The sequence below is a fragment of the Actinoplanes auranticolor genome (genome assembly GCF_018332655.1).
Classification (GTDB): Bacteria; Actinomycetota; Actinomycetes; order Mycobacteriales; family Micromonosporaceae; genus Actinoplanes; species Actinoplanes auranticolor.
The window spans coordinates 167203-220792 of the sequence record NZ_BOQL01000066.1 but is presented as its reverse complement, the minus strand read 5'-3'; the positions used below and the strand labels follow the sequence as shown (position 1 = coordinate 220792).

General features: G+C 72.9%; 57 protein-coding genes and 2 riboswitches (1 of these 59 cut by a window edge). Of the genes, 32 read left to right on the top strand and 25 right to left on the bottom strand.

Annotated elements, in window-relative coordinates; genetic code table 11:
* Positions 1-42: 42 nt before the first annotated feature.
* The 5 genes from Aau02nite_RS37695 to Aau02nite_RS37675 all read right to left on the bottom strand — a co-directional run bounded on the left by Aau02nite_RS37695 (position 43) and on the right by Aau02nite_RS37675 (position 2733).
* Entirely contained in the window at positions 43-375 is a 333-nt protein-coding gene (locus tag Aau02nite_RS37695) for a hypothetical protein (protein ID WP_246595738.1), read from the bottom strand.
* A 108-nt stretch (positions 376-483) separates the two neighbouring features.
* Positions 484-711, bottom strand: a complete 228-nt coding sequence (locus Aau02nite_RS37690; RefSeq protein ID WP_212993474.1) for a hypothetical protein — start codon at positions 709-711, stop codon at positions 484-486.
* Between the two features lie 65 nt (positions 712-776).
* The gene (locus tag Aau02nite_RS37685; protein WP_212993405.1) at positions 777-1622 is read right to left on the bottom strand and encodes a PfkB family carbohydrate kinase; all 846 of its coding nucleotides are present in this window, start codon (positions 1620-1622) and stop codon (positions 777-779) included.
* Between the two features lie 15 nt (positions 1623-1637).
* Positions 1638-1793 carry a hypothetical protein gene (locus Aau02nite_RS37680; protein WP_212993404.1) on the bottom strand — a complete coding sequence of 52 codons (156 nt, stop codon included), beginning with the start codon at positions 1791-1793 and terminating at the stop codon, positions 1638-1640.
* Between the two features lie 67 nt (positions 1794-1860).
* A complete protein-coding gene (locus Aau02nite_RS37675; protein ID WP_438841212.1) occupies positions 1861-2733 on the bottom strand; it encodes an amidohydrolase family protein in 873 nt (290 codons plus the stop codon).
* Positions 2734-2793: 60 nt separating this feature from the next.
* On the opposite strand from Aau02nite_RS37675, the gene Aau02nite_RS37670 reads away from it, so the two are divergent.
* Together Aau02nite_RS37670 and Aau02nite_RS37665 are read left to right on the top strand one after the other, a co-directional pair.
* Positions 2794-4338 (top strand): DHA2 family efflux MFS transporter permease subunit, encoded by a 1545-nt coding sequence (locus Aau02nite_RS37670; RefSeq protein WP_212993403.1) that lies wholly within the window; start codon positions 2794-2796, stop codon positions 4336-4338.
* Positions 4335-4946 carry an acyl-CoA-like ligand-binding transcription factor gene (locus Aau02nite_RS37665; protein ID WP_212993402.1) on the top strand — a complete coding sequence of 204 codons (612 nt, stop codon included), beginning with the start codon at positions 4335-4337 and terminating at the stop codon, positions 4944-4946. Before Aau02nite_RS37670 ends, Aau02nite_RS37665 begins: the two co-directional genes overlap by 4 nt.
* On the opposite strand, the gene Aau02nite_RS37660 is transcribed toward Aau02nite_RS37665, so the two are convergent.
* Positions 4943-5530, bottom strand: coding sequence for a TetR/AcrR family transcriptional regulator (locus Aau02nite_RS37660; RefSeq protein WP_212993401.1), 588 nt, complete (start codon positions 5528-5530; stop codon positions 4943-4945). The two genes, Aau02nite_RS37665 and Aau02nite_RS37660, sit on opposite strands and share 4 nt — an antisense overlap.
* A 104-nt stretch (positions 5531-5634) precedes the next feature.
* Here Aau02nite_RS37660 and Aau02nite_RS37655 point away from each other — a divergent pair, with 104 nt between their 5' ends.
* A complete protein-coding gene (locus tag Aau02nite_RS37655; protein WP_212993400.1) occupies positions 5635-6318 on the top strand; it encodes an SDR family oxidoreductase in 684 nt (227 codons plus the stop codon).
* Positions 6319-6367: 49 nt separating this feature from the next.
* Here the strand turns inward: Aau02nite_RS37655 and Aau02nite_RS37650 are convergent, their stop codons facing one another.
* Positions 6368-6997, bottom strand: a complete 630-nt coding sequence (locus Aau02nite_RS37650) for an FMN-dependent NADH-azoreductase (RefSeq protein WP_212993399.1) — start codon at positions 6995-6997, stop codon at positions 6368-6370.
* Positions 6998-7087: 90 nt separating this feature from the next.
* Here Aau02nite_RS37650 and Aau02nite_RS37645 point away from each other — a divergent pair, with 90 nt between their 5' ends.
* A complete protein-coding gene (locus Aau02nite_RS37645) occupies positions 7088-7528 on the top strand; it encodes a MarR family winged helix-turn-helix transcriptional regulator (protein WP_212993398.1) in 441 nt (146 codons plus the stop codon).
* A gap of 53 nt (positions 7529-7581) precedes the next feature.
* On the opposite strand, the gene Aau02nite_RS37640 is transcribed toward Aau02nite_RS37645, so the two are convergent.
* On the bottom strand, positions 7582-7776 hold the full coding sequence (locus tag Aau02nite_RS37640; protein WP_212993397.1) for a hypothetical protein: 195 nt from the start codon (positions 7774-7776) through the stop codon (positions 7582-7584).
* 168 nt (positions 7777-7944) lie between these two features.
* Between Aau02nite_RS37640 and Aau02nite_RS37635 the strand changes: the two genes are divergently transcribed.
* A complete protein-coding gene (locus Aau02nite_RS37635) occupies positions 7945-9189 on the top strand; it encodes a sensor histidine kinase (protein WP_212993396.1) in 1245 nt (414 codons plus the stop codon).
* Entirely contained in the window at positions 9177-9836 is a 660-nt protein-coding gene (locus Aau02nite_RS37630; RefSeq protein WP_212993395.1) for a response regulator transcription factor, read from the top strand. Before Aau02nite_RS37635 ends, Aau02nite_RS37630 begins: the two co-directional genes overlap by 13 nt.
* Before the next feature lie 36 nt (positions 9837-9872).
* Here Aau02nite_RS37630 and Aau02nite_RS37625 read toward each other — a convergent pair whose 3' ends face one another.
* Positions 9873-10655 (bottom strand): LLM class F420-dependent oxidoreductase, encoded by a 783-nt coding sequence (locus Aau02nite_RS37625; protein WP_212993394.1) that lies wholly within the window; start codon positions 10653-10655, stop codon positions 9873-9875.
* 87 nt (positions 10656-10742) lie between these two features.
* On the opposite strand from Aau02nite_RS37625, the gene Aau02nite_RS37620 reads away from it, so the two are divergent.
* On the top strand, positions 10743-11774 hold the full coding sequence (locus Aau02nite_RS37620; protein ID WP_212993393.1) for an alpha/beta hydrolase family protein: 1032 nt from the start codon (positions 10743-10745) through the stop codon (positions 11772-11774).
* Between the two features lie 37 nt (positions 11775-11811).
* Entirely contained in the window at positions 11812-13953 is a 2142-nt protein-coding gene (locus tag Aau02nite_RS37615; RefSeq protein WP_438841211.1) for a transglycosylase domain-containing protein, read from the top strand.
* 9 nt (positions 13954-13962) lie between these two features.
* Here the strand turns inward: Aau02nite_RS37615 and Aau02nite_RS37610 are convergent, their stop codons facing one another.
* Together Aau02nite_RS37610 and Aau02nite_RS37605 are read right to left on the bottom strand one after the other, a co-directional pair.
* A complete protein-coding gene (locus Aau02nite_RS37610) occupies positions 13963-14646 on the bottom strand; it encodes a response regulator (protein ID WP_212993391.1) in 684 nt (227 codons plus the stop codon).
* The gene (locus tag Aau02nite_RS37605; protein ID WP_212993390.1) at positions 14643-16217 is read right to left on the bottom strand and encodes a sensor histidine kinase; all 1575 of its coding nucleotides are present in this window, start codon (positions 16215-16217) and stop codon (positions 14643-14645) included. The genes Aau02nite_RS37610 and Aau02nite_RS37605 overlap by 4 nt, the downstream gene beginning before the upstream one ends.
* Positions 16218-16314: 97 nt before the next feature.
* Between Aau02nite_RS37605 and Aau02nite_RS37600 the strand changes: the two genes are divergently transcribed.
* From Aau02nite_RS37600 to Aau02nite_RS37590, 3 genes are all read left to right on the top strand, one after another.
* Positions 16315-17715 carry a cation:dicarboxylate symporter family transporter gene (locus tag Aau02nite_RS37600; protein ID WP_212993389.1) on the top strand — a complete coding sequence of 467 codons (1401 nt, stop codon included), beginning with the start codon at positions 16315-16317 and terminating at the stop codon, positions 17713-17715.
* 249 nt (positions 17716-17964) lie between these two features.
* Positions 17965-19005 (top strand): hypothetical protein, encoded by a 1041-nt coding sequence (locus Aau02nite_RS37595; protein ID WP_212993388.1) that lies wholly within the window; start codon positions 17965-17967, stop codon positions 19003-19005.
* A gap of 91 nt (positions 19006-19096) precedes the next feature.
* Complete coding sequence (locus tag Aau02nite_RS37590; protein ID WP_212993387.1) at positions 19097-19501, top strand: ester cyclase; 405 nt, start codon at positions 19097-19099, stop codon at positions 19499-19501.
* A 393-nt stretch (positions 19502-19894) separates the two neighbouring features.
* On the opposite strand, the gene bluB is transcribed toward Aau02nite_RS37590, so the two are convergent.
* On the bottom strand, positions 19895-20521 hold the full coding sequence (bluB, locus tag Aau02nite_RS37585) for a 5,6-dimethylbenzimidazole synthase (RefSeq protein WP_212993386.1): 627 nt from the start codon (positions 20519-20521) through the stop codon (positions 19895-19897).
* A 36-nt stretch (positions 20522-20557) separates the two neighbouring features.
* Positions 20558-20761: riboswitch (cobalamin riboswitch) on the bottom strand.
* Between the two features lie 79 nt (positions 20762-20840).
* Here bluB and Aau02nite_RS37580 point away from each other — a divergent pair.
* Genes Aau02nite_RS37580 through Aau02nite_RS37570 form a run of 3 tightly spaced genes read left to right on the top strand, consistent with a single transcriptional unit; the run spans position 20841 to position 22297 of the window.
* Positions 20841-21179 (top strand): ArsR/SmtB family transcription factor, encoded by a 339-nt coding sequence (locus Aau02nite_RS37580; protein WP_212993385.1) that lies wholly within the window; start codon positions 20841-20843, stop codon positions 21177-21179.
* Between the two features lies 1 nt (position 21180).
* Positions 21181-21825: a dihydrofolate reductase family protein gene (locus Aau02nite_RS37575; protein ID WP_212993384.1), complete on the top strand. Its 645-nt coding sequence runs from the start codon at positions 21181-21183 to the stop codon at positions 21823-21825.
* 10 nt (positions 21826-21835) lie between these two features.
* Positions 21836-22297, top strand: a complete 462-nt coding sequence (locus Aau02nite_RS37570) for an SRPBCC domain-containing protein (RefSeq protein WP_212993383.1) — start codon at positions 21836-21838, stop codon at positions 22295-22297.
* Positions 22298-22329: 32 nt separating this feature from the next.
* Here the strand turns inward: Aau02nite_RS37570 and Aau02nite_RS37565 are convergent, their stop codons facing one another.
* The 3 genes from Aau02nite_RS37565 to Aau02nite_RS37555 are packed head-to-tail and all read right to left on the bottom strand — an operon-like array spanning position 22330 to position 25943.
* On the bottom strand, positions 22330-23574 hold the full coding sequence (locus tag Aau02nite_RS37565) for a D-arabinono-1,4-lactone oxidase (RefSeq protein ID WP_212993382.1): 1245 nt from the start codon (positions 23572-23574) through the stop codon (positions 22330-22332).
* Positions 23575-23597: 23 nt separating this feature from the next.
* Entirely contained in the window at positions 23598-24830 is a 1233-nt protein-coding gene (locus Aau02nite_RS37560; protein ID WP_212993381.1) for a fatty acid desaturase family protein, read from the bottom strand.
* Positions 24831-24887: 57 nt separating this feature from the next.
* A complete protein-coding gene (locus Aau02nite_RS37555; protein WP_212993380.1) occupies positions 24888-25943 on the bottom strand; it encodes a ferredoxin reductase in 1056 nt (351 codons plus the stop codon).
* 95 nt (positions 25944-26038) lie between these two features.
* Between Aau02nite_RS37555 and Aau02nite_RS37550 the strand changes: the two genes are divergently transcribed.
* Complete coding sequence (locus tag Aau02nite_RS37550) at positions 26039-27211, top strand: PucR family transcriptional regulator (protein WP_246595736.1); 1173 nt, start codon at positions 26039-26041, stop codon at positions 27209-27211.
* Positions 27212-27298: 87 nt separating this feature from the next.
* Positions 27299-27784, top strand: a complete 486-nt coding sequence (locus Aau02nite_RS37545; protein ID WP_212993379.1) for a hypothetical protein — start codon at positions 27299-27301, stop codon at positions 27782-27784.
* 90 nt (positions 27785-27874) lie between these two features.
* On the opposite strand, the gene Aau02nite_RS37540 is transcribed toward Aau02nite_RS37545, so the two are convergent.
* Positions 27875-29428: a GGDEF domain-containing protein gene (locus tag Aau02nite_RS37540; RefSeq protein ID WP_246595735.1), complete on the bottom strand. Its 1554-nt coding sequence runs from the start codon at positions 29426-29428 to the stop codon at positions 27875-27877.
* A gap of 88 nt (positions 29429-29516) precedes the next feature.
* On the opposite strand from Aau02nite_RS37540, the gene Aau02nite_RS37535 reads away from it, so the two are divergent.
* Complete coding sequence (locus Aau02nite_RS37535) at positions 29517-30824, top strand: serine/threonine-protein kinase (RefSeq protein ID WP_246595734.1); 1308 nt, start codon at positions 29517-29519, stop codon at positions 30822-30824.
* On the opposite strand, the gene Aau02nite_RS37530 is transcribed toward Aau02nite_RS37535, so the two are convergent.
* Positions 30821-31750 (bottom strand): AraC family transcriptional regulator, encoded by a 930-nt coding sequence (locus Aau02nite_RS37530; RefSeq protein ID WP_212993376.1) that lies wholly within the window; start codon positions 31748-31750, stop codon positions 30821-30823. The two genes, Aau02nite_RS37535 and Aau02nite_RS37530, sit on opposite strands and share 4 nt — an antisense overlap.
* A gap of 4 nt (positions 31751-31754) precedes the next feature.
* The gene (locus Aau02nite_RS37525) at positions 31755-32567 is read right to left on the bottom strand and encodes an NAD(P)H-binding protein (protein WP_212993375.1); all 813 of its coding nucleotides are present in this window, start codon (positions 32565-32567) and stop codon (positions 31755-31757) included.
* Between the two features lie 249 nt (positions 32568-32816).
* Between Aau02nite_RS37525 and Aau02nite_RS37520 the strand changes: the two genes are divergently transcribed.
* From Aau02nite_RS37520 to Aau02nite_RS37485, 8 genes are read left to right on the top strand one after another with little or no spacing between them, the layout of a single operon-like run.
* Positions 32817-33953 carry an inositol-3-phosphate synthase gene (locus Aau02nite_RS37520; RefSeq protein WP_212993374.1) on the top strand — a complete coding sequence of 379 codons (1137 nt, stop codon included), beginning with the start codon at positions 32817-32819 and terminating at the stop codon, positions 33951-33953.
* Positions 33950-34798 (top strand): SCO3242 family prenyltransferase, encoded by an 849-nt coding sequence (locus Aau02nite_RS37515; RefSeq protein WP_212993373.1) that lies wholly within the window; start codon positions 33950-33952, stop codon positions 34796-34798. The genes Aau02nite_RS37520 and Aau02nite_RS37515 overlap by 4 nt, the downstream gene beginning before the upstream one ends.
* A complete protein-coding gene (locus tag Aau02nite_RS37510) occupies positions 34795-35643 on the top strand; it encodes a sugar phosphate isomerase/epimerase family protein (RefSeq protein WP_212993372.1) in 849 nt (282 codons plus the stop codon). Before Aau02nite_RS37515 ends, Aau02nite_RS37510 begins: the two co-directional genes overlap by 4 nt.
* Positions 35640-36248, top strand: a complete 609-nt coding sequence (locus tag Aau02nite_RS37505) for an EboA domain-containing protein (RefSeq protein WP_212993371.1) — start codon at positions 35640-35642, stop codon at positions 36246-36248. The genes Aau02nite_RS37510 and Aau02nite_RS37505 overlap by 4 nt, the downstream gene beginning before the upstream one ends.
* Entirely contained in the window at positions 36248-37096 is an 849-nt protein-coding gene (locus tag Aau02nite_RS37500) for a TatD family hydrolase (RefSeq protein WP_212993370.1), read from the top strand. The genes Aau02nite_RS37505 and Aau02nite_RS37500 overlap by 1 nt, the downstream gene beginning before the upstream one ends.
* Positions 37096-38247 (top strand): metabolite traffic protein EboE, encoded by a 1152-nt coding sequence (eboE, locus tag Aau02nite_RS37495; protein WP_212993369.1) that lies wholly within the window; start codon positions 37096-37098, stop codon positions 38245-38247. The genes Aau02nite_RS37500 and eboE overlap by 1 nt, the downstream gene beginning before the upstream one ends.
* Positions 38244-39626 carry an alkaline phosphatase family protein gene (locus Aau02nite_RS37490; protein ID WP_212993368.1) on the top strand — a complete coding sequence of 461 codons (1383 nt, stop codon included), beginning with the start codon at positions 38244-38246 and terminating at the stop codon, positions 39624-39626. The genes eboE and Aau02nite_RS37490 overlap by 4 nt, the downstream gene beginning before the upstream one ends.
* On the top strand, positions 39623-40690 hold the full coding sequence (locus Aau02nite_RS37485) for a polyprenyl synthetase family protein (protein ID WP_212993367.1): 1068 nt from the start codon (positions 39623-39625) through the stop codon (positions 40688-40690). Before Aau02nite_RS37490 ends, Aau02nite_RS37485 begins: the two co-directional genes overlap by 4 nt.
* Before the next feature lie 3 nt (positions 40691-40693).
* Here Aau02nite_RS37485 and Aau02nite_RS37480 read toward each other — a convergent pair whose 3' ends face one another.
* Positions 40694-43003 carry an FtsX-like permease family protein gene (locus Aau02nite_RS37480; RefSeq protein WP_212993366.1) on the bottom strand — a complete coding sequence of 770 codons (2310 nt, stop codon included), beginning with the start codon at positions 43001-43003 and terminating at the stop codon, positions 40694-40696.
* 91 nt (positions 43004-43094) lie between these two features.
* On the opposite strand from Aau02nite_RS37480, the gene Aau02nite_RS37475 reads away from it, so the two are divergent.
* The 4 genes from Aau02nite_RS37475 to Aau02nite_RS37460 all read left to right on the top strand — a co-directional run bounded on the left by Aau02nite_RS37475 (position 43095) and on the right by Aau02nite_RS37460 (position 46563).
* On the top strand, positions 43095-44336 hold the full coding sequence (locus tag Aau02nite_RS37475; RefSeq protein WP_246595733.1) for a sensor histidine kinase: 1242 nt from the start codon (positions 43095-43097) through the stop codon (positions 44334-44336).
* Complete coding sequence (locus Aau02nite_RS37470; RefSeq protein ID WP_212993364.1) at positions 44309-44968, top strand: response regulator; 660 nt, start codon at positions 44309-44311, stop codon at positions 44966-44968. Before Aau02nite_RS37475 ends, Aau02nite_RS37470 begins: the two co-directional genes overlap by 28 nt.
* Positions 44969-45175: 207 nt before the next feature.
* Positions 45176-45340, top strand: coding sequence for a hypothetical protein (locus tag Aau02nite_RS37465; protein ID WP_212993363.1), 165 nt, complete (start codon positions 45176-45178; stop codon positions 45338-45340).
* Positions 45337-46563 (top strand): LCP family protein, encoded by a 1227-nt coding sequence (locus Aau02nite_RS37460; RefSeq protein ID WP_246595732.1) that lies wholly within the window; start codon positions 45337-45339, stop codon positions 46561-46563. The genes Aau02nite_RS37465 and Aau02nite_RS37460 overlap by 4 nt, the downstream gene beginning before the upstream one ends.
* Before the next feature lie 66 nt (positions 46564-46629).
* Here Aau02nite_RS37460 and Aau02nite_RS37455 read toward each other — a convergent pair whose 3' ends face one another.
* The 3 genes from Aau02nite_RS37455 to Aau02nite_RS37445 all read right to left on the bottom strand — a co-directional run bounded on the left by Aau02nite_RS37455 (position 46630) and on the right by Aau02nite_RS37445 (position 48864).
* A complete protein-coding gene (locus tag Aau02nite_RS37455) occupies positions 46630-46995 on the bottom strand; it encodes a hypothetical protein (protein ID WP_212993362.1) in 366 nt (121 codons plus the stop codon).
* A gap of 397 nt (positions 46996-47392) precedes the next feature.
* Positions 47393-47926, bottom strand: coding sequence for a GNAT family N-acetyltransferase (locus tag Aau02nite_RS37450; protein ID WP_212993361.1), 534 nt, complete (start codon positions 47924-47926; stop codon positions 47393-47395).
* 80 nt (positions 47927-48006) lie between these two features.
* Complete coding sequence (locus Aau02nite_RS37445) at positions 48007-48864, bottom strand: SDR family NAD(P)-dependent oxidoreductase (protein ID WP_246595731.1); 858 nt, start codon at positions 48862-48864, stop codon at positions 48007-48009.
* Positions 48865-49032: 168 nt separating this feature from the next.
* Between Aau02nite_RS37445 and Aau02nite_RS37440 the strand changes: the two genes are divergently transcribed.
* Positions 49033-49890, top strand: a complete 858-nt coding sequence (locus Aau02nite_RS37440) for a helix-turn-helix transcriptional regulator (protein ID WP_212993360.1) — start codon at positions 49033-49035, stop codon at positions 49888-49890.
* On the opposite strand, the gene Aau02nite_RS37435 is transcribed toward Aau02nite_RS37440, so the two are convergent.
* Entirely contained in the window at positions 49798-50769 is a 972-nt protein-coding gene (locus Aau02nite_RS37435; protein ID WP_212993359.1) for a LysR family transcriptional regulator, read from the bottom strand. The two genes, Aau02nite_RS37440 and Aau02nite_RS37435, sit on opposite strands and share 93 nt — an antisense overlap.
* A 72-nt stretch (positions 50770-50841) precedes the next feature.
* Here Aau02nite_RS37435 and Aau02nite_RS37430 point away from each other — a divergent pair, with 72 nt between their 5' ends.
* Positions 50842-51720 carry a DMT family transporter gene (locus Aau02nite_RS37430; RefSeq protein ID WP_212993358.1) on the top strand — a complete coding sequence of 293 codons (879 nt, stop codon included), beginning with the start codon at positions 50842-50844 and terminating at the stop codon, positions 51718-51720.
* Positions 51721-51846: 126 nt separating this feature from the next.
* On the opposite strand, the gene Aau02nite_RS37425 is transcribed toward Aau02nite_RS37430, so the two are convergent.
* Positions 51847-52563 (bottom strand): nicotinamide mononucleotide transporter family protein, encoded by a 717-nt coding sequence (locus Aau02nite_RS37425; RefSeq protein ID WP_212993357.1) that lies wholly within the window; start codon positions 52561-52563, stop codon positions 51847-51849.
* A 68-nt stretch (positions 52564-52631) separates the two neighbouring features.
* Positions 52632-52760: riboswitch (FMN riboswitch) on the bottom strand.
* 159 nt (positions 52761-52919) lie between these two features.
* Here Aau02nite_RS37425 and Aau02nite_RS37420 point away from each other — a divergent pair.
* The gene (locus Aau02nite_RS37420) at positions 52920-53189 is read left to right on the top strand and encodes a YciI family protein (RefSeq protein WP_212993356.1); all 270 of its coding nucleotides are present in this window, start codon (positions 52920-52922) and stop codon (positions 53187-53189) included.
* A gap of 9 nt (positions 53190-53198) precedes the next feature.
* Here the strand turns inward: Aau02nite_RS37420 and Aau02nite_RS37415 are convergent, their stop codons facing one another.
* Positions 53199-53590: the end of a glycosyltransferase gene (locus Aau02nite_RS37415; protein ID WP_212993355.1), read on the bottom strand. The gene runs 892 nt beyond the window's last position; 392 of the gene's 1284 nt are visible here — the last part of the coding sequence; its start codon lies off the right edge, out of view; it ends in the stop codon at positions 53199-53201.

Genomic DNA, 53590 nt, shown 5'->3' with positions numbered 1-53590 from the left:
GGTCTGCCGGACCGGGCGCGGACTCGTTCGAGCCGGACCGTTCTATCGGGTACGCGGGTCAGCGTCCCGGCTGCGCGAACCCGACTTGGCCAGGCCCCGGCTCACCAGGTAACCGATGGTCAGCAGGGTGACGTACCACCAGGCCTTGTCGGCGGCGAAGTAGTCGCTGCCGTCGTTGACACCACGGTCGCCGACGAGTTGCGAGGCGAGCAGGACTCCGGCCACCGCGGCCAGGTAGACGAACAGTTCGGTCGTCTTCCACGACGGCTTCGTCTCGTCGCCGTGCGCGGGGCGGGCGTAGTGCCGGGTGTCGCGGTCGGCGTCGGTCAGCAGCCCGGTGGTCCCGTGGCTACCGGTGATGGGCGAGCTCGTCATCATGGTCTCCTCTGCGTTCGTCCACTTCGGTGACCATGGGATCCCCGCCCGTACCGGGGCAAAACGCAGAGATCATCAAAACGGTCGCGATTCACCCGTACGGGGCGTTCAGCGGTCCCAGCCGTCGCAGCAGTCCTCCGGCTCCTCGGCGAGCAGATCGAGCAGGTCGGTGCCGGTCTGCTCATCGGTGCGCAACCGCGGGACCGCCACGATGAGCCCGAGCTTGAGAGCGCAGTCCTCGCCGAAGCCGTGGATCATCCGGTCCACCCGGGTGGGATGCCCGCACCGGGCGCACGGCTTCTTCGCCGGCCGTCCCGGCTCCGCGAACAACTCCACGACCCGATCTTGCCGGTTCTCCGAGCTCACCGCAGGCTCGCCGCACATCTCATCGCCCGTCCCGCTCATCCGCCCGGCAGGGCCCGCAGCCACGAGCGGGGCCCGGTGTGCCGCACCCGGATCCCGGCTATACCCACCGCGTACCGCAGGGCCGGGACCAGGTCCTCGCCGCGGCCCAGCGCGACGGCGAGCGCGCCGTGGAAGGCGTCGCCGGCCCCGGCCGTGTCCGCCGCCGCCACCGCCGGCACGACCAGCTCCCCGGACTCCTCGCCGTTCCACCAGCTGACCGGCTGCGGCCCGCGGGTGATCGCCCCGCGGCGCGCGCCGGCGGCCCGCAAGGCATCGGCCACCGGGGCTGTGCCGGGCGGTCGGAACGCGGCCGAGCACGCCACGACGTCGGCGACCGGCACCAGCTCGGCGAAGACCGGCCGCCAGCTGCCCGCGTCCAGCAGCAACGGCCGGCCGCTGCGGGCGGCGGCCCGGGCCAGCTGCGGGTGGTGCCCGTCGGCCAGGATCACGTCCGCGCTGGCCAGCGTCGCGGCCAGGTCCGGTGGCGCGGGGACCTCGGTGCCGCCGGCGTTGCGGCTGACGATCGTGCGCCCGCCGGTCGCGTCCAGCACGGTGACGGCCGAGACCGGTGGAGGCGTGCGCGCCAGCGGCGTCGCGTCCAGCAGCGTCACCCCGTACGCCTCGGTGTCGGCCCGGATCAGCCCGCCCAGCGGGTGCGCGCCGACCGCGGTGACCAGGGTGACCGTCGCGCCCAGCGCGGCCGCGGTGATCGCGGCGTTGGTGGCCGGCCCGCCCGCGGCCACCTCAGCGGTGAGCGCCTCGGCCTTCTCGTCCACGCCCGGCAGCCGTTCGACGCGTTGCACCAGGTCCACGGTGGCCAGGCCCACGCAGACGATGTGCACGCCGGCGCCTGCGGCTCAGTTGGCCAGTTCGGAGAAGAACGTGCCGACGTTGCGGAAGACCTCCGCGATGCCGTCGCCGATGCCCAGGGCGATGTCCGCCGCGGGGCCCGGGTTGGTGCCGATGTAGAAGATGACCAGGATCAGCACGATCCAGCCGACGGCCTTCTTCATCGCACACCTCGTCCCGGGGGTCTTGATCGATGTGATCGTGGCACAGCCGCGCACCCCGGACGGGGATCTACGCGCTTTCGATACCGAAAAGCCGGGCCGCGTTGTGCCAGCAGACCGCGCGCAGCCAGTCGTCACCGAGCTCCAGCCGGGCCAGCGCCTCCAGCTGGTGGGCGTACGGGTAGGGGATGTTGGGGAAGTCGCTGCCCAGCAGGACCTTGCCCGCCAGGCCGAGCTCGCGCAGCCGGGGGAGCAGTGCGGGCGGGTACGGCGCGAGCTGCTCGAAGAAGTCGGTGAAGGCCATGGTGGTGTCCAGGCCGACCCGTTCGTAGCGTTCGGCCAGCTCGACGAAGCCCTGGTACTCGGGACCGCCGAGGTGGGCGGTGAGCAGGGCCAGGCGTGGGTGGCGGGCCAGCACCCCGCCGATCGGGCCGGGACCGGTGAAGCCGTGGGCGACGGGGCCGGAGCCGGCGTGCACGACGACCGGGGTGCCGCTCTCGGCGAGCAGGCCCCAGGCGTCGTCCAGCAGCTCGTCGCGGGGGTCGAAGCCGCCGACCTGCAGGTGCAGCTTGAAGATCCGGGCGCCCCGGTCCAGCGCCGCGCGGACATCGGCGGCCGCGGACGGCTCCGGGAAGAACGTGGCGCTGGGCAGGCAGCCGGGGGTGCGCGCCGCGAAGTCCAGCGTCCAGGTGTTGAGGTCGTCGGCCATCCCGGGGCGATGGGCGTACGCCAGCGCCGAGAAGACCCGTACGCCCAGCGCACCCAGCTCGGCCACCCGCTCGGCCTCGGTGCCGCGGTAGCGGATCGGCCAGGCCCGGCCGATCAGCGGTCCGGCCTGGTCGAAGTGGGCCCAGACCCGGCGCTGCATCCGTTCGGGCAGGAAGTGGGTGTGCACGTCCGCCAGGCCGGGCAGGCCGAGCCCGCTGCTGAAGTCGGTCACCACCCGATCATCGCCTACGCCTCAATCTGATAGCGGCTATCTTTTGAGTGTTACTGTCGATTCATGGCTACTTCCACTTCGCGGTGGTGGGCGCTCGGTGCGCTCGCCCTCTGCACTTTGGCGATCGGGCTGGACAGCACGGTGCTCAGCGTCGCGCTGCCCACCCTCGCCGGTGACCTGCACGCCACCACCGGTGACCTGCAATGGATCACCACGTCGTACCTGCTCGTGATGGCCGCCGCCCTGCTACCCGCCGGCATGCTGGGCGATCGGTTCGGGCGCAAGCGGATGCTGCTCGGCGCGCTGGTGCTCTTCGGTGCCGCGTCGGTGGCCTGCGCGTACGCGGTCTCGACCGGACAGCTCATCGCCGCCCGGGCCGCGCTGGGCCTCGGCGCCGCCGTGCTGATGCCGCTGACCTCGGCCGTCCTGACGGTGATCTTCGACGCCGGGGAACGGCCGAAGGCGCTGACGGTGTGGGTGACGGCCAGCGCGCTCGGCATCCCGCTCGGGCCGGTCGTCGGCGGCTGGCTGCTGGACAACTTCTGGTGGGGCTCGGTCTTCCTGATCAACGTGCCGATGGTGCTGGCCGGCCTGATCGCGGTGCTGCTCTGGGTGCCGGAGTCGCACGGCGACCGGGCGCGGCGCTTCGACCCGGGCGGCATCGTGCTGTCCACGGCCGGGCTGGTCGCGCTCACGTACGGGGTCATCGAGGCCGGCGAGCGCGGCTGGGCCGACCCCCGCTCGCTGGTCACCGCCGTCGGCGGGATCGCCGCCCTGGCCCTCTTCCTGGCCTGGCAGCGGCGGGCCCGGGCCCCTCTGGTGGACCTCGCGCTGTTCCGGTCGCGGGCCTTCACCTGGGGAGCGCTGCTGTCCACGGTGGCCGGCTTCGGCATGTTCGGGATGCTCTTCGCCCTGCCGCAGTTCTTCCAGGCCGTCGGCGGCAGCGACGCGCTCGGCACCGGGCTGCGCCTGCTGCCGGTGATCGGCGGACTGCTGGTGGGAGCGCGGATCGCGGGCCGGCTGGAGCCGCGGCTGGGCGCCAAGGCCGTCGTGACGGCCGGGCTGCTGCTGATGGCGGGCGGACTGTTCGCCGGGGCCACGACCGGTCCGGGGACGGGGTACGGCTTCGTCGCGGCGTGGATCGCCGTCGCGGGCGCCGGGCTCGGCTTCACCATGCCGCCGGCCATGAACGCGGCTCTCGGCGCGCTCTCGCCCGAGCGCAGCGGCGTGGGCTCGGGGCTGATCCAGGCGATGCGGCAGGTCGGCGGTGCCCTCGGGGTGACCGTGCTGGGCACGGTGCTCAACGGCGCGTACCGCGACGGGGTGGAGGTGACCGGGCTGAGTGCCACGGCGGCCGACGCCGTGCGCGACAGCGCCACTGCCGGGGTCGCCGTCGCCGAAGGGCTGGGCGACGCCGCTCTGCTGGAGTCGGTGCGGGCCGCGTTCACCTCCGGCCTGGACCTGTCACTGGTCGTGGCCGGCGCGGTTGCCGTGGCCGGCGCCGTACTCGCGCTGCTCTTCCTGCCCGCCCGCCCGGCGGCGCCGGAGCCGGGCGCGGCCACCCGGCCGCCCGGATCGCTGCCGGCACCGGCAGAATCGGTGCCATGACGTCGACCCCGCCGGCCGGCCTGCGTGAGCGCAAGAAGGCCCGGACCAAGGCCGCGATCCGCGAGCACGCGATGCGGCTCTTCCAGGAGCAGGGGTACGCCGCCACGACAGTCGACCAGATCGCCGCGGCGGCCGACGTCTCCCCGAGCACGTTCTTCCGGTACTTCCCGACCAAGGAGGACGTGGTCCTCACCGACGACTACGACCCGTTGATGGTCGCGGCGCTGCGGGCCCAGCCGGCCGGGCTGTCGCCGATCGAGGCGATCCGGCGCAGTGTCCGGGAGCTGTTCGGGCAGCTCCCCGACGCGCAGTGGGAGCAGGAGCGGCGCCGCCAGCAGCTCATCGCGAGCGTGCCCGAGCTGCGCATGCGGATCCAGCAGCAGTACGCCGACTCGATCACGCTGCTGGCCGAGGTGGTCGCCGAGCGGGCCGGGCGGCCGGGCGACGACTTCGCCTCCCGGGTGGTCGCGGGCGCGGTCATCGGCGCGGCGCTCGCCGCCACCCGTGACGGCCGGACCATGGCCGACGGGGCCACGTACTTCGAGGATTTCGACCGGGCGCTGGCCCTGCTGCAGGCCGGCCTCCCGGTCGGGCCGCCCGAGGTCTAGCTCGGAGCCTGTCCCCGGTCGGCGGCCCGGTCGTCCAGTGACCGGCGGGCGGCGGTGAGGATGCGGTCGGAGAGCTCGGTGCCGGCCGTCGCCCGGGACAGCATCAGGGCTCCGGCCATCGTGGCGATCGCCACCAGGTCCTCGTCGTCGCCGTCGGCCATCCAGCGGGCGAAGTCGCGCACCCCGTCGGCGTACGGCTCGCGGGCCGGGCTGTCCGGCGACTCCCGGGCCATGTCGCCGCCCAAGGCCGTGGCCGGGCAGCCCTGACCGGCGTGGTCACGGTGCTCGGGGGAGAAGTAGTAATCGAGCAACTCCCGCCTGGCGGCCGGATGGTCGCCGGAGTGCTGCTCGTCCAGGGCGGCCAGCCGCTCGCCCAGCTCCCCGAAGGCCCGGCCGGTCGCCTCGGCGATCAGCGCCTCCTTGGACGTGAACTGTTTGTAGAAGCCGCCGTGGGTGAGCCCGGCCGCGGCCATCAGGTCGGTGACGCTGACCCCCTGGACGCCGCGCTCGCGGAACAACCGCGCCGCCTCGGCGATTACCCGCTCGCGGTTCTGCTGTGCCTGTGCCTGGGTCACCCGTGCCATGCCGCACCTCCGCACCCATCTTATATGACGTCCGTCATCTAAGCCTTGCCGCCGATAGATGATGAACATAATCTAACCTCGTCGGATCAACGGAAGGAACCACCATGCAGCTCGAGAACTCCGTCGCCCTCGTCACCGGGGCCAACCGCGGCCTCGGCCGGCACTTCGCCGCCCAGCTCGTCCAGCGCGGGGCCAAGGTGTACGCGGCCGCCCGGCGCCCCGAGACCATCGACCTGCCCGGCGTCATCCCGGTGCAGCTCGACATCACCGACCCGGAGTCGGTGGCCCGGGCCGCCACGATCGCCGACGACGCCACCGTGGTGATCAACAACGCCGGCACCAGCCTCGGCGTGAACCTGCTGGAGGGCGACCCCGACGCGATCCGGCTGGAGATGGAGACGCACTACTTCGGCACGCTCGCCGTCACCCGGGCGTTCGCGCCGGTGCTCGAGCGCAACGGCGGCGGCGCGGTGCTCAACGTGCTGTCCGTGCTGTCCTGGCTGCACCCGGGCCCGTTCGGGGCGTACGGCGCGGCTAAGGCGGCCGAGTGGGCGCAGAGCAACGCCCTGCGCGACCTGCTGGCGCCCCGGGGCATCGTGGTGTCGGCGCTGCACGTCGGCTTCATGGACACCGACATGGCGGCGACCGTCCCCGCGGACCGGAAGATCGACCCGGCCGTCGTGGCGACCCTGGCGCTGGACGGCGTCGCGGCGGGGAAGCCGGAGATCGTGGCCGACGAGTTCAGCCGTACGGTCAAGGCGGGCCTCTCCACGGCCCTGCAGGACTGAGCCGCGGCGGGGCCGTCCCGGCCGGCGCGGGACGGCCGCCCGGTCGCGCTCAGGCGAAGCGCTTGGCCAGGTCGCGGGCCTGCTCGTGGGCGTGCCGGCGGGCGGTGGCCGCGTCGGCGGTGGCCAGATTCGGCCGCAGGTGCACCTCGCTGACGTCGGTGACGCCGGCCCAGTGCAGCCAGCCGGTGAAGAACGGCGCCTGGAAGTCGGCGCCGAAGGACGGGTCGCGGCCGGGGCCGTAGACCGCACTGGTGTAGATGACCGCGGCGCGCTTGCCGGTCAGCAGCCCGGTGTAGCCCTGCTCCGGGTCGAAGCCGAAGACCAGGCCGGGCTGGCTGATCACGTCGATGAACTGCTTGAGCACGTACGGCACGCCGGCGTTCCACATCGGGACGCTGAACAGGTAACGGTCGGCGGCGTCGAAGCGGTCGAACGTGTCGACGGCGGACTGCCACGCCACGGCCGCCGCACCCCGCGGCTGCTCGCCGGCGAAGATCGCCATCTTGGCCGCGGCGGCGTCCGGGCCGAAGGCGGGCAGGGTGCCGTCCCAGAGGTCGTACGTCTCCACGACGACGTCCGGGTGCTCGGCGCGGAACGTGTCCAGGAACGACGCGGCGACCGCCAGCGACTCGGACTGCTCGCCGCGCGGGGAGGCGGAGATGTGCAGGAGCTTGGACATGGTGGCTCTCCTCGGCTCGACTTGAATGCGTGCGCACGCACATTCTCATGCCAATGCGTGCGCACGCACAAGAGTCGCTAGGCTGGGGTGATGAGCGACACCGGAGTCGCGGCCTGGGCCGCGCTGCTGCGCGTGCACGCCGCTCTCGTCCCGCAGCTCGACCGCGAGCTGCAGGCCGCCTGCGGGCTGCCGCTGACCTGGTACGACGTCCTGCTGGAACTCAACTCCGCACCGGGTCGCCGGCTCAGCATGGGGGAGCTGGGCGCCGTGGCCGTGGTCAGCCGGTCGCGGGTGAGTCGGGTCGTCGACCAGCTCGCCGCCGACGGGCTCGTCACGCGCGAGGCCAATCCCGACGACCGCCGGTCCGCGTACGCGACGATCACCGAGGCCGGCCGGGCCCGGCTGCGCGCCGCCGCGCCGGTCTATCTCGGCGGCATCGAACGCCACTTCACCGCACAGCTGACCGCCGCGGAAGCGTTCTCGGTAGCCACCGCCCTGGGCAAGGTCCTCGCCGCCCTGGACCGCTCCTGAACGAGCGGCGGGCGGCGGGCGGACCACCGGGGACCGGCCGGTGATGCAGACGGTCACCGCTTGGTGCGGAGGTACGGCACGACCAGCGCGGCGATGCACATTAGCGTGACCACGCCCAGGCCGAGGTGCACGACGAGCGGGCCGCCGTAGATCGACAGCGCCAGGTTGCCGACCGTGCAGAGCAGCAGCAGGGTCCAGACCAGGGCCCGGGTGGCGGGGGTGGTGCTGGAGCGGTCGATGTCGGTCATGGCTGACTCCTCGCAGGGACGGGACGCGGGGTGCATCCGTTGCCATCGACGCTAGGCAGCCGCGCGGCTCGCGCCGATCCCGTCCGCTGCCCTGCCGGGGTACAGCAGGCTGTACTTTCGGGCCCCGGCCCTGCCGCGGGTGGCGGCTTGGCCCTAGGGTCAGCGGCCATGGAGGCGAGGAAGGTCCGGCGGCTGGCCGGCGAGGCAGGCAGGTCCACCCTGCGGGCGCTGGGCGACCTGCTCATCGGAGTGGGCACCGCCGTCCTGGCCCTGGGCGCGCTGACCTGGCTGATCGCGGTGGCCGTCACCAGCCTGATCGGCATCGGACTGCCGCTGGTGCCCTCGGCCCTGCGCGGCCTGCACGCCGCGGCGGACGTCGAGCGGGCCCGGCTCTCGCGCCGGGGCGAGGAGGTGCTCACCCCCGGTCCGCCGCCGAGGCGTTGGCGGGCGGCGCTGGCCGACCCGGCCACCCGGCGCGAGCTGGGCTGGGCGGCCCGCCATGCCACCCTCGGTCTGCTGCTCGGCGCCCTGGGCCTCCAGCTGCCCGCCTGGGCCGTCCGCGACGGCACGTTCGCCCTCTGGTGGCAGCTGATCCCCGAGGGCGACCGCACACCGGGGCTCGCCCTGTGGACCGTGCGCGACTGGCCCGGCGTCCTCACCGTCACGCTGCTGGGCCTCTGCTGGGCCGTGGTGACGGTCGGCCTGACCCCGGCGATGGCCCGGCTCCAGGCGGGGTACGGCCGGCGGCTGCTCGCCCCCGGCCCGGAGACCGACCTCTCGCTGCGGGTCGCCCAGCTCACCGCGACCCGCGCTGCCGCCCTCGACGCGCACGCCATCGAGCTGCGCCGCATCGAACGCTCGCTGCACGACGGCACCCAGAACCGGCTGGTGGCGACCACCGTGCTGCTCGGCGCCGCCCGGCGCATGCTCACCCGCGACCCCGCCGAGGCCGAGGCGCTGCTGGAACGCGCGCAGAGCTCCGCCGAGCTGGCCCTGGCCGAGCTGCGCGCGGTGGCCCGGGGCATCCTGCCGCCGGTGCTGGCCGACCGCGGCCTGGCCGGCGCGCTGAACGGGCTCGCCACCGCCAGCGCCGTACCGTGCCGGATGGAGGTCGACGTGCCCGACCGCTGTGCCGCCTCGGTCGAGTCCACCGCCTACTTCGTGGTGGCCGAGGCCCTGACCAACATCGCCAAGCACAGCGGCGCCACCCAGGCCACGGTCGAGGTACGCAGCGGCGGCGCCCGGCTCCGGCTGCGCATCACCGACGACGGCCGGGGCGGTGCCGACGAGAACGGCGGCTCGGGCCTGATCGGCATCCGGCGCCGCATCGAGGCGCTCGACGGCGCCCTGACCGTGACCAGCCCGCCCGGCGGGCCGACGACCCTGGAGGTGGAGCTGCCGTGCGGATTGTGATCGCCGAGGACGATGCCCTGTTGCGGGAGGGGCTGGCGTTGCTGCTGCGCGCCGAGTCGCTGGACGTGGTGGCCACCGCGGGCACCCCGGACGCCTTCCTGGCGGCCGTCGACGAGCACGCTCCGGACGTGGCCATCGTCGACGTGCGGATGCCGCCGACGCACTCCGACGAGGGGATCGTGGCGGCGGTCGAGGCCCGGCGCCGCCGGCCCGGCCTGGCGGTGCTGGTGCTGTCCGCGTACGTCGAGCAGATGTTCGCCACCGAGCTGCTGGCCGGCGGTGCCCGGGGCCTGGGCTACCTGCTCAAGGAGCGGGTGGGCCGGGTCGAGGAGTTCCTGGAGGCGCTGCACCGGGTGGCCGGGGGCGGCACGGCCGTCGACCCGGAAGTGGTGGCGCAGCTGTTCGCCCGGTCCCGCCCGGACTCCCGGCTGGACCGGCTCAGCCCGCGCGAGCGCGACGTGCTGGCGCTGATGGCCGAGGGGCTGGGCAACCTGGCGATCGCCGAGCGGCTGTTCGTCAGCGAGGGCGCCGTGCACAAGCACATCCGCAGCATCTTCAACAAGCTCGACATGGCGCCCGACGACCGCTCGGACCGCCGGGTCGCCGCCGTGTTGCGGTACCTGGACGGCCGCGAGCGCGCCTCCTGAGCGGGACTGCCGGGCCCGCGGGCCCGGCCGCCGGGCTCAGGCGTTCTGCTCGTCGCGCCAGGCCAGCCACTGCCGGAGCGGGCCCAGGTCCGGCGTCGGCCCGCCGACGCCGATGGTGAACAGCGAGACGCCCTTCTCCCGCAGCTCGGGCCCGCCCGCCGAGGGCTCGCCCTTGGGCGTGCCGGCCGACACCTCGATCTCCGCGGGGTCGCGGCCCACGTCCGCACAGTGCCCGCGCAGTACCTCGAGCTTGCGCTCGATGGTCTCGGCGTCGCCGAAGCTGTGCCAGATGTCGGCATGCCGGGCGACCAGCTTGAGCGTCTTCTTCTCGCCGCCGCCGCCGATCAGCACCGGGATCTTGCGGGTCGGCGGCGGGTTGAGCTCGCCCCAGCGCGACTCGATCCGCGGCAGCGCCCCGGCCAGGTCGTCGAGCCGGCCACCGGCGGTGCCGAACTCGTACCCGTACTCCTGGTAGTCCTTGGCGAACCAGCCGGAGCCGATCCCGAGGATGAGCCGGCCGTCGCTGATGTGGTCGACGGTACGGGCCATGTCGGCGAGCAGTTCCGGATTGCGGTAGCTGTTGCAGGTGACGAGGGCGCCGATCTCGACCCGGGAGGTCGCCTCGGCCCAGGCGGCGAGCATGGTCCAGCACTCGAAGTGCAGGCCCTCGGGCTCACCGGTGAGCGGATAGAAGTGGTCCCAGTTGAACAGCACGTCGACGCCGAGCTCCTCGGCCTCGGCCGCCGTGCGGCGGATGGTGGCGTAGTCCATGTGCTGGGGCTGGAGCTGCAGCCCGATCCTTACCGGCCTGGAGGTCATGATCGCAGCCTAATCCCGTACGGAGTGTGATCTACAGCTCGGACGATTCTCAAGGTCAGCACAGGTTCATGTCGCAAGATGGTGACCATGCGTAGACGGACCATGCTGGCCGGACTGGCCGCCACCGCCGGCGCCGGCGCCTTGACGGCGTGCTCGTCGCCGACCGGCACCGGTGGGCCGGGCGCGGCCTCCGCCAGTGCCACAGCCTCACCCTCAGCGTCGGCGTCAGCCTCCGTGTCGGCGGCTCCCATCCTCGCCTCCACGACCGCGTCGTCGCTGGCGCCGCAGAACGTCACGGCGCCGTACGTCCCGGCGCCGGGCACCGCCCCGGCCGGCGCCTTCGCGGTCGGCAAGCGGGTGCTGGAGTTCTCCCGCGGCGCGGACCGGCCGTTGCCGACCACGGTGTGGTATCCGGCCACCGGGGAGGCGCGACCCAGTCCCGACCCGGTCGACGACGCGCCGGCCGCCCCGGGCCGCTTCCCGCTGGTGCTGTTCAGCCACGGCCTGACCGCGCAGCCCGGCGACTACGCCCCGATGCTCACCCGCTGGGCCCAGGCCGGTTTCGTGGTGGCCGGCCCGACCTACCCGCGCACCTCGTACGGCGCCGCCGACTTCTACGCCCCGGACATCGTCAACCAGCCGCAGGACGCGTCGGCGGTGCTGGACGCGCTGCTCGCCCTGGCCGACCCGCTCGGCGCGATCATCGACCGCGACCGCCTCGGCGCCGCCGGTCACTCCGGCGGGGGAATCACCACGGTCGGGTTGTTCAGCGCCCATCGTGACGAGCGTCTCAAGGCGGGCGTCGTGCTGGCCGGCACCGACTTCCAGGGGACGCCCTTCACCGGCCCGTCCGCCGCGATGCTCTTCGTGCACGGCCGCAAGGACAACACCGTGACCTACCGGGCCGGGCACGCGGTGTTCGCGGCGGTTCCCTGGTCACGCGCGATGCTGTCGATCACCGACGGCGGGCACGTCACCCAGGCGGACGATTTCGAGGCGACCACCGTGACCTCGACGGAGTTCCTGCGCTGGGCACTGTACGGCGACACCGCCGCCCGCGGCCGCATCCCGGCGGCCGCACGGACCGGTGACGTGGCCACTCTCGAGACCGACCTCTGAGAGGCAGCCTTGGATCTTCATGACTAACCTGGTTCGAGTGACTTCCCCTACGCCTCCCCGCGACCGCAACAAGTTCGCCAGCGCCGGATCACTGCTGATCTGCGGGTTGCTGGCGGGCGTGGTGGTCGCCGCAGCCTCGTTCCCCGCCGTCGCCATGTCAGGGCTGGCGGCCAAGGCCGGGTCGGAGACGTTCGCGCAGTTGCCCAGTCAGCTCGAGCAGCAGACGGCGCCGCAGGTGACGCGAGTCTTCGCCGCCGACAACAAGACCCAGCTGGCGGTCATGTTCGACGAGTTCCGCAGTGACGTCCCGCTCAAGGACATCTCGGTCAACATGCAGAACGCGATCGTGGCCGCCGAGGACCACCAGTTCTACAAGCACAACGGTGTCGACCTCAAAGGTGTCGCCCGGGCCTTCGTCAACAACAAGCAGGGCGGCGACAAGCAGGGCGCGTCGACGCTGACGATGCAGCTCGTCCGGATGACCCTGGCGTACTCGGCGAAGACCCCGCAGGAGGCCGTCGACGCCACCAAGGACACGCCGGAGCGCAAGCTCTCCGAGATGAAGTACGCCCTGCAGCTCGAGAAGGAGCTCAACAAGCAGGAGATCCTCGAGCGCTACCTGAACATCGCCCCGTTCGGCAACGGTGCCTACGGCGTCTACGCCGGCAGCCAGGTGTACTTCCGCAAGAAGCCCAAGGACCTCACGGTCCCGGAGGCGGCCCTGCTGGCCGGCATGGTCAAGGCGCCCACCTCGTTCGACCCGACCACCGCCAGCGGCTACCCGCAGGCGCTGGACCGGCGCAACTACATCATCGACAACATGCGGGACCTGGGTTTCCTGAAGCCCGACGAGGCGACCAAGGCCAAGGCGGCCAAGCTCGGCCGCACCACCAACCGGCCCGGCAACGGCTGCGTGTCGGTCGCGAAGAACAACTGGGGCTTCTTCTGCGACTACTTCTACCGCTGGTGGCTGAGCCAGGAGGCGTTCGGCAAGACCACGTACGACCGGGAACGCCAGCTCAAGACCGGCGGCTACCGGATCGTCACGTCGCTGGACGTCAAGGCGCAGAGCGCGGCCCGCAAGGAGATCACCGAGCTGATCAAGGACACCAGCCGCAACGCGCTGCTGCTGGCCGGCGTCGAGCCCGGCTCCGGCCGGGTGCGCACGCTCGCGGCGAACCGCAAGTACAAGCTGGACAGCACGACGGACCCGCAGAACAAGCTCTCCTCCGACCCGCGCAAGGCCGCCCAGGGGATCCGCGGCACGTACCCGAACACCACCAACCCGATCATCACCGGCGGCGGGGACATCACCGGCTACCAGGCCGGCTCGGTGTTCAAGATGTTCACCATGGTGGCGGCGCTGGAGAGCGGGCTCGAGCCGAGCTTCACGATCAACGCCCAGGAGCGGTACAAGTCCGGGTACATCATCGACCCGAGCTCCGACGCGGCCTGCCCGGGCACGCACTTCTACTGCCCCGGCAACGCCTCCAAGGGCGAGGTCGGCCCGTTCAACATGTACACCGGCTTCGGCCGCTCGGTGAACACGTACTTCGTGCCGCTGCAGGAGAAGGTCGGCGCGGAGAACGTGGTCGACGTGGCCAAGCGGTTCGGGGTCAAGTTCCGGGCCCAGCAGGACGCGCAGATGGCCGACAACGAGGAAGCCGCGAACCAGTGGGGTGCCTTCACCCTGGGCGTGACGGCGTCCACGCCGCTGGACATCGCGAACGCGTACGCGACGCTGGCCGGTGACGGCATGTACTGCGCGCCCACCCCGATCCAGCAGATCTACACCCAGGACGGCAAGAAGAGCGACATCGGCCAGCCCAAGTGCAACCGGGCGACCAGCAAGGACGTGGCCCGCAAGGCGCTGGACGCGGCCCGCTGCCCGGTCGGCGACCGCGCGCAGCTGGGCAACTGCGGCGGCGCCACCGAGGCCAACGCCCGCCGGGTGGTCGGCCACCCGGTCTTCGGCAAGACCGGCACCACCGACGACGACAAGACCGCCGCCCTGGTGGTCGGCACCCAGCAGCTCGTGGTGGCCGGTTACCTGGTCAACCCGGACTGGGCCGGGCACACCGACCGGATGTCGCACGGCATCGTCAACCCGGCGGTCTACCGGACCGTGGCCGACTACATGGAGGGCAAGCCGGAAGAGGAATTCAAGAAGCCCGGCTAGCGAGCATGCTCAGGCCGGCCGGTATTCGACCTCCGGCCGGCCGGGCCCGCCGTAGCGGGAGCTGCGGACGACCCGGCCGGCGTCGGCCAGATGCTCCAGGTAGCGGCGCGCGGTGACCCGGGACGCCCCGATGCTGCCGGCGACCTCCGCGGCGGACAGCCCGGCGGGGCCGGTCACCGCCCGCAGCGCGGCCAGGACCAGATCGAGGGTACGGGCGTCCAGGCCCTTGGGCAGCGAGTCCTGCGGGACGCCGCGCAGCGTGGCCAGCACCCGGTCGATCTCGTGCTGGGCCGCGACCTCACCGGTGTCGCGAAGCTGGCTGCGGTAGCGCGCGTAGCCGTCGAGCTTGTCGCGGAACGCCGCGAAGGTGAACGGCTTGAGCAGGTAGTGCGTCACGCCGAGGGCCACGGCGGCGCGGACCATCGCGATGTCCCGGGCCGAGGTCACCGCCAACACGTCCGTGCCGCTGCCGGCCGCCCGCAACGCGCGGGCGATCTCCAGGCCGTGCTTGTCCGGCAGGTTCAGATCCAGCAGCACCAGGTCGACCGGGCCGGCCCGCAGCGCGGCCATCGCGTCCCGGGCGGAGTGCGCGACGGCGACGACCTCGAAACCCTCGATCCGCTCGGTGTACGCCCGGTGCGCGTCGGCGATCAACGGCTCGTCGTCGACCACCAGCACCCGGATCGCGGTCATGCCGGCACCGGCAGCCGGACGGTCAGCACCGCGCCGCCACCGGTCGCCGGGGTGACGTCGTAGCTGCCGCCGTACCGCTCGGCGACCTGGCGGACCAGGGCGAGCCCGACCCCGTGACCCGGCCCGTCCTTGGTGGTCCAGCCGCGGCGGAACGCCGCCGCGGCCTGGTCGGCGGACATGCCCGGACCGGTGTCGGTGACCCGGACCAGCACCGCGGCGTCCTGCTCGCGCACCAGCACCCGCACCCGGCGCGGCGGCGGCGCGGCCGCGACCGCCTCCAGGGCGTTGTCCACCAGGTTGCCGACCACGGTGAGCAGGTCCCGGCTGGGCAGCGGCTCGCCCTCCAGCCGCGACGCCTCGTCCACGGTCAGCTCCACCCCGCGCTCGCTGGCCTGGGCCGACTTGCCCAGCAGCAGCGCCGCCAGGGCCGGCTCGGTGAGCGCGCCGACCACCTGGTCGGTGAGCTGCTGGGCCAGCGCCAACTCGTCGGTGGCCAGCCGGATCGCCTCGTCGGTGCGGCCGAGCTCGACCAGGGTCAGCACGGTGTGCAGGCGGTTGGCGGCCTCGTGGGCCTGCGACTGCAGCGCCTCGGTGAGCCCGCGCACCGAGTCCAGCTCGCCGGTCAGCGCGCGCAGCTCGGTGTGGTCGCGCAGGGTCAGCACGGTGCCCAGCGTGCGGCCCTCGAACCGGGTCTCGCGCTGGCTGGCCACCAGCACCCGGTCGCCGGCCGGCACCGGCTCGTCCACCGTGGTCCGGCGCGAGGTCAGCAGGGCCGCGGCCTCGGCCGGCAGCTCCAGCTCGTCGACCCGGCGGTCGGTGCGCGCGTCGTCACCGATGCCGAGCAACCGGCGGCCCTCGTCGTTGATCAGCGCCACCCGGCCGTCCCGGTCGACCACCACCAGACCCTCCCGTACGGCGTGCAGCACCGCGTCGTAGTACTCGTACATCCGGGTCATCTCGGCCGGGCCGAGGCCGTGCGTCTGCCGGCGCAGCCGCCGGCTGAGCAGCCATGCCCCGGCCGCAGCCAGCAGCAGCGCGGCCACCGTGGCCAGCGCGACCGTGGGCGCCTGACCCAGCAGCTTACGGTTGATCGCCTCGGTGGTGATACCGACCGACACCAGGCCCATGACCGTGCCGTCGGGGGCCCGCACCGGCACCACGGTGCGCACCGACTCGCCGAGACTGCCGCGGTACTGCTCCACCACGGTGCCGCCGGCCAGCGCGCCGGCCACCGAGCCGGCGAACTTCTGCCCGATCAGCGCGGGGTTGCGGTGGGTGTACCGGGTGCGGTCGGTGGCCATCACCACGACGAAGTCGGTCCCGGTGGCGGCCCGGGTGGCTTCCGCGTACGGCTGCAGCAGGGCACTCGGGTCCGGCGAGCGCAGGGCGTCGGCCACCATGGGGGAGCGGGCGATGGCCTCCGCGACCGCGCTGACCTCCTCCACCGCGGCGTCGTGCGCGTCGCTGCGGGCCAGCAGCACGGCGCCGGTGGTGCCGCCGGCCACGAGCAGGCTGACGACCAGCACCTGCAACGCGAACAGCTGACCCGCGATACTCCAGCGCTGTCTCATCGGCGTGTTTCCAGTCGTCGTCGGCGCGTTTTTGCAGCGGTGAACAGAATGAACGCAATGGTGCCCCAGGGGTGAGACCCAGGACACAGTCTCCGGCATGGAGAGCCAGAGCCCCGCCCCGCCCGCCCCGACTCCGGTGGCGAAGCGGGACCGCACCCACTACTTGTATCTGGCGGTGATCGTCGCCGTCATCCTCGGCATCGCCGTCGGTTTCCTCGTGCCCGACTTCGCGGTCGAACTGCGCCCGATCGGCACCGGCTTCGTCGACCTCATCAAGATGATGATCAGCCCGGTCATCTTCTGCACGATCGTGCTGGGTGTCGGTTCCGTCCGCCAGGCCGCGAAGGTGGGCAAGGTCGGCGGGCTGGCGCTCGGCTACTTCCTGACCATGTCCACGGTCGCCCTGGCCATCGGCCTGGTCGTCGGCAACCTGATCCACCCGGGCGCCGGCCTGAACCTGGACGCCTCGGTGGCCGAGGCCGGGCAGAAGGCGGTGGGTGACACCCAGAGCGAGGGCACCGCGGACTTCATCCTCGGCATCATCCCGACCTCGCTGTTCTCGGCGCTGACCGAGGGCGAGGTCCTGCAGACACTGCTGGTGGCCCTGCTGGTCGGCTTCGCGCTGCAGTCGCTGGGCTCGCGCGGCGAGCCGGTGCTGCGCGCCGTCTCGGTGCTGCAGCGGCTGGTCTTCAAGATCCTCGCCATGATCATGTGGCTGGCCCCGATCGGCGCGTTCGGCGCCATCGCGGCGGTGGTCGGTGCCACCGGCGTCGACGCCCTCAAGAGCCTGGCGCAGATCATGCTGGGTTTCTACGCCACCTGCGCGATCTTCGTCTTCCTGATCCTCGGTGCCCTGCTCTGGCTGGTCGCCCGGATCAACATCCTCAAGCTGCTGCGCTACCTCGGCCGGGAGTTCCTGCTCATCGTCTCGACCTCGTCGTCGGAGTCGGCCCTGCCGCGGCTGATCGCCAAGATGGAGCACATGGGCGTCAGCAAGCCGGTCGTCGGCATCACCGTGCCGACCGGGTACTCCTTCAACCTGGACGGCACGGCCATCTACCTCACCATGGCCTCGCTGTTCGTCGCCCAGGCGGTCGGCGACCCGCTGTCGGTGAGCGAGCAGATCTCCCTGCTGGTCTTCATGATCATCGCCTCCAAGGGCGCGGCCGGCGTCACCGGCGCGGGCCTGGCCACGCTGGCCGGTGGCCTGCAGAGCCACCGCCCGGAACTGCTCGACGGCGTCGGCCTGATCGTCGGCATCGACCGGTTCATGTCCGAGGCCCGGGCGCTGACCAACTTCGCCGGCAACGCGGTGGCCACCGTGCTGATCGGCACCTGGACCAGCGAGTTCGACCGGGACCGGGCAGCGCGCGTGCTCGCCGGGGAGGACGCGTTCGACGAGGCCACGATGGTCGACGAGCACGACGACCCGCCGGCGCCGGCGACCCCGCCGCCGGCCACTCCGCCGCCGGCCGTCCCCGCGGGCACCTCGGCCTGAACCCGCGGCACCTGATCCGCCACTCCGTCGCGCCCATCCCGACTGCCCCGGGCGCGGCGGGGTGGCGCCCTGCCGACTGCCCCGGGCGCGGCGGGGCGGCGCCGTGCCGGCTGTTCCGGGTGCGGCGGGGTGGCGCCGTGCCGACTCTTCGGTCGGCGGCCATCCGGGCGTTGCGGCTCGGCCACGCATCCACCACCGTGGAGCCCATACATTGCCCGTGGTCTATCCATACGGCGAAGGTGGGCACACATGCTGGGTAAGGGCCGGATCGCGGCCGCGCTGTCGGTAGCGCTGGTATCCATCGGGCTCGCAGCGCCGGCACCCGCCGGTGCCGCGATCAGCCGGGCTGACCTGGCGCTGCGCTGGGCGCCCATCCACTACCAGGACGTCGACGCCACCGGGAGCCACGCCCTGGGCGGCAAGGCGGACTACCTGACCAAGGTGAACTTCGACGGCGACTGGAACGGGCGCAACAACTGGGACCGCGCCGCCGACTCCGGCGCGTCGTTCTCGGCGGCGGCGTACTACTCGGTGGCGGAGACCAGCACGCACTGGTACGTCACCTACTTCTTCTTCCACCCCCGGGACTGGGCCGACCACCCGTTCTTCGAGACCGAGCACGAGAACGACGGCGAGGGCGTGCTGCTCGCGATCCAGAAGGACGGCTCCCCGTACGGGGTGCTGCGCTCCGCGGTCACCGTGGCACACACGAGCTTCTACTCGTACACGCCCAGCGGCAGCACCTGGACCGGCGGCCGTGAGACGGTCGACGGCACGCTGCAGTTGCAGTCGTCGCCGCACGACTCGTTCCAGCACCCGGTCACCGCGCAGGAGGTCCAGGGCCACGGCCTCAAGGCGTACCCGCAGTACGCCATCAACGGCGACGGCATCGTCTACTACCCGGCGACCGAGGGCGAGACGCCCAGCAGCACCAACGACCGCGACGTGCGCTACGAACTGATCGACATCTTCGCGGCGGGCGGCCTGTGGGCCCAGCGCGACAACACCAGCCTGTACGCCAACCTGGGCACCTTCGCCGGTGACACCTCGGGCGGCTGCGGCGTGGGCACGTACTCGTGCGGCACCAACTCGGCCAACGCGCCGTGGGGCTGGGACGACGGCGACGACCTGCCGGGCCGCGGGGAGATCGCCACCGACCCGGCCAAGCTGTCCGCCGAGTACTTCGCCGTGCCGGGCGAACTGGCGCGGGGGTACACGTACAACCCGTACACGGCGGAGAAGGCCGACCTGCGCGAGGCCGCCCGGACCGCCCCGGCCGTCACCGACTGACGGCGCAGCCGGCGGCCGGGGAACCTCCCGGCCGCCGGTGCGGTGCGGGGTTGCAGTGCGCCGGTGGTGGCCATGGCATAGAAATTGATGCATGGATGCGACGGAGATCGCGCGCGCGTGGTTCGCCATGTGCCGCACGGGGGACGAGAAGCGGCTGACCGAGCTGGTCACCGACGACTTCGTGGCGCACGGGCCGGGTGGCAGCGGCGACCTGGCCGCCTTCACGACGTGGCTGCGCTGGTACCCGGCTGCGTTCGCGGACCAGCAGCCCGTGGTGGAGGACGTGATCTCCAGCGGGGACAAGCTGGTGGTGCGCTACACGATCCGCTCGACGTACCGGGGTGGCTATCTCGATCTGCCGCCGGGGGACCAGCGGGTGCGCGAGACCGGGATCATCATCTTCCGGCTGACCGGCGGGAAGGTGGCCGAGAGCTGGTTCGAGGGCAACGATCTCGAGGTGGCCCAGCAGATCGGCGGCCGGATCACCCCGGCCTGAGCTGGTTCACCTTGGCCTGAGCTGAATCACCTTGGCCTGAGCCGGTTCATCCTGGCCTGAGCCGGATCGCCTTGGCCTGAGCTGGTTCACCTTGGCCTGAGCCGGATCATCCTGGCCTGGGCCGGCCGGCCTCCGGGCCCGGCTTAGCTCGGGGCCGACTGGGCCTGGCGCTGCTCGGCCTTGGGGATTGCCTTGCGCCGGCGGCCGCCTGGCCCGGGTGTCATGCCCGGCTGCGGCCTGGCCGGGCCGCCCTTGGGTGCGCGGCCCGGCGCGGCCGGTTCGGCTCAGCCGGCTCGGGTCAGTCGGCTCGGCTCGGCTGGCCCGCTCAGTCGGCTCGGCTCAGCTGGCCCGCTCAGCCGGCTCGGCTCAGCCGGGCCGGGTCAGCCGGCCCGCTCAGCCGCCCCAGCGGTCCGCGTGCAGGGCCAGCCGCAGCGGCCGGCGCCGCCGCCAGCCGTGCCGTTCCAGGTCCGGCACGTCCTCCAGGTGGCTGACCGGGCCCAGGCACAACCACGCCACCGGCCGCACCCCGCCCGGAATGCCCAGCAGATCGCGCAGGAACTCCTCGCGGTAGAAGGACACCCACCCGACGCCCAGGCCCTCGGCCGTGGCCGCCAGCCACAGGTTCTGGATGGCCAGGCACACCGAGTACAGCCCGGCGTCGGCGATGGCGTGCCGGCCCAGCACCGCCGGACCACCCCGGGCCGCGTCGTAGGTCACCACCACCGACAGCGTCGACTCCAGGATCCCGTCGATCTTGATGCCGGCGAACCGCCGTGCCGCGTCGCCGTCCAGGGTGGCGGCGAAGGTTTCCCGTTCGGTGTGTACGTGCGTGTGGAACGTCTGCCGCAGCTGCGGGTCGCGGACCAGGATGAAGTCCCACGGCTGCGACAGCCCTACGCTCGGCGCGGCGTGCGCCGCCGTCAGGATCCGGTCCAGCGCGGCCTCGGGCAGGGGCTCGCCGGTGAACTGGCCGCGGACGTCGCGGCGGCGGTTGATGGTCTCGTACAGGTCGTGGATCATGGCAGGCTCCCGCTGCGCTCGGGCCCCGGGCACGCCGGGGCCACCGGACGCGAGGCCGGTCTTCGGACTCCCGGATCAGCGCCTCACCGCCCGCCTTCCCAGCCGTCCGGCCAGTGGCTGCGCACCGGGATGCGCGTGGGCGGCAGCTCCCCGGTCACCGCGGCGGGCCCGTGCCGGATTCCCACCGGCTTCCCGATTCTCCCCACCCGCGAGCGGGGCACCTCGCAACAAGTTCGTGCCGGGCGACACGCTACCGCCGCGGGGGACCACCACGGCAAGCCGGTTGACCGATCCCGGCCCATCAGCAATAGTAAGGCTCGTGCCTAAGTATTACGACGAGCTCGACGCCGTGCTCCGCGCGCTCGCGGATCCGACGCGCCGGGCCGTCGTGGAACGGCTGGCGAGATCGCCGGCCGTCGTCTCCGAGCTCGCGGCCCCGTTCTCGATGGCGTTGCCCTCGCTCATGCAGCACTTGCGCGTCCTCGAGAGCGCGGGACTGATCACGTCGCAGAAGGAGGGACGCGTCCGCACCGTGAGCCTGCGACCGGGCGCTCTCGACGTCCTGCACCTGTGGCTCGACGAGCAGCGCACCCCCGCGGAGCGCCAGGCCGACCGGCTCGGCATCCACCTGACCCGTACCAATCCGAAGGAAACCTGACATGACCCGCGTTCGTATCGACCTGTTCGCTTCGCTCGACGGCTACACCTCGGCCGGTCAGGCCCCGGACAACCCGATGGGTGCGGACTGGGGGCGTCTCACGACGGCCTATGCCGCGACCCGTACGTTCCACGAGCGCGTCCTCGGCGACACCAGCGGCGCGGGCACGACCGGCGTCGACGACTCCTACGTCGCCGCGCACTTCGAGGGCATCGGGGCCGAGATCATGGGCGCGGCCATGTTCGGCCTGCACACGTTCCCCGACGACCCGGACTGGAAGGGCTGGTGGGGTGACCAGCCGCCGTTCGGCACCCCGGTCTACGTCCTGACCCACACCGCGCCGCGTCCGTCGCTCCCGATGCCGGGCGGCACGACGTTCCACTTCCGCAGCACCGCCATCGAGGACGTCCTCGCCGAGGCGACCGAGGCCGCCGGCGGCCTCGACGTGCGCGTCGGCGGCGGGGTCAGCACCGCCCGCGACTTCCTGCGCGCCGGCCTGGTCGACCACCTGCACCTCATGATCGCCCCGATCCTGCTCGGCCGGGGCACCCGGCTCTGGGACGACCTGCGCGGCCTCGACCTCACCCACAAGGTGACCACGGAAGTGGCCGAGAGCGGCACCATCCACGTCACCTTCACGCGATAGGACGCCCGCGATGACGATCGAACGCCGACTCGCCCGCGCCGGGTTCACCCTGACCCGCGACTATCCGGTTCCCGTCGCGCGCGTCTGGGACTCGTTCGCCCTGGAGGAGCAGAAGCGGGCCTGGTGGGGCGGCGGCGACGCTGTGGAGCCCCGGGAGTGGGCGTTCGACTTCCGCCTGGGCGGGCGCGACGTCGCCGAGGGGCAGTTCCACGAGGGTCCGCTCTCCCGGTACGAGGCCACGTACACCGACATCGTCGAGCACGTCCGCATCGTCACGACGTACGACATGTGGCTCGACGGGATCCACATGTCGACCTCGGTGGCGTCGCTGGAGTTCGAGCCGCTCGCCGAGGGCACCCGGTTCACGCACGCCGAGCACGGCGTCTTCTTCGACCAGTTCTGGGCCGACGGGCCGGACCGCGAGCACGGCACTCGGGGCCTGCTCGACGCTCTGGGCAAGCACCTCGGGTGACGGGCAAGCACCTCGGGTGACGCGCAGGGGCGTCAGCGGCCCAGGATGTCGTCGAGCCAGGCGTTGCGGAAGGTCCCCCGCGGGTCGTACTCAGCAACCAGGGCCTGGAAGTCGGCGAAGCGGGGGTAGCGGCTGCGGACCGTGGCCGCGTCCTCGGTGAAGACCTTGCCCCAGTGCGGGCGGGCCTCCAGCGGCGCGAGCTGCTCCTCGAGCGCCGCCACCGCCGGGAGGACCGCCGCCGTGTCGGCGATCCAGGTGAAGTGCAGGCCGAGGCTGGCGCGTTCGTAGTTCATGCTCAGCCACAGGTCGTCGGCCGCCACCGTGCGGATCTCGTTCACCTGCAGGACCGGGACGATCTTCTCCCGCACGCGGGCCACCGCGTCGATCGCCTCCAGGGCGCGGTCGAACGGCACCATCCACTCCGACTGCAACTCCGCGCCGGTGCTGGGGGTGAACTCCATCTTGAAGTGCGGCAGCCGGGCGTGCCACGGCCCCGGCACGCCGAACTGGTCGGTGCTGTTGTCCGCCGGCACTCCGGGCACCGGGTGGCGCTTGCCGTCGGCCGGGCGGGCGCCGAAGAGCGGGCCTTCCGGCAGCTCGTCCGTGCGCTTGAACCAGGCGTGGTTGATGTCCGTGGTCTGCCAGTTGGTGAACAGGCTGACGCTGTACCCGGCCGCGAGGATCTCCGGCAGGTGCTGCTCCAGCGACGCGCGGGGCAGGTCGTCGTAGACGTACTGGCGGATCTCGAACGCGGGCACCACGTCGAGGGTCAGCGCGGTCACCACACCGAGGGCGCCCAGGCCGACCACCGCGCCCGCGAAGCCCTCATCGCCGCGGCGCAGGGTCACCAGCTCGCCGTCGCCGCGGATCAGCTCGATCGCCGCGACGGAGGTGGCCAGGTTGCCGTGGCGGACGCCGGAGCCGTGGGTGGCCGTGGTGACCGCGCCGGCGACCGAGATGTGCGGCAGCGACGCCATGTTGTGCACGGCCAGGCCGTGGGCATCGAGGCGGCCGACGAGTTCGCCGTACCGGATGCCGCCGTCGACCCGCACGGTCCGGCGGTCCTCGGCGATCTCCACGGTCCGGGGCATGCTGCTCAGGCTGACCAGGTCGCCGGTCGTGTCGGCCATCCGGTTGAAGGAGTGGCCGCTGCCCAGCACGCGCAGCGGACCGCCGGCCCGGACGAGCTCCTGCAGCTCCGGCAGCGCCGCCGGCCGGTGCAGCCGGCGGGCGCCGAAGGTGATGTTGCCGGCCCAGTTGGTCACCACGTTGCTCACCGGTCCAGCCTAGGCCGTGCCGATCAGGAATTCACCGCCACGGGCGCCGCCACCGGCTCGGTCGCGGTGACCGGGGTCTCAGTGACCGGGCGCTGCCAGCGGGTCGCCTTCACCTTGCGGCCGCTGACCGGGCGCGGCCCGTCGGCCAGGGCCTTGGCCTCGCCGCGGTTGGGCAGCGAGAGCCGGAAGACCTTGTACCAGGCGGAGCCGACCTGCCGGGGCAGCGAGCCGCTGGTGTACGAGAGGCCGTAGCGCTGGAACAGGTCGCGGATCTGCGGCGCGATCTCCTGGTACCGGTTGCTGGGCAGGTCCGGGAACAGGTGGTGCTCGATCTGGTACGACAGGTTGCCGGTCATGATGTGCATCGCCCGGTTGCCGTCGATGTTGGCCGAGCCGAGCATCTGGCGCAGGTACCACTCGCCGCGGGTCTCGCCCTCGATCGAGGTGCGCTCGAAGGTCTCCACGCCCTCCGGGAAGTGGCCGCACATGATCACCGAGTGGGTCCACAGGTTGCGCACCAGGTTGGCGGTGGCGTTGGCGGCGATCGTGGTCAGCCAGGAGCCGGTCAGCGCGGACAGCGCCGGGTGCACGCCGTAGTCCTTGAGCAGCTGCTTGCCGATCTTGCGGCGGACCTGCTTGAGCCGCTCCTTGAACTGCGGCGACTGGCGGCGCTTCTTGGTCTTGAGGTTCTTGCCGAGCTCCAGGTCGTACGCGGCGATGCCGTACTCGAAGAAGCAGGCGTTGACGAAGTTCCAGAGCGGCTGGCCGAGATGGATCGGGCTCCAGCGCTGCTGCTCGTCGACGCGCATGATGCCGTAGCCGAGGTCGTTGTCCTTGCCGATCACGTTGGTGTACGTGTGGTGCAGCTCGTTGTGCGAGTGCTTCCACTGCTCCGACGGCGAGGCGTTGTCCCACTCCCAGGTGGTCGAGTGGATCTTCGGGTCGCGCATCCAGTCCCACTGGCCGTGCATGACGTTGTGCCCGATCTCCATGTTCTCGAGGATCTTGGCAACCGACAGGCCGGCCGTGCCGAGCAGCCACGCGGGCGGGAAGATCGACACCAGCAGGACCGCGCGGCTGGCGAGCTCGAGCCGGCGCTGGGTGCTGATCACCCTGCGGATGTACCGGGCGTCGCGCTCACCGCGGCTCGCCACGATCTCGTCGCGCAGGGCGTCCAGCTCGCGGCCGATGGCCTCGATGTCCTCGGGGGTCAGGTGCGCGATCGGGTTCTCGGGCTTGCGCTGCAGAGTGGTCACGGCAGTCCTCGGTTTCCTTGTGAAGCTGAGCTGGAGCGGGGGAGCGGGAGCGGAGTCTCAGTGGTCCAGGTGGCAGTTGCCGGCGGCGGCCGAGATGCACGTCTGCACCAGGACGTTGTCGCCTTCGACGGCGGTGGTGATCGAGCCGTCGCGCAGGTCGCGCACGGCACCCTCGGTCATCGGCAGCACGCAGCTGAAGCAGATGCCCATCCGGCAGCCGGACGGCATCAGCACGCCCGCGGCCTCGCCGGCCTCCAGCAGCGGCGTGCTGCCGTCGGCGTCGACGACCGTGCCGGTGCGGCCGAAGGTGACCTTGCCGCCGTCGCCGGTCGCGATGACGGTCGGGCGGAACCGTTCGACGTGCAGCTGGGTGATGCCGGCCTCGGCGAAGTGCGCGCCCAGGTCGTCCAGCATCTCGTTGGGGCCGCAGGCCCAGGTGTGCCGCTCGGCCAGGTCGGGGACCAGGGTGGCCAGCTCGGGCGGGGCGATCCGGCCGGCGGTGGCGGTGTGCCGCTCGACGAAGCGGATCCGGCCCGCGGCGGCCAGCGTGCGCAGCTCGTCGCCGAAGACGACGGCCTCGCGTTCCCGCGCCGAGTGCACGAGCACGACGTCGTCCAGCTCGTGCAGGGCGCTGCGCAGGATGCCCATGACCGGGGTGATGCCGCTGCCGGCCGTCACGAACAGGACCTTCGCCGGGCGGGCGGCCGGCAGGGTGAAGTCGCCGGCCGGCTGGTCCAGGTGCACCAGCATGCCGCGCCGGGCGTGGCGGATCAGGTAGTTGCTGACCACGCCGTCCTTGACGGCGTTGACGGTCACGGAGAGCCGGCCCGGTGCGCTGGTCACCGAGTACGCGCGCCACAGCCGGACACCGTCGACGTCGACGCCGATGCGGATGTACTGACCGGGCTCGGGCCGCCGGAAGTTGCGGCCGGGCCGCAGCACCAGGGTCACCGCGTCGCGGGTCTCGGGCCGGACCGCTTCGATCCGGGCGCGCAGGACGCTCGCGTTGCGCAGGGGCGCGATCACGTCGAGGTAGTCAGCCGGCACCACCGGTGTCGTGAGGAGCTCCACGACCCGCCAAGCACCCGATCGCAGGGTATGAGTCACCGCCATGCCTCAAGCCTGCGTTGATCTCGGCACGAATGCCTGACCCGGTCAAGGGAATTTGACGGCAGGTTATTGTTCGTAGCGAACAAAAGGGGGTCGCGGTGAGTGATGTGAAGGACTTCCGCCTATCCGCCGAGGCGGTCGCGCCGCTGCGGCATGCGCTGCCGGCGGTGGCCACCCAGACCGTGGAGGCGATCACCGAAGGCGTGCCAGCGTACGCGAAGGCCTTCGCCGGCGAGCTCGGCCCGCAGATCGAGAAGGCGGTCCGGGCGGCGCTGGCCACCTTCCTGAACCTGGTGTCGCGCTCGGCCGGCAAGGGGCGCGGCTCACCGCTGACCCCGGCCCTGGAGGCCGCGTACGCGCTGGGCCGGGGGGAGGCCCGCAACGGGCGCAGCCTGGACTCCCTGCTGGCGGCGTACCGGCTGGGGGCCCGGGTCGCGTGGCGTGAGCTGGCCGCGATCAGTGTGCGGGCCGGGCAGGACTCGGCGACCATCGCGCACTTCGCCGAGCAGGTCTTCGCGTACATCGACGAGCTCTCCGCGGCCAGCGTGGCCGGGCACGCCGACGAGCTGGCCAGCTCCGGCCGGGTCCGCCGGCACCTGCTGGAACGCCTGGCCCAGGCCCTGCTGGCCGGCGAGCCCGCGCACGTGGTGACCGCGGCCGCCGAGCGCGCCGAATGGGTGCCGCCGCAGACCCTGACCGCGGTGCTGGTGCCCGAGCCGTTCGCCCGTTCGGTGCTCGACCTGGTGGACGCCCGCACCCTGCAGGTGGCCGAGGCCGGCCCGGACGAGACCTCGGTGCTGCTGGTCCCGGACGCCCAGGGCCCGTCGCGCATCCACCTGATGCGGCTGCTGGCCGGGCGGGGCGCGACCGTCGGACCGGTCCGGCCCTGGTTGCAGGCCCGCGACTCGCTGGCCCGGGCCGTGCGGACCTCCCGGTTCGCGCCGAGCGCCGGGGGAGCGGTGGTCGACACCGAGGACCACCTCGTCGGGCTCATCGTCACCGCCGACCCGCAGGCCCTGGCCGACCTGCGGGCCAAGGTGCTGGCCCCGCTGGCCGGGGAGAAGGAGCCGGTGGCGGCCAAGCTGGCCGAGACGCTGCGCGCCTGGTTGCAGCACCAGGGCCGCCGCGACGAGGTCGCCGCCGCGCTCTTCGTGCACCCGCAGACGGTGCGCTACCGGATGACGCAGCTGCGCGAGCTGTACGGCGACCGCCTGCGCGACCCGCAGTGGCTGCTGGAACTGACCGTCGCCCTGGCGCTCGAGCCCGCCTGAGCCGCCGTCCGCCGAACGAATGACCACCGTGGCCCGGCCGCCGCGCCACGCTTAGGGTCAGCGCGGATGCGACGAACGGGGACAAGTATGGACGATGATGACGAAGTTCTGCGGACCGGGCAGGATGTCGTCCGCGAGGTGCTGGCCGCGCTGGCTCCCGCCGAGCTGCCGTACGTGGGGACGGTGCTGGAGGCGTTTCGGATCGAGCCGTGGACCCTGGCCGGTCTGCCCGGCGGGCGGCAGTACGGGTGGGCGCCGTTCGTGCTGGGCTTCGTCGCCGAGACGGTGGTCTCGCTGGCCGAGGGCGAACCGGAGCCCGCGCCCGGGGGCCGGCTCGCGGCGCTGCTCGGCCGGTGGCGCCGCTCGCGCGCCGGCCACCTGGCGCAGGTGCCGGACCGGCCCGTGCCCGCCTTCGACCAGGCGCAGCTGCGCGCGGTGTGGGCCGCGGCGGCGGACGCGGCCACCGAGCACGGCTGCTCCCCGGGTGACCGGGAGGCGTTCGCCGCAGCGGTGGTGGCGGCGCTCTCCGTCGGTCACCTGCCCGGGCCCCGGCGGTCGCCGGACCGGCGATGACGCGGCAGCCTGCCGACTCGCCCGGAGGATCGTCACCTCGGCGACGACTCGATGTGAGCCGTCCGGGAATCCCCCGTCGTCACCTGTTCGTCAGTCGCGGGCCCGGTCCGGTGCCCGGTCGCCGGGACGGTCGGCGGCGTCGGCGACCACCCGGTCCCGGCCGGCGTGCTTGGCCGCGTACAGGTGCCGGTCGGCCCGGGACAGCAGCATCGCCGGAGTGACCCGTGGGTCGGCTGTGGCGGTCACCCCGATGCTGGCCGTGACCGGCAGGCGTCCGGTAATCGGCGTCCAGTCGTGCCCGCGCAGGGCTGCGGCCAGCCGCTCGCAGACCAGGGTCGCCGCGGTCACGCCGGTGCCCGGCAGTACCAGCAGGAACTCCTCGCCGCCCAGCCGGGCCGCGAAGGCCGGCTCGGCAACCGCCTCGGTCAGCAGCCGGCCGACCCGGCGCAGCACCAGGTCACCCGCGTCGTGCGACAGCGTGTCGTTGATCCGCTTGAAGTGGTCCAGGTCGACGATGGCCACCGCCAGCGGGCTGTGCGCCGCCACCGCCGCACCGAGCAGCACCGGCAACCGCTCGTCGGCGTAGCGGCGGTTGTGCAGGCCGGTCAGCGCGTCGCGGTGGGCCAGCTCGCGGAAGTGCTCACCGACCCGGCGGGCCTCGGTCGCCTCGAACACCGCCTGCAGCGTGCGGGCCTGGGCATCACGCTGGGCGGACTGCAGCTCGGCGAAGAACCGGTGGTACGCCACGTGGGCGTCGTACGCCTCGCGGTGCAGGTCCATGGCCGCGTACAGGGCGGCCTGTTGCTCCAGCATCGCGGCCTGGGTGGCCCGCAGCCCGCGCTCCAGGGCGAGCCGGCGGGCGGCGTCCAGATCGGCCTGGGCGGCGCTGAACTCCCCGGCGAGCCGGTGCGCCTCACTGAGCGTCAGCATCGCCTCGGGCAACGCGGCGCTGGTGCTGTGCCGGTACTCCGGATCCCGGGTCAGCGGACGCAGGATCTCCTCGACGGCCCGGTGGTCCCCGTCGGCGAGCCGGACCCGGGCGACGGTGATGAGCTGCGGTCCGTCCAGGGCGATCCCGGCTGCCGCCTGCACCTCGGCCATCCGCTCGACCGTCCGGGCCGCGGTGCCGGTGTCGCCCTCCTGGGTCGCCAGGTTGGCCAGGTTGCCGAGGATCATCAGCATCTGCTGGTGGTCACCCATCGTGGCGGCCAGCGCCAGGGCCTCCTGGTAGCGGCTCGCCGCCTCGGCGGGGGAGCCGGCCTCACCGAGCACCACGGCCAGCGTCATCAGGTGCCGGACCCGCACGGCCGCCGGATCGTCGGGACCGAGGTGGGCGACCGCCTGCACGGCGTGTCCGAGGGCGCCGGCCAGGTCACCGATGTAATAGTGGAAGTGCGTCAGTGTGCGGTGGCTGCAGGCCAGCACGTACGCGTCCCCACGCTCCAACGCCCAGGCGTTGACCTGCTGAGCGAGGGTGCCGCCCTCGGCCGTGCGCCCCTCGCGCAGCGCCGCGTCGGCCCGGATCAGCCGGGCGCGCATCGCGGTGCGCTCGTCGCCGTCGTGCTCCAGCGGCGCCGCCGCGGCGGCCGTGGCCCGGAAGTCGGTGACCGGTCGCAGCTCCAGCTCCGCGACCTCGATGCTCACAAAACGCAATGTAATGCTCACAGGTCTCGCTCGGGGCTCGAACCCCGTGGCCGGGTTTCACGGTGGGGCCGGTGGGAACAGCCTTCGCGTGGATGATCGGTATCGACTGCGGGAACGGCTCGGCGTCGGCGGCATGTCCGAGGTGTGGCGCGCGCACGACCAGGTGCTCGCCCGCGACGTGGCGGTCAAGGTACTGGCTCCCGGCGCCCCGGCGGACTCCCTGCGGCCGGCCCGCATCCGGCTGGAGGCGCGCGCCGCCGCCGGGCTGCGGCACCCCAACATCGTCGAGGTCTACGACTACGGCGAGGCCACCGACGAGGCCGGCCAGGCCCGCCCGTACGTGGTGATGGAGCTGGTCGATGGCCCGACCCTGGACGACCTCCTCAAGAGCAGGACGCTGCCCTGGGCCGCCGCCACCCGGATCGGTGCGCAGGTCGCAGCGGCGCTGGCGGCGGCACACGCCCGCGGCGTCGTGCACCGCGACGTGAAGCCCGGCAACGTGATGGTCACCCCGGACGGCGTGAAGCTGGTCGACTTCGGCATCTCGGCCGCCGCCGGTGCGGTCGACGAGACCGACGGCGAGGTGCTGGGCACCCCGGCCTACCTGGCCCCGGAGCGCCTGGACGGCGGCCCGGTCCGGGTGGCCACCGACGTGTACGCGCTCGGCCTGCTGCTCTACCGCGCGCTGGCCGGCCGGCTGCCGTGGACCGGCTCGACGGTCACCCAGATGGTCGGCAACCACCTCTACGTCGATCCGGCGCCGCTGCCCCGGATCGCCGGCCTGCCGTCCGAGGTGGCCGAGCTGGTCCGCCGGTGCCTGGCCAAGCGCCCGCAGGACCGGCCGACCGCGGCCGAGGCGGCCCGCATCCTCGGTGCGGCGGTGGGCCTGCCCGCGCCGGAAACGCTCTCCCTGCCGACGGTCGCGGCCCAGGTGGGTGCGCCGACCGTCGCCCTGAAGGCACCCGGTGCCCGCCGTCCCCGCCGCTCCGCGCTGCTGGTGGCGGCGGCCGTCACGGCGCTGGCGATGATGTCGTCGTTCACCTGGTGGCCCTCGGGGGCTCCGCGCTCGGTCCGGGCCGAGGCGGGGACCGTACCGTCCGCGCCCGCGGCGGGCCCGTCGAGTGCCGCCCCGGCACCGAAGCCGTCCGGGACACCGGCCGACCGCCCGGTGAGCCGAAAGACGGCGGTCGCGAAGCCTGTGGTGGCGTCCAAGCCGGCCGCGAAGGCCAAGTCCAACCCCAAGGCGAAGGCCAAGGTCAAGGTCAAGGTCAAGGTCACTGCCAAGGCCAAGGCCACGAAGAAGGCCAAGGCGACCAAGTCCAGCGGCAAGGGCAAGTCGAAGCAGAGCGACGAGGACGAGGACGAGGATGACGAGGAGGAGGGCGACGAGGATTAGTCCTCGGCCTGCCGCCGGTATTCCTGCGGGCTCATCCCGCGTTCGCGCTTGAAGGCCGCGCTCAGGGCGAACGCGCTGCCGTACCCGACCCGGCGGGCCACCGCCCCGATGGTGGCCTCCGGCTCGCGCAACAGGTCCGCCGCCAGGGTCAGGCGCCACGTCGTCAGGTAACTCATCGGTGGTTCGCCCACCAGGTCGGTGAACCGCCGGGCCAGCGCCGAGCGTGACACCCCGCAGCGCTGGGCCAGGCCCGCCACCGTCCACGCCTCGGCAGGCTCCTCGTGCAGCAGCCGCAGGACCGGCCCGACCACGGCGTCGTTGCGCGCCCGGTACCAGGCCGGCGCCCCGGACTCCGGCGCGGCCAGCCAGCCCCGCACCACCGCCACCAGCAGCAGGTCCAGGATCCGGTCCAGGACCAGCTCCTGGCCGGGCTCCGGACGGCTGATCTCGGCCGCGAGCAGCTCCACCGGCCCGGCCGCGCCCGCTCGCACCAGCAGCGCCGGCAACGCGTCGAGCAGCCGCCGGCTGACCTCGCTGCGCAGCTGGTACGTCCCGGTCAGCAGCAGCGTCGCGCCGTCCGGGCGGTCACCCCAGGTGCGTCCGCCCGCATCCACCGTGGCGGTCCGGTCGGGGCCGCTCAGCGTGGTGCAGGTCTGTCCGGGACCGATCAGCGTCTGCCACGGCGTGCCCGGATCGTCGGCGACCGTGTAGTGCCCCGGCCCACGGACCAGAGCCACGTCGTACGGGCTCAGCAGCACCGGCTCCCCGCCATCGGGCAGCACCCAGGCCGTGCCGCGCACCAGCGTCATCACGGTCAGCGGAGCCTCGTCCTCGATCCGCAGCGCGTACGGCGGCTCGAGCAGCGACCGCAGCAGGAACGCCCCGCGCGCCCGCGGCCCGTCCAGCAGCCCGGTCAAGGTGTCCACGCCGTCACGGTAGCGCCCGGTCCCACACGCCGGTGGCCGCCGTGGCCCGCGCGTAGTCGGCGAAGTCGCGCGGCGGGCGGCCCAGCGCGCGCTGCACCCCGTCGGCCAGGCTCGCGTTGCGGCCATCGGTGATCAGGTGGAACAGGTCGCCGAGATCCTCGGGCAGATCGTGCTCACGCAGCACCGCGGTGAACTCCTCGGGCCGCAACGCGACGAAGCTCAGGGGGCGGCCGGTGGCCTTCGCGATCTCGGCGGCGGCGTCGGCGAAGGTGAGCAGGCGGGGGCCGGTCAGCTCGTACGTCTGCCCGGCGTGCCGGGCGTCAGTGAGGGCGGCGGCCGCCACCTCGGCGATGTCGTCGGCGTCGGTGAACGGCTCGGCGGCGTCGCCCACCGGCAGGGCCAGCTCGCCCGACAGCACGGCGTCGAGCAGGAAGCCCTCGCTGAAGTTCTGGCTGAACCAGCTGGACCGCACGATCGTCCACTCCAGACCGGAGCGGCGTACGGTGTTCTCACTGACCACCGCCTGCGGCTCACCGCGGCCGGAGAGCAGGACCAACCGGCGTACGCCGCGCGCCGCCGCCCGGTCCACCAGGGCGGCGACCGTCTCCGCCGCGCCGGGCAGGGCCAGATCGGGGTAGAAGCTCAGATAGGCGGCCTGCACACCGTCGAGGGCGGCGTCCCAGGTCTGCGGGCGGTCCCAGTCGAACGGGGGTTGCGCCGAGCGTGAGCCGATGCGGACGGGCAGGCCCCGCCGGGTGAGCAGGGACGCGATCCGGCGGCCGGTCTTGCCCGTACCGCCGAGCACCAAAGTTGTCATGTCCTGAAGTCAACTGCCGCCGGCCGGGACGGGCCATGGTCCGGAGCCGCAGCTCCATACGCGAGCGTCCACATTCCGCGGCCGACTTTCGTACGGGTCACGGAAAAGTTTTGATCGCAGATGGAGAACTTTCTTCATATCGAGCCTTTCCTTTGTCCCGGCAGCTGGGCTAGCGTCGCCTCACGTAACACGGAAGACACATGGTGTTAGCGGTAGTACGTCTCTGCCTGTGGTCGGAAGGGATGCCGTATGCGCACGGGAATCTGGTTGATCGGCGCACGCGGCTCTGTCGCCGTGACCGCCATGGTCGGCGCCACCGCGCTGCGGGCCCGCCTGGTCGAGCCCACCGGTTGCGTCACCGAGCTGCCCCAGCTGCGCAGCGCCGCCCTGCCCGGGTGGGGTGAGCTGGTCTTCGGTGGCCACGACATCGTCACCACCCCGGTGCTGAAGAAGGCCGACGCCCTCGCGGCCGCCGGTGTCGTGCCCGGACGGCTGGTCGCCGCCCTCGCCGACGAGCTGACCGCCATCGACAGCGATCTGCGGCCGTTGCCCGCGGCGCCGACCCAGGCCGGCACGGCCGAGCGGATCGCCACCGACCTGCGCGAGTTCCGGGTCCGGCACGAGCTGGAGCAGATCGTGGTCATCAACGTGTCGACGACCGAGCCGCTGCCCGAGCCGCATCCCGCGCACGCCTCGCTCGCCGCGCTCACCGAGGCGCTGAGCGGGCCCGAGCCGGTCCTGCCGCCCAGTGCGCTGGCCGCGTACGCCGCCTTCACCGCGGGCTGTGCCTTCATCGACTTCACCCCGTCCACCGGCGCGCGCCTGCCCGCTCTGGCCGAGCTGGCCGAGAGTGCGGGCGTGCCGTACGCGGGCAACGACGGCAAGACCGGCGAGACGCTGGTCAAGTCGGTGCTGGCGCCGATGTTCGCGCTGCGCAACCTGCGGGTGCGCAGCTGGTCGGGGATCAACCTGCTGGGCGGGGGCGACGGCGCGAACCTGGCCGACCCCGCCGCCAACGCCGCCAAGGTGGCCAGCAAGCAGCGGGTGCTGGGCGACGCCCTCGGCTATGAGCCGGAGGGCACCAGCCGCATCGACTACGTGGCCGAGATCGGCGACTTCAAGACGGCCTGGGACCTGGTCACCTTCGAGGGCTTCCTGGGCACCGGCATGCGGATGGAGTTCACCTGGCACGGCTGCGACTCCGCGCTGGCCGCCCCGCTGGTGCTCGACCTGGCCCGCCTGACCGCCGCCGCGCACCGCGCCGGACGCGCCGGGCCGCTGAGCGAGCTGGGCTTCTTCTTCAAGGACCCGCTCGGCACCGGGCCGTCCGCGCTGGCCGAGCAGTGGGCCACTCTGGCGGCGTTCACGGCGGGGCTGACGCGATGAAGGCGCCGCTGCGTACCCTCGCGGAGCTGGTCCGGGCCCCGGCGGCGCTGTCCGTGCCGGGCGACGTCGTGGCCGGCGCGGCCGCGGCCGGCACACTCGGCGCCCGCACCGCCGGGCTGGCCGGCGCCTCCGTCTGCCTCTACTGGGCCGGGATGGCCGCCAACGACTGGGCCGACCGCGAGCTCGACGCCACCGAACGACCCGAGCGCCCGATCCCGTCCGGCCGGATCTCGGCCCCGGCGGCGCTGGGCATCGCCGCCGGGCTCACCGCGGCCGGGCTGGCCGTGGCCGGAAAGGCCGGGGGAGCGCGGGCCCTGGCGGTAGCCGTGCCGCTGGCCGCCGCGGTCTGGGCCTATGACCTGCGGGCCAAGAACACCGCGGCCGGGCCGGCGGGCATGGCCGCCTGCCGCGCCCTCGACGTGCTGCTCGGCGCGACCCCCGGCGATCCGGTACGGGCCCTGCCCGCCGCGCTGGCCGTCGCCGCCCACACGTACACGGTCACCGAGCTGTCCCGCCGCGAGGTGGCCGGCAGCGACAGCGCCGCCCTGCCGGCCACGACACTGAGCGCCACCGTGGCCCTCGCGGCAGCCGTCGCGGCCCGCGGTTCGGCGGCGACCGGCCTGCTCGCCGGCGAGTACGCGACCAGGTACGGCCGCGCCCAGGCCCGGCTGTTCACCGAACCGGGCGCGCCGGCCGTGCGCGCCGCGGTCGGTGCGGGCATCACCGCGCTGCCGTCGCTGCAGGGCGCCCTCACCGCCCGGGCCGGTCGCGGCTGGACCGGCCTCGCCCTGGCCGCCGCCGCGCCGCTCGCCCGGCTGCTCGCCCGCAAGGTGTCCCCGACATGACCGCCGATGGCCTGCGGTTCGGTTACGGCACCAACGGTTTCGCCAACCACCGCCTCACCGACGCGCTCACCGTGATCGCCGAGCTCGGCTACACCGGGGTGGCGCTGACCCTGGACCACGACCACCTCGACCCGTTCGCGCCCGGCCTGGCCGCCCGGGTGACCCGGACCGCCGACCAGCTCCGCGACCTGGGCCTCGCGGTCGTCATCGAGACCGGCGCCCGGTACCTGCTCGACCCCTGGCGCAAACACGCGCCCACGCTGCTGCACGACGATCGCAAGCTGCGGCTCGACTTCCTGCGGCGCGCGGTCGCGGTCGGCGCGGACCTGGGGGCCGAGGCCGTGTCGTTCTGGGCCGGCGTACGCCCGGACGACGTCGACGAGCGCACCGCCTGGCGCCGGCTGGTCGACGGCTGCGCGGAAGTCACCGAGGCTGCCACCGCGGCGGCCGTGCCGCTCGGCTTCGAACCCGAGCCGGGCATGCTGGTGGCCGACATCGCGGACTGGCGGCGGCTGCACGCCGAGCTCGGCGCCCCGGCGATGTTCGGCCTCACCCTCGACATCGGACACTGCCGGTGCCTGGAGCCGGTGCCCGTGCCCGACTGCGTGACCGCGGTCGCCGGACATCTGGTCAACGTGCAGATCGACGACATGGTCCGGGGCGTGCACGAGCACCTCGAGTTCGGCACCGGCGAGATCGACTTCCCGCCGGTGCTGCGGGCCCTGCGGGAGAGCGGTTACCGGGGCCTGGTCGCCGTCGAACTGCCCCGGCACTCGCACGCCGCTCCGGCCGTCGCGCGGCAGTCCCTGGCGTTCCTGCGGGCGGCCGACGAGGAGGGGCGATGACACTCGACGACCTGCGCGCCGCGCTGGCCGCCGTACCGGGAAGAGAGTGGCTGGACGACGCCCTGGCCCGCGTCCGCACCGACCCGGACACCGCCGGGCCGTTGTTCGCCCGCGCCGAGCGCAAGCTCGGCCGGGAGCCGCTGGCCGGCGACGGCGCCTGGACCGCCGGGCGGGCCGCGCGGGCGCTGCTGCTGGCCGAGCTGGCCGACCCGCAGCGGATCGTGACGCTGTACCAGCAGGGTGACGCGGCAGAACGGCTCGCCGTGCTGGCTGCCCTGCCTCTGCTGGACATCGGCGACGCCGGGGTGCCGCTGCTGCAGGACGCGCTGCGCACCAACGACGCCCGGCTCGTCGCCGCCGCGCTCGGCCCCTACGCCGCCCACCTGGACGCCGCCACCTGGCGTCAGGGCGTCGTCAAATGCGTCTTCATGGGGATCCCGCTCAGCGCCGTGGACCGGCTCGACGACCGGGCCGACCAGGAACTGGCCGGCATGCTCTCCGCCCTGGCCCAGGAGCGGGCCGCCGCCGGCCGGCGGATGCCGGACGACGCGACCGCTCTGCTCAACCGGCTCACCGTCGCCGACACCTCGAGGAAGCAGGCGTGATGCGCATCTTCGACCCGCACATCCACATGACCTCGCGCACCACCGACGACTACCGGGCGATGGCCGCCAACGGCGTGCAGGCCGTGGTGGAACCGGCGTTCTGGCTCGGACAGCCGCGCACCAACCCGGGCTCGTTCGCCGACTACTTCGACTCGCTGATCGGCTGGGAGCCGTACCGGGCGGCGCAGTTCGGCATCCGGCACCACGCCACGCTGGCCCTCAATCCCAAGGAGGCCAACGATCCGCGCTGCCGGGGCGTGCTCGACCTGCTGCCGCGCTACCTCGACAAGGACGGCGTGGTCGCGGTCGGCGAGATCGGCTACGACTCGATGACCCCGGCCGAGGACGAGGCCTTCGCCGCCCAGCTCGCCCTGGCGATCTCCTACGAGCTGCCGGCGCTGGTGCACACCCCGCACCGCGACAAGGCCGCCGGCACCCGGCGCACCCTCGACGTGGTCGCCGAGTCCGGCATCGAGCCCGGCCGGGTCGCCGTCGACCACCTCAACGAGGTCACCGTCGGCCTGGTCCGCGACTCGGGCTGCTGGATGGGCTTCTCCATCTACCCGGAGACCAAGATGTCGCCGCCGCGGATGGTCGAGATCATCAAGGCGTACGGCACCGAACGGATCCTGGTCAACTCGGCGGCGGACTGGGGCCACTCCGACCCGCTGCTGACCGTGGAGACCGGCAAGGCACTGCTGGCGGCCGGATTCACCGCCGACGACGTGGACCGGGTGCTGTGGCGCAACCCGGTCGAGTTCTACGGCCAGTCCGGGCGCCTCGACCTGTCCGAGACCACGCCGGGCGCCACCTTCGCCGGCAGCTCGATCGCCCGGGGAGGCAGTTGATGCGGCTGCGCCACCCCGACGGTCAGCTCGTGCACCTGTCGTACTGCACCAACGTGCACGCCGCCGAGGACCTCGCCGGCATCCTGGAGCAGCTCGACACGTACGCGGTGCCGATCCGCGAACGGCTCGGCGCCGACGTGCTCGGCCTGGGCCTGTGGCTCGCCGCGCCGGTGGCGGCCGGGCTGGCCTCCGACGTCGCCGACCGGCAACGGTTACGCCGTGAGCTCGACGCCCGCGGGCTGGAGGTGGTCACCCTCAACGGGTTCCCGTACCAGGCGTTCCAGGCGCCGGTCGTGAAGCACGCGGTCTACCAGCCCGACTGGAGCACCGCGCAGCGGCTCGCGTACACCCTGGATCTGGCCCGGGTCCTCGACGACCTGTTGCCCGCCGGCGCGGCCCGCGGTTCCATCTCCACCCTGCCGCTGGCCTGGCGCGACCCCTGGACCGCCGGCCGGGCCGCCGACTGCCGGCACAACCTGGACGAGCTCGCCCGCTCGCTGGCCCTGCTGGACCGGCAGATCCGGGTCGCCTTCGAGCCCGAGCCGGGCTGCGTCATCGAGAACACCGTGCAGGCGGCGGAGCTGCTCGCCGGCGTCGACACCACCCGGCTGGGCGTCTGCCTCGACCTCGCGCACCTGGCCTGCTCGTGGGAGGAGCCGGCCGACGCGCTGCGCCACCTGGCCGGCGCCGGGCTGCCGATCGTCAAGGTCCAGGTCTCGGCCGCGCTGGCCAGTGCCGACCCGCGCGCCGACGCGGCCGTGCTCGGCGAGTACGTCGAGCCGCGGTTCCTGCACCAGACCAGGGGTCCGCAGGGACTGTCCACCGACGACCTGGACGAGGCGCTCGCGCTGCCCGGCGGTGGTGACCAGCCCTGGCGGGTGCACTACCACGTGCCGTTGCACGCGCCGCCCGTAGAGCCGCTGCAGAGCACGGTCGGTGTGCTGGTCGACGCTCTGCGGCTGCTGGTGGGCGGGCCCGAGGCGTTGTGCGACCACTTCGACGTGGAGACGTACACCTGGCACGTCCTGCCGCCCGCGTCCCGGCCGCACGGACCGGCCGAGCTCGCCGCCGGGATCGCCGCCGAGCTGTTCTTCGCCCGGGCCCAGCTCACCGCGCTGGGTCTCACCGTCCAACAAGGAGTGACGCCGTGAAGCCCGTGGTCGTCCTGGACGTCGTCGGCCTGACGCCGCGGCTGCTCGAGCACATGCCGCGCCTGGCCCGGCTGGCCCGCGCCGGGTTCCAGGCCCCGCTCGGCACCGTGCTGCCCGCGGTGACCTGCTCGGTGCAGTCCACCTTCCTCACCGGCACGCTGCCCGCCGAGCACGGCATCGTCGGCAACGGCTGGTACTTCCGCGACCTCGGCGAGGTGCTGCTCTGGCGGCAGCACAACGCGCTGGTGCAGGGGGAGAAGCTGTGGGACGCGGCCCGGGCGCGCCGGCCCGGCTACACGGTGGCCAACGTCTGCTGGTGGTACGCGATGGGCGCCGACGTGGACTGGACGGTCACGCCCCGGCCGGTCTACCACGCCGACGGGCGCAAGGACCCGGACTGCTACACCTACCCGCCGGAGCTGCACGACGAGCTGACGGCCAAGCTCGGCACGTTCCCGCTGTTCAGCTACTGGGGGGCCAACGCCGGGCTGCCCTCGTCGGCCTGGATCTGCCGGGCCGCCGAGCAGATCATGGACCGCCACCACCCCGACCTGACCCTGGTCTACGTGCCGCACCTGGACTACGACCTGCAGCGCCACGGCCCGTCCTCGCCGCAGGCCGCCGCGGCTGCCGCCGAGCTCGACGTCACCCTCGGCCCGCTGCTGGACGCCGCCGCGGCTCGCGACGCCACCGTGGTGATCCTCTCCGAATACGGCATCACCGAGGTCTCCCGCCCGGTCGACATCAACCGGCTGCTGCGCAGCGAGGGCCTGCTGCAGGTCTACACCCAGGCCGGTATGGAGTACCTCGATCCGTGGACGTCGCGGGCGTTCGCCGTCGCCGACCACCAGATCGCCCACGTCTACGTCCGGGATCCCGCCGACGTCCCGGCCGTGGCGAAGCTGTGCGCCACGCTGCCCGGAGTCGCCGAGGTCCTCGACGCCGACGGACAGGCCGGACACGGGCTCGACCACGCCCGTTCCGGCGAGCTGGTGCTGGTCGCCGAGCCGGACGCCTGGTTCACCTACTACTACTGGTTGGACGACGCGGCCGCCCCGGACTTCGCCCGGCTGGTCGAGATCCACCGCAAGCCCGGCTACGACCCGGCCGAGCTGTTCTTCGACCCGGCCGGCCCGGGCGCCGCCAAGGGCCGGGCCGGCGTCGCGCTGCTGCGCAAGAAGCTGGGCATGCGGTACATGATGAGCGTGGTGGGCCTGGACGCCGGCGCCCGCGCGGTCCGCGGCTCGCACGGCCGGTTACCCACCGATCCCCGGGACGCCCCGGTGCTGATCTGCTCCGACGCCGCCGCGGCCCGGGACTCGATCGCAGCCACCGAGGTTAAGGAGCTGCTGCTCACCCTGGCCGGCCTGCCGTCATGAGCGTCGGGACCGCACCGGGCACCGAGGCCGAGCTGGCCCACCGGTGCGAGGCGGCGCTGGTCGCGTACCTGGACCGGCAGCGCCCGCACTGGCCGGACGGCACCCCGGCGGGCGTGCTCGACGCGGTCCGCCGGTTCGTGCTCTCCGGCGGCAAGCGGCTGCGGCCGATGTTCTGCTACTGGGGCTGGCGCGGGGCCGGGCAGCCGGACACCCCGCAGATCGTGGTCGCGGCGGCCGCGCTGGAGCTGTTCCACGCGTTCGCCCTGATCCACGACGACATCATGGACGGCAGCACCCTGCGCCGGGGCCAGCCGACCGTGCACCGGCACTTCGCGGAGGTCCATGCCCGGCACTCCTGGCGCGGCGAGGCCACCCGCTACGGCCACAGCGCGGCCCTGCTCTGCGGGGACCTCTGCGCGGCCTGGGCCGACCACATGCTGCACGAGTCCGGCCTGCCGGTCGACTGGATCCACCGCGGCTACCGGCTCTTCACGGTGATGCGCACCGAGGTCATCGCCGGGCAGTATCTCGACCTGGTCTCCGGCGTGGGCGACGGCTCGGTGGCGGGTGCGCTGACCGTCATCCGGATGAAGGCCGCCCGCTACACGGTGACCCGCCCGTTGCAGATCGGTGCTGCGCTGGCCGGCGGCGGCCCCGAGCTGCAGGATGCGCTGCAGGCGTTCGGCGACCCGCTGGGGGATGCCTTCCAGCTGCGCGACGACGTGCTGGGGGTCTTCGGCGACCCGGCCGTCACCGGCAAGCCGGTCATCGACGACCTGCGCGAGGGCAAGCCGACGGTGATGATCGCGATGGCCCGCGACCGCGCCGACCGCGCGCAGGCGGCCCGGATCCGCCGGCTGTTCGGCGACCCGGAGCTGGACGACACCGGCGCCGGGGAACTGCGCGAGATCATCATGGCGACCGGGGCCCGGGACCGCATCGAGAACCTGATCGGGCAGCGGTCGGCTCAGGCCACCACCGCCCTCGCCGACGCGCCGCTGACCGCCGAGGCCCGGGCCGCCCTGGCCGGGCTGGCCGCCTCCGTGGTGGTCCGGCGGCACTGAGCCTCACCGGGCCCGCCGGACGGCCGTGGCGAGGGCCGCCGTCACCGCGATCACCGCGCAGGCCCCCGCGGCGCCGGCCGGCGGCTGCCACGGCACGATCACCGGGGACCACACCGACAGCCGGCCCAGCGCGGCCCAGATGCCCGCCAGGTTCAGCATCGTGACCGCCGCGCCCAGCACCACACCGACCGCCACCACCAGCAGAGCCTCGACGGTGACCAGCCGCAGCACCTGACCGCGGGTCGCCCCGGCCAGGCGCAGCGCGGTGAATTCCGGGACCCGGCCGGAGGTCGCCATGACGAGCGTGTTGGCGAGCGCGATGGCCGTGTAGAGCAGCGCGATCCCCAGCACCACGAGCAGGCCCACCCGGGTCTGCCGTCCGGTACGCGGCGCCTGCTCCGCGAGCCACTGCTCCCGCGTCATGCCCAGCCCTGCCCCGAGGGACGGCTCGGGAACCGTCATCTCCAGGCGGTCCGGTGCCGCGCCCGGCGCGTTGGCCGGGGTCAGGTACGCGCCGTCGCCGCCCGTACCGGCGGCCAGGACCGCCGCGATGCGCAGCGTCCGCGGTGTCCCGTCGCCGAGCCAGAGGTCGACCCGGCTGCCCACGGTGTGCTGCGTCCACTCGTCGGTGACCACGATGCTGGTGTCGTCCAGGTCGGCCAGGCTGCCCGCGACCACCGGCAGGCGCCGTACCGACGCGAGCGTTTCCGCGTCCACCGCCGACGCCGGGAAGCCGACCAGCGCGACCCCCTCCTCCAGGACGTAGACCGCCGTCTGCGCGCTGGTCATGACCCGGGCTCCGGGTACGGCCCGGGCCCGGGCCACGGTGGCGGCGTCCGGGTGCTCGACGATCACGTCGGCGCGGGTCCGCTCGCCCAGCTCGGTGGCCTTGGCCGTGGTGATGGTGGCCGTCGCGCCCAGCAGCGAGCCGGCCAGCGCCACGGTGATCAGCACCGGCGCCGCGACCGCCGCGGTGCGCCGGATTCCCGCGGCGGCGTTCTCCCGGGCCAGCAGGCCGGTCACGCCGGGCAGCCGGACGGCGCGGACCAGCGGCCGGACCAGGACCGGGGCCAGCAGGGCGACGGCGGTGATCAGCAGCATCGGCTGGGTGGTGTAGGTCTTGCGGTGAAGGGCCTCGCCGGGTTCCACGACCAGCCGCCAGATCAGCAGCCCGAGCCCGGTCGCCAGCACCAGCGCACCCGCGATCCGGCGCCCCGGCGGCATGGTGCCGCTGTCCACCGCCGCCTCCCGCAGCGCCTCCAGCGGCCCGACCCGCCCGGCCCGTACGGCGGCGGTCACCGCCCCGGCCAGCGCGACCACCAGCCCGGTCCAGAAGGCCACGTGGAACGGCCAGCGGTGCGCGCCGATCACGAACCACGGCGGCGCCAGCCGCTCGTCGACCAGCAACCCGGCCAGCAGCGGCGCACCCCGGGCACCCAGCACACAACCGGCGGCCGATGCCAGTACGCCGACCACCGCGGCCTCCGCGAGCACCATCCGGCGCACCTGGCCCGGCGTCGCCCCGGCGGTCCGCAGCAGCCCCAGCTCGCGACGGCGCTGGGCGACCGCGAAGGCGAACGTGGACGCGACCACGAAGACCGACACGAACGTGGTGATCCCGCCCGCCGTGCCGAGCAGGGCGTTCACCGTCATCAGCGCCTCGGCGTCGCGATCGGGGTCGGGATCGGCCCGGCGCCGGTCGTCGCCGGTCAGCACCTGGATCACCGGCGCGGGCCCGGCCAGCGCCCGGACCGTGGCGGGATCGGCGTCCACGACGAGGTTGTCGATCCGCGGGGACAACCGCGCGGCCTCCGCGCCGGTGAAGAACATCGCCCGCTCGTACGGGGCCGGCGCGACCGTGCCGGTCACCACCCGGCCCCGCACCCGCGTGCCCGTCAGACTCGGATCGCCGCTGATCACGACCTCACCGGCCGCGGCGGGAGCCCGGCCCGCCGTGAGCCGGTAGCCGCCGTAGCGGGCCACCGGCCACGGATGACCGGTGAACCCGCCGCCGACGGCGAACGAGCGGTCGGTCACCGTGGGCACGGCGGCCGCCAGCCGCGCCGCCACCCCGGCCGGAACGCCTCGGTAGTTCGCGAGCGGCCGGTGCTTGGCGCCGACCCGCAGCTCGTCCGGTCCGCGCACCACGACCGGGGCGGTGGCCAGCCGTTCCGGGCGTTGCCGGGGAGCGTCCAGGGTGGAGGCCAGGGCGAGACCCATGGTGGCCAGCAGGGCGACGCCGAGGGTCAGAGCGACGAAGCTGCCGGTCAGCGTCACCCAGCGCGTACGCAGGCTCGCCAGTGTCACGATCATCGCTTCACCCTGCCGACGCCGGTGCGGCGGCACAGTCTCCCGGACGGGAGTCTTCCCGGTAGCGCTGGCACTACGGTCTACGGTGTGCCGCGTGAACGTGTGGCAGGCATTGGGCAGCCGGCGATTCCTGCTGTCCGGGTGGCCGTGGCGCGCCGCGGGCTATCTGCTCGGCGCCGCCCTGGCCGGTGCCCTCACGCTGCTCGCCGGGCTGCTGTTGCTGACCGCCGGTGTGCTGGTCGTCCTCGGCCCCGCCGCTTTCGCTCTGCTGGGCCTGCCGGTCGCGCGGGCCGAACGGCGGGTGCGGCGGCTGCTCGACGACCGGCCGGTGCCGGACGCCCACCGCCCACCGTCCCGGCCGGGGCTGCGGGCCTGGCTGACCGTCCGCTACACCGAGCCGGTCACCTGGCGCGAGCTCGGCCACGCGCTGCTGCTCGCGCTGCTGTGGCCGTTCGACGTGCTGGCCGTGGTGCTGGCCGTCGCGGTGCCACTCGCGCTGCTCGCCACCCCGGTCCTGCTGGGCGTGGACGGCGGCCAGGTCAACGTGCTGAAGGCCTGGCCGGTGACCTCGTGGCCGCCGGCGGTGGCCGTCGCCGTCCTCGCCGTGCCGGTGTTCGCCCTGGCCGCGTACGGGATGACGGTCTATGCCGGGGCCCGCGCCGCGCTGGCCCGGACCCTGCTCACCGGGCCCGACGCGCGGATCACCGAGCTGACCCGCTCGCGGGTCCGGCTGGTCGACGCCTTCGAGGCGGAACGCGCGCGCATCGAGCGGGACCTGCACGACGGCGCCCAGCAACGGCTCGTCGCGCTGACCATGATGCTGGGACTGGCCCGCCTCGACGCGCCCGCCGGCCCGCTCACCACCCGCCTGGCCCGGGCCCAGGACGAGGCCGAGCGGGCGCTGACCGAGCTGCGTCAGCTGATCCGCGGCATCCACCCGCCGCTGCTGACCGATTTCGGCCTGCCCGCCGCGGTGGCCGAGCTGGCCGACCGCTCGGTGATCCCGGTCGCCGTCGACCTGGACCTGCCGGGGCGCTTTCCGGCACCGATCGAGTCGACCGCCTGGTTCGTCGTCTGCGAGGCGATGGCCAACGTGGCCCGGCACAGCGGCGCCGGGCGGGCCACGATCGCCGGTGGCTACGCGGCCGGCACGCTGACCGTCCGGGTCCGCGACGACGGCCGCGGTGGCGCCGGCCCGGACGGCGGCACCGGGCTGGTACGGCTGGGCGACCGGGTGTCGGTGGTCGATGGGAGACTGACCCTGTCCAGCCCGCCCGGCGGCCCGACCGTCCTGACCGTGGAGCTCCCGTGCCGGCCCCTGCCACCCTGCGCGTAGTCCTCGCGGAGGACAGCGTCCTGCTCCGCGAGGGACTGGCCGGGCTGCTGGCCCGTTTCGGTCACGAGGTCGTCGCCGCGGTCGGCGACGCGGCCGAGCTGGGGGAGACGGTCGCGACCGGCCGGCCCGACATCGTGGTGACCGACGTCCGGATGCCGCCCGGCTTCACCGACGAGGGACTGCGCGCCGCGGTCGAGCTGCGCCGCCGGCACCCCGCGCTGCCCATCCTGGTGCTGAGCCAGTACGTGGAGACGACCTACGCCACCCACCTGCTCGACGCCGGCGACGGCACCGGCGTGGGCTACCTGCTCAAGGACCGGATCGGCCGGGTCGAGGAGTTCATCGAGGCCCTGCACCGGGTGGCCGGGGGCGGCACGGTCGTCGACCCCGAGGTCGTGCGGCAGCTGCTGCGCCGCCGGCGGGACCCGCTGGGTGCGCTCACGCCCCGCGAGCGGGAGGTGCTGGCGCTGATCGCGGAAGGCCGGTCGAACGCGGCGATCGCGGCGCGGCTGGTCGTCACCGAGGCCGCCGTGGCTAAACACATCCGGGCCATTCTGCAGAAGCTCGACCTGCCCCAGGCGGACCAGGACCACCGCCGCGTGCTGGCCGTCCTGGCCTACCTGCGCGGCTGACCCTCGACCCCGGCGCACGGTCGCCGACCTCCGCTGCGCCTACCGGTCGCTGGACCCGGCCACCGAGCCGATCACGCTGCTGGAGCTGCTCACCGCGATGGCCGGCCGGCTTCCGACGTGGTGAGACCTACGTATGTCGATTGTTCACCCAGAATTTCGCAACGTTCTCATGTTCCGTCCCCGTCCTCTTGATCGAGGGGGGCAATCATGATCCGACCAGAACGGCGCACCGCGTTCGCTCGCCGTGACGCGGTGCGGGAACGCGCGGCCGAGACGCCGCACGCGACCGGTGACGCCCGGGCCCGGTGGCTCGCGGCGACCGTGACACGGGTGCGGCCGGACCGCGTCCTGAACCGGGAGCAGGTGCTGTGAGCAAGCGTGCGAGCCGTGAAGAGCGAGCGGACGGCGAGCGGACCGGTCGTGCCCCGACCCAGCCTCCTGCGCCGGCGAAGAAGGGCGGCTCCCGGCGGTCGCCCCGCTGGGCGCTGTGGTGCGTGGTGGTCGGCGCGCTGCTGATGGTGGGCAGCGGAGCCGCCGTCGCGGGCACCCGGGTGCTGCTCGGCACGGCCACCGAGACGGTCACCCAGCAGAACCTGCTCGGCGAGACGCGGGTGGAGACCAAGCGGGTCAGCGTCAAGGGCGCCAAGACGATCCTGCTGGTCGGCCTGGACACCCGGCCCGGCCAGGACCCGGAGAAGCTGACCCGGTCGGACTCGATCATCCTGCTGCACATCCCGGCCGACCACCGGCGGGCGTACCTGGTCTCCCTGCCCCGCGACAGCTACGTGCGGATCCCCGAGTTCGACAACGGCGCCCAGCGCTACGCCGGCGGCCGCAACAAGATCAACGCCGCTTTCGCGTACGGCAGCCGCGGCCTGACCGGCCAGAAGGCCCTCACCGGCGGCTTCACCCTGCTGGCCAAGACGGTGAAGAGCCTGACCGGCATCACCCCCGACGCCGGCGCGATCATCGACTTCCAGGGCTTCCGCAAGGTGGTCGACGTCCTCGGCAAGGTCTGCATGTACGTGGACACCACGACCACGTCCATCCACTACGGACACGACAACAAGACCGGCAAGCTCACCGGCCCGTACCGGATCAACCCGGACGGCACCCTGCGCGGCAAGATCCCCGGCGTGACCCCGAACATCTACCGCAAGGGCAACCGCTGCTTCACCCCCTCGGAGGCCCTGGACTTCGTCCGCCAGCGCGACCTGCTGGAGGACGACAGCTACGACTACGGCCGCCAGCGCCACCAGCAGCAGTTCCTCAAGGCCCTGATCAAGAACATCATGGACAGCGGCCTGGACTCCCCGACCAAGCTCCCGGGCCTGCTGAAGGCGGTCGGCAAGACGATGACGGTCGACGACGGCGGCGTCCCGCTGCAGGACTGGGTGTTCGCCCTGCGCGGCATCCGCCCGGAGGACCTGGTCACCATCAAGACGAACAACGGCAAGTTCAACAGCGAGAACGTCCCGGGCGTCGGCAGCGCCGAAATCCTCAGCGACACCAGCATGGACCTGCTCAAATCGGTGAAGACCGACACCGTCGACGAGTTCGTCCTGGCCAACCCGGGCTGGGTGACCCGCAGCTGAGCAGCGGGCAGTTCGTCGCGGCCCTCCAGCTCTTCATCCGCCTTCTGCCGCACGAACTGACGTCGGTCAAGGCTTCGTGCAGGCCTTGTCGACCTTCTGGCCGGCCGCGTCGAACGAGGGACTCAGCGCCGCCTGCACCGGGTCGGCGGCGCCGGCCGCCTTCGAAGCCTCGGCCGAGAGGCCTTTCAGCGCGTCGCGCAGCTCGCCGTCGCCGGAAGCGGCGAGATCGCTCAGCGCGGCGGCCAGGCCCGTCATCACCCTCTTGCCTTCCGCCGGTGGCACCTTCCCGCCGGGCGAGACCACCCGTTTGAGCTCCTCGTTCAACGCCGCCTTGGCCGCAGCCACCTTCTCGCACAGCGCCGCACCCTCTCCCTGCGCCGCGGCCGGAGCCGACGTCGGCGGCCCGTCGGCGGAAGCGGAGCTGGGCGCCACGGACACGGTGGACGCTGCGGGCGCTGCCGTGCCGGTCCGAGGGGGCTCATCGGAGGAGCACCCGCCGAGGAGCGCAACGGCAACGGCACCAGAGGCGCAGGAGATCGTCAGTCGGTTCACAGTGCCCGACCCTACTGATGTTTGTCGATATCTGCTGGTGTCAGAGTCATGACGGTCAATGGACGGTTCCGGCTCGCCGCGGGAACCTGGCAGATCGGGCGAGCCCGGATCCGCGCCGAGAACTGGACCTGCTTCGGCGCCGGCACGGCACTCTTCTGCTACCTGGACCGGGACATGCCGCCACTGCGGCATGTCGATCGGCTTCGCCGACCCGACATTCAAACTTCCCCGGGTGCGCCGCGCCCCTTTGCCGGACACCGTGACATTTCTGGACTGACTACCCGTCCGCTCCGCCACCGGAGCTGACGAGGGTGATGCGCCAGTCGTTGCTGCGCATCAGGGATCCGCTGCCCGGCGGGTACTCGAAATCGCAGGGGCCGAGGAGAGTGAAACCGAGGCGATGACAGAGTGCGTTGGAGGGAGCGTTCCCGACCGAGGGGAACGCGTGCAGTGTCTGGGGTGCGCCGGAACGGCGGGCAACCTCACGGACGATGGTGATCAGAGCATTACCCGCTACAGCCGCGATGCCTCGGCCCTGGTAGGGCGGTAGGACGTTCCAGCCGGTCTCGTAGATCTGCTCGCCCTGCCAGTCACGCCGGTGGTAGGCGATGCTGCCGACCATCTCGTTGTCCAGCAGTACGGCGAACATGCAGCCGCGGCCGGTCGTCGGCAGGGCGAGGTATCGGCGGTGCCGGGCAAGCAGGTGGCTCTCCGGCTCGGGACCGCCGACGTGTTGACGCATCTGCGAGGTGTTGATCCGGCGCAGGAGGTCGAGCGCGGATTCCGACCAGGGCTCGAGGCGAACGTCCATGCCGGGCAGCCTGGCAGGCTGCGGAGTCATCAGGCACCTCATTTGACCGGGCGCGGCGCCGGCCCGCCTGGGTGCCGCATTCACGCGCCGGTTCCGGTGAGGGCGGCGGTGGCCTGCCACAGCCTCCGGGCGACGGCCGGGTCCTGTCCGGCGCGGCTGGACGTGCGGATGACCGGATATCCCGTGAAGCTGAAGAGACCGTCCGGGCCGACGTAGGAGTTGCCGGGGACGTCCTGGGTGGCCGCGTACAGCAGGGGCAGTGCCCCGTGCTCGGCGTCCTGGACCAGGAACGGCAACCGGTTGACGATGTTCATTTTCGAGTGGTTGACCAGTCCGGTCCGGGCGACGCCGGGGTGGGCGACGATGGAGCGCACGTGGCTGCCCGCGGCGGTCAAGCGGCGCTGCAATTCCAGCGAGAACAGCACGACGGCGAGCTTGGACGACTCGTAGACGGCCAGCCCGTTGTACTTGCGGGTGCGCCAGTCGAGATCGTCGAGGTCCAGCTTGCCGAAGCGGTGCAGCTGGCTGGATACCGTCACGACGCGGTCGGTCAGCCGGGGCAGCAGCAGATTGGTGAGCAGGAAGGGGCCGAAGTAGTTCGTCGCGGTCTGCACGTCCAGGCCCTGCGGGGTACGCGCCGCCGGGATGTCCATCACCCCGGCGTTGTTGATCAGGACATCGATGGCGCCGGTGTACGACTGCGCGAACGCGCGTACCGAATCGAGGTCGGCGACGTCGAGGTGCCGAACCTCGAAGTCACCCCGCAGGCCGGCCACGGCCCGGCGGGCCTTGTCGACGTTGCGCACGGCCAGCACCACGCGGGCGCCGGCCCGAGCCAGTTCGCGGGTGGTCACCAGCCCGATTCCGCCGCCGGCGCCGGTGATCAGCACGGTGGTGCCGGTCATGGCCGGCAACTGGTCCGCGGTCCATCTGGTCATGGGAAGCTCCTTTGACGGGGAGGTGCTCGGTCTGTCGTCATCCAGTAGAAGGGCCGCCGTGCCGGTGGATGAAGGACCTGCTCAGCCACTGAACGGCAGGGCGTGGCTAACGGTCACCGGCTGCCGGACGATGAGATCGAGGCACAGGACGTTCAAGGTGGGAGCCCGATGGTGGACACGACGCTGGACCGGGACGGCCTGGCCGCTTTCCTGCGGGGCCGGCGGGAGTCACTGCAGCCCGAGGACGTCGGGCTGCGTCGCGGTGCCCGGCGGCGCACGACCGGGCTGCGCCGCGAGGAGGTCGCCGAGCTGTGCGACATGTCGGCCGACTATCTGGCCCGGCTGGAACGCGGCAGTGGCTCTCAGCCGTCCCAGCAGATGGCCGCTGCCATCGCCCGGGGTCTGCGCCTGACCCCGGACGAACGGGACCACCTGTTCCTGCTCTGCGGCCACCGGCGGCAGCCACGACAGCTCCGCGATGCGCACATCAGTCCCGGGCTGCTGCGCGTCATGGACCGGCTCCAGGACACCCCGGCCGAGATCGTCGGTCCGATCGGCGAGACTCTGCAGCAGACGCCACCCGCCGTGGCTCTGCTCGGCGACGAGACGCGGTACACCGGCCCGGCTCGCAGCGCCCTCTACCGGTGGTTCACCGACCCCGCCGCCCGCGACCGGTACCTGCCCGACGACCATGACCTGCACAGCCGCGTCTACGTCGCCATCCTGCGCGCCGGAGCGACCGCGCAGGGGCCCGGATCGCCGGCCGCGCTGCTCCTGGCTGACCTGCAACAGCGGAGCAAGGAGTTCGCCGAGCTGTGGAACCGTCAGGAGGTCGGACTGCGGTGGAGCAGCGCCAAACGCTTCGTCCACCCGGAGGTCGGCCGCATCGACCTGTACTGCCAGACCCTGCTCGACCCCGATCAGGGGCAGTCCCTACTCATCTTCACCGCCACACCCGGCACCGAGAGCTACGACAAGCTCGCCCTGCTCGCCGTCCTCGGCGCCGACACTTTCACCCGCCCCTGACGCTGCTGCGATCTCGCGTAGCGCGTCGAGGACCGCGCGTACCGCAGCCCGGTGCAGGGTCTCCGGGCGGGTGAGAACGTCGATGTGGCGTCCGACCGGCAGGTCGGCCAGCGGCCGCAGTACCACACCGGGATCGGGCCGGCTGGTGTACCCGGGCAGCAGCCCGAGCCCGCCGCCCGCTGCCACGATCGCGGCCACGACGGTGAACTCGTTGACCCGGTGGACGATGTCGACGGGCCGGCCGGCGGCGGCCGCGATCGCCGTGAGGACGCCTTCCAGGGGGAATCCCTCGTGGACGCAGATCCACGGCTCGACGGCGACGTCGTCGGTGGTGAGTGATGACTTCGAGGCCAGCCGGTGGCCCGCGGGCATCGCGACGTACAGCGGTTCGTGGATGAGGGGCACGGTCGTGAGCCGGTCCGCCGGCCAGGGTGGGCTGTGGGCCAGCCGGTGCGCCAGCACCAGGTCGTGGTCGGCGATCAGGGCCGGGAAGCCGGCCTGGGGCACGTCCTGGTCCGAGCACCGCACCGGCGGCAGGCCGTCCCGGCTGAGCAGCGGGCCGAAGTAGGTCACCCCGGCGCTGTGGAAAGCGGCCACCGTGACCGGCGTGGCCGGGTCGTCGAGGTAGGCGTCCACGGCCCGCCCGGCCCGGTCGAGCGCGGTGGAGACCTCGACCGCCGCGGCGGCGAGGGCTCGGCCGGCCTCGGTGAGCACGAGACGGCGGCCGCGGCGCTCGGTCAGCGGTACCCGCGCCGAGCGTTGCAGCGAGCGCAGTTGCTGGGAGACCGCCGAGGGCGTGATGTGCATCGCCCGGGCGACGGCGGCGAGGCTGCCGCGGTCGCCGAGTTCCCTCAGCAGACGCAGGTGGTGCAGATCCATTAGGTCTCACTACACCATCGGTTGAGAGGTACGGGCCTTGTCTTCACGATAGACCGGCTCCAGGCTGCCACCATGTCGATACGCCGCAGCGATCTGTTGTTGCTGGCCGTGGCGGTGGTCTGGGGCAGCAGTTATCTGGTCGCCCAGACCCTCGTCCTGGTCGGTGGGGTGCTGGCCGTGCTGGCGCTGCGCTTCCTCGTCTCGGCGATCGCGCTGGCGCCGGTCGTGGCCGTGCGACGGCTGACCCGCCCGGAGGTGCGGGTCGGGGCGCTGCTCGGCCTGACCCAGGCGTCGGTGCTGGTCCTGGAGACTTACGGGGTGGCGCTGACCAGCGCGACCAACGCCGGGGTGCTGATCAGCCTGACGATCCTGCTGACGCCGGCGCTGGAGGGAGCCGTGCGCCGGCGGTGGCTGCCGCGCCGGTTCTTCGTCGCCGCGGCAGTGGCGGTGGCCGGTGTGGTGCTGCTCGTCGCCGGCCCGGGCCTGCGCGCACCGACGGCCGGCGACGCGTTGATGCTCGCCGCGGCCGTCGTCCGCGCAGCCCACGTCACGCTGTCCGGGCGGCTGACCGACGGCCGGCGGTACGACACGGTGACGCTCACCTGGCTGCAGATGATGGTCGGCGCGGTCCTGTTCACGGTGGTTGCGGCACCCGCTCTGCCCGCGGCGGTACGGGCCTTCGGGCCGGGACAGTGGCTCGGCGTGCTGTATCTCGCGCTGGGCTGCAGCGTGTTCGCGTTCCTGGTGCAGCTATGGGCGATCCGCCGTACGTCGGCGGCCCGTGCCAGCCTGCTGCTGGGCACCGAACCGGTGTGGGCGGTGCTGATCGGAGTGGGCATCGCCGGCGAGCACCTCACCGCGGTCGCCGTCGCCGGGATCGCCCTCGTCCTCATCGGCACCTACTACGGCCAGCGCGTCGAAGCCGACCACCGCGCCCTGGTCCCGGCCTGATCCCTCAACGATGACCACCACTACCGCAACCGGCGAGGTACGTCCGCAAGACCCACCACCAAGGCCGGCCTGCCCGACGAAATCCCTGACCGCACCGCAACAAGAAGTCCCAAGCAGAAGAACCCCTCAGCCCACCGTCTCCATCCGAGGAGAATCAATCCGAGGACCCGACTCCCGACGAGAAATCCGCAACCACACCACGAATCCCCAAATCACGAACCCCGCATAGACCGCGTACAGGATCGCCGACGGGTAATAGCCGAAATGCAGAAGCTCAGGAACCCCGACCAGATCCACCGCAATCCAGCAGAGCCAGAAATCCACCCACCCACGAGCCATCGCATAAGTGGCCAGAATCGAACCGACGAAGATCCAGGAGTCGGCCAGGTAGTACCACCAAGGCACCGGGAACCCCGCCCCGATCGCCCGGAAGGCGTAGAAGAACACCACGACCGCGACCAGCGCAACAGGGATGAACAGAGCCCGCTGCCGGTTCGTCGCCCACTTCGGCACGACCGCGGCCCCGCCCGGTGAGTGCCGGTTCTGCCGCCAGAGCCACCAGCCGTAGACGCTGGTGATGATGAAGAAGACCTGCCGGGACGCCTGGCCGTACAGCGGGGTGCCCTGGTCGTTGCCGAGCGCCTGGCCCAGGAACACGGTGAACAGCAGCACGTTGCCGACGATGCCGACCGGCCAGGCCCACCAGTTGCGGCGCAGGCCGAACAGGGCCGAGCCGAGGCCGAAGGCGTTGCCGACTATCTCGCGCCAGTAGATCGCCTGGGTGTCGGTGACCTGCCACTTGGCGTGGTAGAACGCGGTGAGCAGCTGATCGAGCCAGTGCACGGTCGGCACCTCCGGAGACAGAGGTGCACGCCGGGGAGACCGCGCACGCGGGTGGGGCCGTACCGTCCGCGCGCCGCCTCCCATCCGGACTTTCACCGTCGGTCCCGGAATTCCACCGGGTCAACCGGCCGCCGGCTGCGGTCGGGTCGCGGACTGTCACCGCCGGTTCGGAATTACACCGACCCCGGAGCGCACTGAACGTGTCACTTTGCCGCTCATCGTAATCCCATCGACCGCCGTGGAGATGTGACCTGCATCGCGGCCATGGCAGTCCCACCAACACCTTGCGAGATCGGTAAGCCTTAACTTACGGTTAGCCGAGACGAACGCAGCTGAGGTACAGGAAGGCGACCCGGATGAAGTACGTGCTCTTCTACGCCCCGGCCGAGGACGTCATGGAGAAGGCGCCGCTGCACTTCCCGGCCCACCAGAGCCGGATCGGGCAGTTCCACGACCGCGGTGACCTGCTCATGGTCGGCACCTTCGGCGACCCGGTGAACCAGGGGTCGATGGCCATCTTCCCCACCCGCGAGGCGGCCGAGGACTTCGTGGCCGGCGACCCGTTCGTCCTCGAGGGCGTGGTTCGCTCCTACGAGATCCGCGAATGGGACGAAGTGCTGTCCTGAAAAATCGTACTAGCAGAGCGCCCGGCGGGCCGAGACCGCGCCGGGAGTCGTCCGCAGCTGCACGCCGAGCTGACCGGCGACCTCCGGCGCGGTGCCGGCCAGGATGTCCCGTACGGCGTCGATCACGTCGGACGCCGACGCCGCGTTCGGATCCAGGGCCAGGCCGGCGCCGCCGCGCTCGATGGCCGCGGCGCCCGCGAACTGGTCGGTCGAGAACGGCAGGACCAGCATCGGCACGCCGAAGGTCAGGGCCTCGGTGACGCTGTTGTTGCCGCCGTGGGTGACCGCCAGCGCGGCCCGGGCCAGCAACGCCGTCTGCGGCAGGAAGTCGCGGACCAGCCAGTCCCGGCCCGGCTCCGGCAGGTCCCGGGCCGAACCGGTCGCCACCGCCACCCGTACGT

Bases quoted from the DNA above. Each gene is read 5' to 3' on its own strand.
- Aau02nite_RS37695 (WP_246595738.1), bottom strand. From the start codon at position 375: ATGACGAGCTCGCCCATCACCGGTAGCCACGGGACCACCGGGCTGCTG.
- Aau02nite_RS37680 (WP_212993404.1), bottom strand. From the start codon at position 1,793: ATGAAGAAGGCCGTCGGCTGGATCGTGCTGATCCTGGTCATCTTCTAC.
- Aau02nite_RS37670 (WP_212993403.1), top strand. From the start codon at position 2,794: ATGGCTACTTCCACTTCGCGGTGGTGGGCGCTCGGTGCGCTCGCCCTC.
- Aau02nite_RS37665 (WP_212993402.1), top strand. From the start codon at position 4,335: ATGACGTCGACCCCGCCGGCCGGCCTGCGTGAGCGCAAGAAGGCCCGG.
- Aau02nite_RS37660 (WP_212993401.1), bottom strand. From the start codon at position 5,530: ATGGCACGGGTGACCCAGGCACAGGCACAGCAGAACCGCGAGCGGGTA.
- Aau02nite_RS37655 (WP_212993400.1), top strand. From the start codon at position 5,635: ATGCAGCTCGAGAACTCCGTCGCCCTCGTCACCGGGGCCAACCGCGGC.
- Aau02nite_RS37650 (WP_212993399.1), bottom strand. From the start codon at position 6,997: ATGTCCAAGCTCCTGCACATCTCCGCCTCCCCGCGCGGCGAGCAGTCC.
- Aau02nite_RS37645 (WP_212993398.1), top strand. From the start codon at position 7,088: ATGAGCGACACCGGAGTCGCGGCCTGGGCCGCGCTGCTGCGCGTGCAC.
- Aau02nite_RS37640 (WP_212993397.1), bottom strand. From the start codon at position 7,776: ATGACCGACATCGACCGCTCCAGCACCACCCCCGCCACCCGGGCCCTG.
- Aau02nite_RS37635 (WP_212993396.1), top strand. From the start codon at position 7,945: ATGGAGGCGAGGAAGGTCCGGCGGCTGGCCGGCGAGGCAGGCAGGTCC.
- Aau02nite_RS37625 (WP_212993394.1), bottom strand. From the start codon at position 10,655: ATGACCTCCAGGCCGGTAAGGATCGGGCTGCAGCTCCAGCCCCAGCAC.
- Aau02nite_RS37620 (WP_212993393.1), top strand. From the start codon at position 10,743: ATGCGTAGACGGACCATGCTGGCCGGACTGGCCGCCACCGCCGGCGCC.
- Aau02nite_RS37610 (WP_212993391.1), bottom strand. From the start codon at position 14,646: ATGACCGCGATCCGGGTGCTGGTGGTCGACGACGAGCCGTTGATCGCC.
- Aau02nite_RS37605 (WP_212993390.1), bottom strand. From the start codon at position 16,217: ATGAGACAGCGCTGGAGTATCGCGGGTCAGCTGTTCGCGTTGCAGGTG.
- Aau02nite_RS37600 (WP_212993389.1), top strand. From the start codon at position 16,315: ATGGAGAGCCAGAGCCCCGCCCCGCCCGCCCCGACTCCGGTGGCGAAG.
- Aau02nite_RS37595 (WP_212993388.1), top strand. From the start codon at position 17,965: ATGCTGGGTAAGGGCCGGATCGCGGCCGCGCTGTCGGTAGCGCTGGTA.
- Aau02nite_RS37590 (WP_212993387.1), top strand. From the start codon at position 19,097: ATGGATGCGACGGAGATCGCGCGCGCGTGGTTCGCCATGTGCCGCACG.
- bluB (WP_212993386.1), bottom strand. From the start codon at position 20,521: ATGATCCACGACCTGTACGAGACCATCAACCGCCGCCGCGACGTCCGC.
- Aau02nite_RS37575 (WP_212993384.1), top strand. From the start codon at position 21,181: ATGACCCGCGTTCGTATCGACCTGTTCGCTTCGCTCGACGGCTACACC.
- Aau02nite_RS37570 (WP_212993383.1), top strand. From the start codon at position 21,836: ATGACGATCGAACGCCGACTCGCCCGCGCCGGGTTCACCCTGACCCGC.
- Aau02nite_RS37555 (WP_212993380.1), bottom strand. From the start codon at position 25,943: ATGGCGGTGACTCATACCCTGCGATCGGGTGCTTGGCGGGTCGTGGAG.
- Aau02nite_RS37545 (WP_212993379.1), top strand. From the start codon at position 27,299: ATGGACGATGATGACGAAGTTCTGCGGACCGGGCAGGATGTCGTCCGC.
- Aau02nite_RS37525 (WP_212993375.1), bottom strand. From the start codon at position 32,567: ATGACAACTTTGGTGCTCGGCGGTACGGGCAAGACCGGCCGCCGGATC.
- Aau02nite_RS37520 (WP_212993374.1), top strand. From the start codon at position 32,817: ATGCGCACGGGAATCTGGTTGATCGGCGCACGCGGCTCTGTCGCCGTG.
- Aau02nite_RS37515 (WP_212993373.1), top strand. From the start codon at position 33,950: ATGAAGGCGCCGCTGCGTACCCTCGCGGAGCTGGTCCGGGCCCCGGCG.
- Aau02nite_RS37510 (WP_212993372.1), top strand. From the start codon at position 34,795: ATGACCGCCGATGGCCTGCGGTTCGGTTACGGCACCAACGGTTTCGCC.
- Aau02nite_RS37505 (WP_212993371.1), top strand. From the start codon at position 35,640: ATGACACTCGACGACCTGCGCGCCGCGCTGGCCGCCGTACCGGGAAGA.
- Aau02nite_RS37500 (WP_212993370.1), top strand. From the start codon at position 36,248: ATGCGCATCTTCGACCCGCACATCCACATGACCTCGCGCACCACCGAC.
- eboE (WP_212993369.1), top strand. From the start codon at position 37,096: ATGCGGCTGCGCCACCCCGACGGTCAGCTCGTGCACCTGTCGTACTGC.
- Aau02nite_RS37485 (WP_212993367.1), top strand. From the start codon at position 39,623: ATGAGCGTCGGGACCGCACCGGGCACCGAGGCCGAGCTGGCCCACCGG.
- Aau02nite_RS37480 (WP_212993366.1), bottom strand. From the start codon at position 43,003: ATGATCGTGACACTGGCGAGCCTGCGTACGCGCTGGGTGACGCTGACC.
- Aau02nite_RS37465 (WP_212993363.1), top strand. From the start codon at position 45,176: ATGATCCGACCAGAACGGCGCACCGCGTTCGCTCGCCGTGACGCGGTG.
- Aau02nite_RS37450 (WP_212993361.1), bottom strand. From the start codon at position 47,926: ATGGACGTTCGCCTCGAGCCCTGGTCGGAATCCGCGCTCGACCTCCTG.
- Aau02nite_RS37445 (WP_246595731.1), bottom strand. From the start codon at position 48,864: ATGACCAGATGGACCGCGGACCAGTTGCCGGCCATGACCGGCACCACC.
- Aau02nite_RS37440 (WP_212993360.1), top strand. From the start codon at position 49,033: ATGGTGGACACGACGCTGGACCGGGACGGCCTGGCCGCTTTCCTGCGG.
- Aau02nite_RS37435 (WP_212993359.1), bottom strand. From the start codon at position 50,769: ATGGATCTGCACCACCTGCGTCTGCTGAGGGAACTCGGCGACCGCGGC.
- Aau02nite_RS37430 (WP_212993358.1), top strand. From the start codon at position 50,842: ATGTCGATACGCCGCAGCGATCTGTTGTTGCTGGCCGTGGCGGTGGTC.
- Aau02nite_RS37420 (WP_212993356.1), top strand. From the start codon at position 52,920: ATGAAGTACGTGCTCTTCTACGCCCCGGCCGAGGACGTCATGGAGAAG.